Here is a 45,028-nt window from a genome sequence, read left to right as displayed (position 1 = left end):
CTTAATCGGTCTATCAGCGCGTACGAGTGAACTCGTCCGCCATCAAGAGAGCCGTAGCCTTTTTTAGAATGTCCTTTTCGCGCTCGAGGCGGTTGATGCGGGCTTCCAGCTCCTGGATTTTCTGCTGCTCCGGGGTCAGCGCTTTGCCGATTGGGGTGGTGCCGGTTCGTTCGGATTGAAGCTGCTGAACCCATCGGCGAAGTATGGTTTCACCGACATCCAGTGAACGGCTGGCTTCGGGGACAGAGTATCCCTGGTCGAGTACCAGGGATGCGGCTTCGAGTTTGAATTCAGCAGTAAATGAGCGACGTAATCTTGTCATTGAACACCTCTGATCTTGGTGGCGACTGTACCACCTAAAATGGTGTCCGGGATGATTAGACCACTACAGTAGTGGCTGATCAAGAAGTTGTTGGATAGTGGCTACCTGAAAGCGGTGGCAGCGTAATGCATGGCTACCCCGCTGCATGCGGCAACCTGTAACAAGGTCAGTAGTGCTAAAGGTGCTCAATTTAGCCTTGCATGGGATGACCAAAAACGAAGACGTGGAGTATGCCGAGCAGCAGTAGATGCAAGAGCCCGCCAAACTTCAATTATCAGATTTAGAACCCTGTAAAAAACAGGTAATTAACAGAGCGCTACAGCATTAAATCACGGTTTCGTGGTCGTAGCATGAGCAGTCAACGTCAAGCGTCGGGAGCGGAGTAATGAAGTATCAACCTGGGAAATCGGGTAATGCTGCTGGCCGCCCCAAAGGCGCACTGGGCAAGCGCAGCCAGTTGCCGGCCAACCTCGTCGCCGAAGCACTGCAGCAGTTACGGGCGGCCGTTGAGGCAGGCGAGATGCAAGCCGTGAAGCTGGTCATTGAGCGGGCTTTTCCAGCGCTCAAGCCCGTGACGCCTGAGCACTCCATTGATGCCGAACTGTTGGAGCTCAAGATCCGTAGCCTGCGTGATGTTGAAGAGCGGGTGGCAAAGCTGGAAGCGTCTTTACTGCCAGAGGGGAACGTATGACCAGCCGTACCTTGTCAAGCCGTCTAACTCGTCTCGAACAACGTATAGATCCCGATAAGCAACTGAAAGTAAACATTAATTTGACTTTTGTAGCGCTGGTTGATGCCAATGACCCCCGGTGCGGTACGTCGACCATCCCGAAGCAAGAAATAAGCGGGAACTCTACGGTTACTACCACAACCAGTTATTGGCCGAGACGTTACTCAGATTGAGGTACTTAAAGACGAGTACCGATCACAACAGGCGCCTAGATTGTGACAATGTAGACCAGTGATTTGATCGGTGTATCCAGCGATGCAATCTCGTTCGGGACGAAGGGGTCGGAGGTTCGAATCCTCTCACACCGACCAAATTCAACAAGGGCTTAGCTTCGGCTAGGCCCTTGTGCTTTTCCGGTCCCCCAGTTCTGTGGGGCATTTGTGGGGCATTTTTCTCGATACCCCTTTTCTCACCCTTCATCTAAGGCCCATCTTGGGTGACTCACGCCGGACGACTTCCTTCCTCAGTGCCAGCGCAATAGATCCGTTCTCGCTCGAATTTTGAGCTTATATCCTTTCCATGCCCCCCCTCCGTATTCATTATTAGGCGCAACGGTTTTCGGGTTGCACTGGCCATTTACCTAGATGTCAGCAAGGCTTAGGTTTGAGACCACAGCGACACACCGCTGGTGCCATTGCAGTACACTGTGAGCAATCATGAATCAAGTGGTAAGACCGAAATGAAAAAAGGGGTGTTGGCGCGGCTTGTGGACTGGGTTAGGGGGGCACAATCTCAGGTGACAAATTGGGAAAATGTGCCCCTTGCCCAAGTGCAGAAGGCCGCTAAGCAAGGTCATGCCGAGGCACAATTCCACCTCGGCATGATGTATGGCAACGGCAAGAGGGTTGCACAGGACTACCAGCAGGCGTTGGCCTGGGTTCATAAGGCGGCCGAACAGGGTCATGCCCATGCGCAGTACAACCTGGGGGCGATGTATGGCATGGGCTTATGGGGGGCTGATGACTCCACACAGGCGCTGCCCTGGTTGCTTAAGGCGGCAACGCAGAACCATGCTGACGCGCAAATCCTCCTCGGTGAGATGTACGCGCAGGGCATACGTGTGGCGCAGGACGACCAGCAGGCGGTAGCTTGGTATCGCAAGGCTGCCGAACAGGGTAATGCCAATGCTCAATACAACCTCGGTTGGATGTACTCGACTGGCCGGGGAGTGGCACAGGACGATCAGCAGGCGCTGGACTGGACCCGCTGGGCGGCCGAACAAGGTCATGCCGAGGCGCTTGTGTCGTTACGCAGAACGGCCGAACAAGGTAATGCCCGAGCGCAACTCAATCTCGGCGTGATGTATGCGACTGGCCAGGGGGTGGAGCAGGACGACCAGCAGGCGCTGGACTGGACCCGCAAGGCGGCCGAACAGGGTAATGTCCTAGCGCAATACAACCTTGGCCGGATGTACTCGACTGGCCAGGGGGTGGAGCAGGACGACCAGCAGGCGGTGGCCTGGTATCGCAAGGCTGCTGAGCAGGGTGATGTCGAGGCGCAATTCAATCTCGGCGTAAGGTACGGGGATGGTCAAGGGGTAGAGCAGGATGACCAGCAGGCGGTGGCTTGGACCCATAAGGCGGCCGAACAGGGTCATGCCATGGCACAAAGTAACCTCGGCCTGATGTACGAGCGTGGCCAAGGGGTAGCACAGGACGATCAGCAGGCGCTGGCCTGGACCCGTAAGGCTGCCGAACAAGGTAATGCCCAGGCGCAATTCAACCTAGGCATCAGGTACGCGAATGGCGACGTAGTGGAACAGGATGATCAGCAGGCGGTGGCTTGGTATCTCAAGGCTGCTGAGCAGGGATATGCTAATGCACAATTCAATCTTGGCTGGGCTTACTTGAATGGCCATGGAGTAACGGAGGATAGGCAGCAGGCGCTGGCCTGGTACAGCAAGGCTGCCGAGCAGGGCCATGCCGATGCACAATCTATGCTAGGGGTGATGTATGGCATAGCGCAGGATGATAGGCGGGCATACTTCTGGAGTTCAGTGGCAGCCGCTAATGGGTCTGCCGATGCGGTTATAAACCGTGACCTCTCTGCCAAGCGTTTGCCGCCAGCGGTCTTGGAAGAAGTAGAGGTACTGATTGGCGAGTATGTTGAGCAGTACCGACCTCGGTAGTAACCCATCAACTAGTGCGGATAAGGGGCGTTACGATAAACCGGCGCCCCTTTTCGCTACCTGCTCAACTAAGATGGCTCAAAATGTGTACCTTTTGACCCACTCAGCCATCCCTTTCAAACCACTGGCTCAAATCTGTTGTTTTTTCTATGAGCCACATCTACATTTAGAGCCATAGATAATGAGCCAATCAAAGGGGCACATCATGGCGGTGATCGGGTATCTCAGAGTCAGCACCGGCGAGCAGAGCATTGGGGCTCAGCGTCACAGTATTGAGCAGACTCACAAGGTGGAGACCTGGTTTGCTGACGAGGGTGTATCGGGTGCAGTGAAGGCGCTACAGCGTCCTGGGTTCGCCGAGCTGTTCAAGTTCATACGCAAGAGGGACACGCTGATCGTACCCGCTGTCGACCGCCTTGGGCGCAATACCATCGACGTGCTGAACACGGTTGAGGCACTACAAGGCAAGGGCGTTTCAATCATTAGCTTGAGGGAAGGGTTTGACCTGTCCACGCCCATCGGCAAAGCCATGCTCACAATGTTGGCCGCTGTTGCAGAACTGGAGCGCTCAAACATCAAAACCCGACAGATGGCCGGGATCGCCAAGGCGAAGGCAGAGGGTAAGGTTCTTGGACGCGAAAAGACGATAGATGATGCTGCTGTCGCTATCTGGCGCAAAGATAATTCAGCGAGCATCAAGCTGACGGCTGAACATTTCGGGATCTCCCCCGCCAGTGTGAAGCGCGCCTGTCGGTCTGCGTAATTAGCTTTCTGGGCAGGAGATCACCCGCCCCGTTTGTTGAAGCGCAAACTATGGTCGCCCAGTACGTCGAGCAATTCCGCCCCAAATAAAATGTTGGCTGGCGGTGTTGACGGCGGTTTTGATGCTCTGGAACACCAGCCAGCCACCGCTAAGGTTGGCAATGTGTCCCAGCACGAATACCCTGCCGTTCAAACCTCATTCCCAGAATCTGCCATTCTCGGAGTTTCGGTACCACCGATCCATTAGCCGTTTTAGGATAACCGGTGCCGGCATGACTCCAATAAGAAACGTACCATCGGGATGTCGGGCGCTTCAGTCTCCAGCACATAGTACACATCGTCCTTGCACAATTGCAGGCGCCTCGTGGCAAGCGCCAGCAGGAATTCACTTGCAGCTCCGCCGCGAGGACTCTGGCTGGCGAGGATGACCCGCCTAAACAACCGGCCCAATTCACGACTCTCAGCGACCGTGTCAGCGAAATTGAGCTCGTAGGGATAAGCTGCGCGCAGCAGCGAAGCCTGAATCACATCATCGTTGAACCGGCCGAAGTTGCCGGGCGCAAGGATCGTCTGCTGGAACCAGTTGCTGATGATCCGGCGCTCACCGGATGCGAAGGCATTCGCGCGGAGTTGCTGCAGAACCGAAGCAATCGTAAAGTACACATCCGCCTGCCTGTGGCCTGACATTCCCGGCAGGGTTTTGGGCCAGAACACAAATCCTGGCTGGAGACTGAGCGCCTGCTCCGCATTTGCCAGGAACAGATCATTGTCCATAGGCTGACTTGCAAGACGTAGGCGCGTAATCCGCGACTCCACAGTCGATTTCAATGTCTCGGGCACTAGTCTTCTGATTTCCGGATCGATCAGCAACTGGAGCTCGGCTGCCCAGGCGTGGTTGTCGTATGAAGCAGGAAGCACGACCTGGTCGACCGTCAGATATTGATAGGGAAAGAAGTTGTGCGTCTGGATTAGGCTGTTCTCGAGTCGCTGGCGCTTTGGCTCGCCTGTGGTCTTCGCCATACCTACTAGGTACATTAGCGGCACATCAGGCGCTATGCTACGCAGGTCCCGGCTGATATCGAGTAATGTTCTACCGCTCTCGATGACACTCGCAACAATGACTATTGCTTCGATAGTTTCGGCAGAAATGTCATCGATTTGATCCCGCGCAATCACCGACGCGGGTGTGGCGAGGTGGGTCGCCACCCGTGTTGCAAGCGTGTGCGACTGTTGGTCGGCGGCGATCACATGCGACAAGCGCGCCGGTAGCGATCGGCGTAAAGCGTAGTCGAGCTTGGCCTCAAATTCTGTGCTTGCAAGCAGCTTGGTAGCGTTGATGTGGAACAAGCGCGGAGACTTGGAACCACTACGTCCGAGACCTACCTCGAATACCTCGGTGCGAGCGTAGCGCCCCATCAGCGCCGACAGCCCTTTTGGAGCATCGGCGAGTCCTACTAGCAAAGCATCCTGCTGAGGGCCTGCAAACTCGAACTGGTCACCCTGGAGTTTGATAGCGTGTGAGCCGGCCGCGCACATTGGGCAATCCATTGATTCGTTGACTAAGGGTAAAGTTGTGAATCCGTTGGGGTTGGCCTGGCTTTCCTGTGAAAGGTCACAGACGACCGGCGTCGCGCTTGGTTTGCGTCCGAGGTAAAGCAAATGCACGATGTGCTCTGGCTCGACATTCATTTCGGTGATGAGACGAGCCGCAAGCGAGCCACTGGAAGATGCGGAGATCAACACTACTGCGGCATCGCCATTATCGAACGCGTGTTGATTAAAACCTGCATAGGACGAGAAATTATCGGCGAGGATCCAGCATGCACCATCAAATGAGCGACGCTGCTCATTGATTGCGGCGACGACGGCGTATAGCGAGGGTGTATCGAGGTACGCCTTCGTTACTGAGGGACCGATGTGAGGCAGGCAGCAGAAACCGATAAATGCGATCTCCGCTCCGCGCGCCAAAATGTTAGACAGCCGGATGAATCGCTCGGTGTGCCGCCCAGAAGGGTTCTCGAAATGATAAGTGGCGTTCGCCTCGACGAAGCCTCGGCGCTCGTTGAAGATATAGGTGATCCCGTGGCGCCGCACATCATCGATGGTCATGCCGTTGGTAGGCATGGTGCCCGCGACGCAGTGGCGCATGCTCTCAACTCCAATGCAGTCGTAACCGATGAGCGTGACGGTGCTATGGCCGAGCCTACCCAACGTCGCGTGATGAAGCGAATGGCTGGTCAGCTCGTCTCGCGTGGCAGCAAACGACGGATCACGCACAATGATCGCCACCTCGTCGGGCACGAGATTGGTTTCGATCTCCGCCTCCATCAAGCTTGCGAACGCTTCTGGGGCGAGTTTTGGCTCCGCGACGAAGACCATCAACGTATCACGTATGCAGGTTTCCGCTTCCTCGTTCGAACGGTGGAGGTCGAACCTCAAGCTAAATAGTGACGTCACCATCCCCTCCGCAGTGGCAGCAGGACCGTAAGTAGACTTCCAGCGACCGGGGCAAGGACCCCGTCCTCAGGACGGAACACCTTTAGGGCCTCAGGGCCTTCCCCCTCATTCGTGTCCGAGAAGTCGGCATGGATCGATAGGCGTCCTGTTCGCAGTCTCAGGAACCCCCGCTCTTGGCGCAGCACCCGCAGCACATGCGGTAACCCCTGTCCAAAGCGCGATCCTCCCTTGGCGCTGAAAGTCGTAAAGCAGTCCCGGACTGCTGCCTCTTCCTCTTCAATATTGAGCTCAGCGAGTGTTTTGCCTGTACGCGAGACGGCAAAGCCCGGTCCGGAATCGAGGATAGATAGCTCGAACAGGTGAGTCTGGACGGCATCTTCCGCCGGTTCTAGGGACCGGCAATAATGAGCGAGCGGGGGATAATCGGCCACGATCTGGGTTAACGTTTCCGGCTTGATAGCATGATGTACGGTCTTGATAGCGCGGATCGACATCGACAGGATATTGCCGAAGGCGTCGGACTGGCCGTGTTCCTCGGTGTTCTTGAACAACTCAAAGATCATGCCACCTAGGGCATCTGGCATTTGTGGCGCGATCCTGTTCTGGTACGCGTCCGGCACGGTTTGTCGCAAAAGCCACGAAGCCAACAAGGTAAAGGAGTGTCGCGGCCGCAATTGGGGGGCCTGGCCGCTATCGGACTCGTAGAGGAGATAAGGTGCATTTCGTCCAAGATGATCTGCGCAGATAATTTCCACCGACGAGCCGCGATAGGCCGCTTTCGGATTGGCGCTCAGTAAAGTTGTTAGGCGAGCGAGCGCTGCATCCCGCACCTGATTAGTTAGATCTCCCGCTTTGCCACCGCCCAGGATGGCCCCGGCGCAAAGGGCGCCAGTCAGCCCGGGCAGGCGACGAACTAGTTCCCCGATCTGCTCAGGTGTTTCAACGTAAGTTTTCAGAGTGACTGGAGGGCGCGGCTGGGCCCATGTGACCAGCAATTGGTTCAGGGCCGCCTCGCCGCCGCCCCCAAAATGACGTAGGTTCGACGGCAAAATGAAGGGCTCATTCTTGGGCGCGGCAGCAGCTTCACGCAGGGCCCGCTCGATGTTGGCGACACTCGCCTGTTTTGGAATTCGCAACACTGTCTCCTTGAACCCTTCAGCTGAGGCCCGGGCCCAGCAGTTAGGAAATGAATGCAATCAGCTTCAACATTGCCTCAAAGGTTGAGGGTCGCCCATCCGATATTTCATCGACACTACCGGGATGTTAAAAACATGACGGGAATGTTAATCCGACAATTGGAGTTGCGATAGCCCCAAATGAGAGTTTGCATATGCTCAATAAACCATCCTTTATGGATGGACGTCGGTAATAGGTTGAACGACTCACTATCGACGCTCATACGGGTCACGCTACAGACTTTGTTTTTCGCAGCGAATCCCCGAGCAGCTCAATCCGATGGGCGCTGTGTATGTATTGGTCAACTTAATCCGGCCACCTACGCACGCTGATGCTGGCGGGCGAGGTGCTGCACTACGAGTTTGAACCGCTCAAGCTGCGGCTGGCCGACAAAACCTTCTACACCCCCGACTTCATGGTGGTGCGCCGGGATGGGCTGATCGAGCTGCACGAGGTGAAGGGGTTCTGGGAGGATGATGCCCGGGTGAAGATCAAGGTGGCCGCCAAGCAGCACTGGATGTTCACCTTCGTCGGGGTTCAGCGCAAAGGCGCCAATTGGTCACTGGAGGCATTCTGATGCGACTCGAATATGCGCTTTCGATAGGGGAACCCCGCTCGGCGATGCTCCAGGCTATCCAATCCCGTTCCACCGGGCCCTCTCACCTGACGCAGGCCGATGTGCTGGGGGCGCTGGGGCTGGTGCAGAAATATGAAGGGGTGGGGTTGGCGCTGATGCTGGCCCGCTACACCAAGGACAAGTCCAGCCACCACAAGGCGGTGATCGGGGTGATGGCGGAGTGCAGCAAGCTGGCGCCCAAGTATGTGGGGGCCATCAAGGAGCGTGGCCAGGGGATGGCCCTGAAGGCGATCGCCGTCCTGGTGGTGCAGCACTATTGCCGCACGGTGGACACGCCCGGGGCGGCCTGCCACCCGCAGTTCTGTCATGGGCGCGGGGTGATCCGCGATCTGGAGCTGAGCCGCCTGCACGGCAAGGCCGTCGACAAGGTATGCCTGCGATGTGGCGGTACCGGGCTGCGCCCCATCCCCGGCACTCAGGTGCGCCGTGCTATCGAACCCTTGCTTGGGACGCTTAGCCGCGGGGAATGGGAGCGGCAGTGGTACCCGCTCTATCAAGGGGTGCTGGCCTGGTGCCATGTGCAGGAGAGCGAGGTGGCGGTGTTCTACAGGAAGGTGACGAAGTAGCACAGACACCGGCAGTGCTAGGGGAGGCCTCCACTGCCATTTGAGCCTCTGCCAATATATCAATTAAGACGTTATCGATTGGCAAAAGCGGTCTGGTTGTTCCTGATGAGGGCTCCGACGATATCAGCAGATGGATTGAAATGTATTTAACAGTAGTTTCTATGCATCTCTGATCGGCATTCAATATCGGAAGCTCACTAAAACTCCTTGGGCTCCGTCTTCCAACAAGCCGGGATATATGGCTAACTTTTGCTCATAGGGGCTGGTGAAAGCATAACTAAAGCCAGTGGCAATCACTGCGCTGGCGATGACATCACGCCAATAATGATTATCCGATGTTACCCTCGACCAGCCCACTGCACCCGCCGCAATATATGCTGGAAGTCCATAACTCCATCCATAACGCATTTGCAAGTAACTGGCACCACTGAATGCTAATGCCGTGTGTCCAGAGGGGAAACTATGGGGGGAACCATTTGGACGAGTAGCATCAACGCTAAATTTTAATATTTCAACCGTTGCGGTGGTGGAGAGCACGCCAAATCCTAGCTCTTTCATCCCCTCGTAGTCACCTTTATACCAGGAGATACCTGTTGCAATAGCGGGGATGGCAAATTGTGCAATGTCGCCATAAGTTTCAAACGTACTGGCTGCGTGTGTGGAACCGACATGACTTACCATCATGGCGACGTATATCAATGTCCTTTTCATAGAAAGCTCCCTTTTATTATTTTTATTGATCAAGCCCCTCGGTCGATATCAGGAAGTGATGTGGCATGGGGGTGATCATTAATAATGAATTTGATTTTTATGGATATTATTCAATGGTGGTGCTTGAGTGCATCAGATGCTGCACTTGCCATTTCGAATAAATTTTTTGGATGAATCAACCAATGCTCCCAGGTGTTGCAAGGTACTGCGTCCAATCAGTACGGGATATTTCTTGTTGCTACGGTTGGCGAGTGTGAATTCTTCCTTCTTCAGGGAGTGGCCGCCGATGCAGATATCCATTAAGACAACCACTCTGTGAACCTCACCACCTGCACCGCTGATCTTCACTTTGCGTATAACGGGCAGGTCATATGGAACTGACTTAGGTTTATCTGAATTTCCACCTTCTATGTCAATGTTAAATCTAACCCATTGTGTATTGTCTTTTTCATACAGCTCGATGCCATTAGCATCAACAGAGGATGATTTCGCTCCGGTATCGAACTTCATTTCTAGCGGGGTTGAATTAGGCAAAATGATACCGTGCTCGACCCAACCGTAGATAGCTTGTGTGTTATCCGCCGCTGATAATGATGCAGCCATTAGCAGCAGAGCTGAAAGTATGAGTTTTGACATGTGCGTCTACCCTCTAATTAATTTTGACTATAGGGCGTGTTTATTAAGGAACGCTTAAGGTGATTCATGAAAATAACATGCATGTATTTGAAGTGTTAAAGAGGAGGCTGCGACAATCATGTCGGCAATAGGAGGGGGTAGCAGCTTAATGGGGGCCAGTAGTATCCGCTTGACAGGCTTCTAACGAAGCCTATTATGGCGACTCATCGAGGTCTTTTTTAGAGTGTTCCAGCGGTTGTCCTGATTGAGCCTTGGCTTAATTCTTCCTTAAGGTTACCTGAATAGAATCACGATATGTCCGGTTATTGATGTAAAAGTGCTTGTCTTTACGGAAAAAGATGGCGATTCCGGGCGCCAAAAACTGAGCTCCTATGCAGGGCTGCCATTTCAATATTGCTTTTGGAGTAAACGGATGCGTCCCACATTGGATGTGATGAAGGTTAACCTGTTGTTGGTATTGCTGTTTGCACTTGTATTCAACGGTACTATCTTCTTGCATTTCTACACGATTTTGCATGCGCTTGAGCATGTCAAGGTGGGCTTTGCTCTCTCGATTCCGTTTGTGTTGCTGGCCGCGCTTAATGCCGTGTTTCTGCCGTTCACCTTTCGCTATCTGCTCAAACCTTTTTTCTGTCTGTTAATCTTGTCAGGCTCTATCGTCAGCTACGCAATGATGAGATATGGCGTCATCTTCGATGCTGGCATGATGCAGAACATCTTCGAGACCAATCATAGTGAGGCGAGTTCCTACCTCAATTTCTCCGTGGTGACCTGGTTCCTGTTGACCGGCTTGCTACCAACGCTGTGTCTGTTGTGGGTAAAGATCGAATATCCGCGCCCTTGGTACAAGGGATTGGGCATGCGGCTTGGCGGGATTGCCATGTCTCTGTTGTTTCTGATGGGAGTTGCCGCACTCTATTATCAGGACTACGCCTCTGTCGGGCGTAACAACAACGTTCTCTCCAAGGAAATCGTGCCAGCCAACTATGTGAGTGGCCTCTTCAAATACGTCAAGAGGAACCTGTTCACGACACCGACTCCCTATTTGCAACTCGGTACCGATGCCCATGTGGTTAGCATGAGTGACAAGCCGACTCTGATGTTCCTGGTGCTGGGTGAGACGGCACGTAGCAAGAACTATTCTCTCAACGGTTACGAGAAGCCGACTAACTATTTCACTGCGCAAGAGCAGGGGCTGGTCTCTTTCAAAGACGTCCGCGCTTGTGGCACCGCCACTGCGGTTTCCGTGCCTTGCATGTTCTCCAACATGACCCGACGAGACTATGATGAAACCTTGGCCAAGTCGCGGGATGGGGTGCTGGATGTGCTGCAACATGCCGGGGTGTCCGTGCTGTGGAAGGATAACAATAGTGGTTGCAAGGGGGCTTGTAAGAATGTGCCCACCATCGTAATCGAACCCAAGCAATTCCCTGCTCTTTGTGACGGGGACACATGCTACGACGAGGTGCTGTTACAGGGGTTGGATCAGCAGATCGCCGACATGAAGAGCAAGCAGGGCGACAAGCTGGTAGCGTTTCACCTGATAGGTAGCCATGGGCCCACCTACTATCGCCGCTACCCCACCACCGATCGCTTCTTTGTTCCGGACTGCCAGCGTAGTGATATCGAGAACTGCAGCAACGCGGAGCTGGTCAACACTTACGACAACACCATCCGTTACACTGACAAGGTGCTGTCCCAGCTCATTGCCAAACTCAAGACGCTCGAGAGCCAGTACAACGTGGGGCTGGTCTATCTGTCGGATCATGGCGAATCACTCGGCGCTCTGGGGCTCTATCTGCACGGCACCCCCTACAAGTTTGCACCGGATGATCAAACCAAGGTGCCACTGCTGACCTGGTTCTCTCCCCAGTTTCAGGCAGATCGCCAGCTGAACATGGATTGTCTGCAGCAGGAGGCGGGCAGCAAGCGCTTCTCTCACGATAACTTGTTCCACTCCATGCTTGGCATTATGGATGTGCAGACCAAGGTCTATGAGGGGGGGCTGGATCTGTTCAAACCCTGCCGCGCCCAGAGTGTGCAGAACACCACCACACAAGCATCCATAGCGCCGTGACACAACTATCACAAAGAGTTTTGGTACTGCTGGCAGTTGAGGTCTATCGCTGACAGCAGTAACCACTGACTGAGTATGAAGGGGGGGCATCCTATTTTGCTGTCTGAATTGACCCCCCATCAGAAACGGTAGCTGGTCATCAGTCCCGCATAGTGCTCCTCGGGTAACAGGACGGGCGCCAGGATCCAGCGATCGGTGATAAAGGCGCCTATCGCGGCCCCCAGCGCATTGGACCCTGCATCAAGGGCAGAGAAGTCCCCCTTTCCCGTTGCGCGTTCAATTAACTCCCCGGCTACCCCAATGCCGGTTGAGATGCCAAACCCGATCCATCCCCGATGTGCCGAATAGCCATAGTAATTGGACAAGGCGGTGAACCCCGCCCCCATTGCGGCCCCCCCAATAGCGTGGCTCAGTTCGCTGTTGAAGCTGTCATTCGCCTGCGCCCCTGTGCTCAACAGGAACAATATGACGCCGGTATGTATCGCTTTCATCATGCTCTCCATGCACTGCTCTAGTGTCGCCTGTTTTCGTCCACAGCGTCCTAATCCAGTGTAAGCCAGGCACGGCATTGATTCCCGAATCCTGATGGACTAGGCGGACCTCATTGAGTGCTCGGTGTGATCTTATCACCCTATATCAATCGTTCCTCGGATAGCGGGGACGTAACTCATTTCACACCCATTAGAACTTCCGCACATTCCGCAATTATTCCCTGTTATCAGCAAGATATGATTTTCATCTGGGGCCTTAATCCTCTCTTAAGGAATATCCCCCACTCTGTGATGAAGGGCTATTTGTCTAACCGTAGGATCAGGTGAACTATGTATACCAACACCAATAATCCAGCCAACAAGGTACCCGAGATCACATTGATTTTTTGGTTGATAAAGATGATGTCGACGACCGTGGGGGAAACAGCGGCCGATTATCTGATCTTCAACCTGCATCTGGGGCTAACGACGACATCCGTATTGATGGGGGGCATGCTGATCGCCACTTTGCTGATACAACTGACGTCAGCGCACTACGTTCCCTGGAAGTACTGGTTGGCGGTGGTGCTGGTAAGCATTTTTGGCACTCTTGTGACAGATAATTTGACCGACCAAATGGGAGTGCCATTGGCACTTTCAACCAGCGTTTTTACGGTGGTGCTATTGATCACCTTCGGCATCTGGTATGCACAGGAAAAAACATTGTCTATCCGCGCCATTGATAGCCGTAAACGCGAGCTTTTTTACTGGGCAGCCATCCTTGTTACCTTTGCCCTGGGGACTGCGGCGGGGGATTGGGTCTCTGAGGGGATGGATATCGGCTATATGAATACCACTGTGCTATTTGGCTCCTTGATTGCCGCCACGGCGTTCGCCCATTACCGGTTAAAAATGAACACTGTGCTGTCATTTTGGATCGTCTATGTTTTGACTCGCCCATTAGGCGCCTCCATCGGAGACTGGTTATCACAATCCGAAAAACATGGCGGCCTTGGCTTCGGCGTTACCAGCACCAGCCTCGTATTCTTTGTGTGCATCTTCCTACTGGTCGCTTACCAATCCGTACCGACACGGCAGCGGCAATAATGGATCTGGACAGGCAAAGAGAGGCCTGCCCATGTCTGCTTGGACTATCGCCTTACCACCGGTAGTTCCCCAAGATCGGTGGTATAGCGGGGGCTGAGTTGCTCCCGTTTCATCGTCAATTCCCTGGGGTCTCTCCCTCTTGCTGCAAAGTAGACTTTCCCCAGCCGCCCCTGGTTAATCTTGTCGATCACCTGCATCAGTGCCTCGCTGCGGGGATCCTGCTGCGGGTCAGCGAAAAGATCTCCCTGGTGCATGCTGACCGGGGTGAAATCGGCCAGCATGACGCCCCCCTTCATATAGCGGACATCATCCCGCCAGATCCGGCGCAGCAGCGGTTCAACCAGTGCCAGCAGGTCACGGGTATCTGAGGTGGGGGTCTGCAACCGGGTCGATATCTGGTTGCCGTAGTAGGTCTCCCGCTCCGATAAGGGGCTGCTCCTTATAAAGAGGGTGACGTGGCGGCACCGTTGCCCCTCGGCCCGCAGCTTCTCGGCAGCCCGCTCCATGTAGCCGGCCAGTGCCTCCCGCATGGGGACAAAGTCGGTGATGCGCTCGCCGAAGCTCCGGCTGCAGATGATCTGCTGCTTGGCCTGGACCAATTGCTCCAGCTCGGCACAGGGGATCCCCCGCAGCTCCTGCACGGTGCGCTCGACGACGACGCCATACTGACGGCGCAGGCTCTTGGGGTCGGCCACTACCAGGTCAGCCACAGTGTTGATGCCCTGGGCCGTCAGTTTGGCTGTCAGTTTGCGCCCGATCCCCCAGACTTCCTCAACCGGGGTGATGGCCATCAGCTTGGCGCGGCGCCCCTCATCACGCAGATCCACCACACCGCCGGTGGCCGGCCACTTCTTGGCGGCGTAGTTCGCCAGCTTGGCGAGAGTCTTGGTGGGCCCGATGCCGACTCCGACGGTGAGACCGGTCCATTGCTGCACTCGCTCGCGAACTTGGCGGCCATAGGCCATCAGGTCGCCAGCCCAGAACTCCCCGAGCTCGATGAACGCTTCATCGATACTGTAGACCTCCACCGCCGGCGCCATGCTCTCCAGGGTCGTCATCACCCGGTTCGACATGTCGCCGTAGAGGGCGTAGTTGGAGCTGAACCAGATGCCTCCCTGCTCCTCGTAGAGCTCGCGGATCTGGAAGTAGGGCACCGCCATCTTGATCCCCAGTGCTTTGGCCTCTGGGCTGCGAGACACAACGCAGCCATCGTTGTTGGAGAGCACGACTATCGGCACTCCTCTGAGGTCGGGGCGGAACAGACGCTCGCAGGAGGCATAGAAGTTGTTCACGTCGACCAGGGCAATGGCGGTTGGCATGGCTACCCTCGCCGGGTTTTGCGCAGGACGAAGGTGACGACGCCGAAGATATCCAGCTCCTGCCCTTCTTGCGGGTAGATCGGCGGAAAGTCGGGGTTGCCTGGCAGCAGGGCGGGGACGGGCTGCACCTGCAGCTTCTTGACGGTGAACTCACCATCCAGGCAGGCCAGCACGATGTCGCCGTGGCGAGCTGTGATGGCGCGGTCGATGATCAACATGTCGCCGTCATTGATGCCTTCCCCGATCATGCTGTGGCCGCTGGCTCGCACATAGAAGGTGGCTGCCGGGTGGGAGACGCAATGTTGGTTGAGGTCGATGGTCTGTTCCACATAGTCCTGAGCCGGGGAGGGGAACCCGCAGGCGGCAGGGGTGAGGAACAAAGGGACCTCGATGAGGAGTGCATCGGAGTTGTGGGAGAGCATGGCAATCATCACTGTATGAACATACAGTTATTCTATCTGAGGGATCCGGAAAGATCACTGGTCGGCGATCGGGTCTTGGCAAGGCAAGGGGGTTCGCGGCCAATTATGCTTGGCAGAGGCCGACCTGGTGAGTTTGGGCTCTCATACGACGGAGGGGCTGCACATGTGCATCAACTACATCCCGACCACCAAGGCGGTGCTGGTGGAATACTTCGGGGTTGATGACCCTGGGTTCGACTGGAAGGAGGAGGTGTGGCAGGACTATCAGGCTCCGATCCTGATCCAGCGTGATGGCCGGCGACAGGCGCTGATCGCCAGCTATGGGCTGGTGCCGAAGAGGAAGGTGCAGCCAGGCAACAAGCACTACACCACGATGAACGCCAGGGCCGAGACGGTAGGGGAAAAGCCGACCTACCGCCATGCCTGGCTGCAGGGGCATCTCTGCCTGGTGCCCATGACCTGCTTCTTCGAGCCCTGCTACGAGAGCGGCAAGGCCGAGCGCTGGCGGATCAGCATGGCCGACGGCACGCCCTTCGCGGTGGCCGGCATCTGGCGGGCATGGCAGGAGGAACAGGGCTACACCTTCAGCTTCTCCCAGCTCACCATCAATGCCGACACGCACCCACTGCTGCGGCGAATGCACAAGCCAGGGGACGAGAAGCGTAGCCTGGTCATTGTGTCGCCGGATGACTACGACGCCTGGCTGGGGTGCAAAGACCCAGAACTGGCGAGAACCTATCTGATGCAGCAGCATGCTGAGCGGTTGATGGGAGGGCCGATGCCACTTGTACGCCGGGGCTGACGTTAGCTCAGTGTTAGCCCGCCTCAAAAATGAATAAGGCTCGCATCGCTACGAGCCTTGCTGTATCTGGTGCCGGAAACAGGAGTCGAACCTGCGGCCTTCGCATTACGAAAGTGTGCGCGTGTGCTCAACATCAATTAGCTAGCTAAGATCCAAAGGAGTCACTCTTGGCTAGGCGAGTTTATCAGGTTGTTTCAATACAGGCAGGTCCTTAGTGATTGTTACGCCTGCACTCTAAAATAGCCTTTCACAATATCTCCACGCGAGGGAACAGTAGACCCTCGGTTTGAAACCAGAAGTTAACCACTAGAAAATCAAATGGGGGTATATATGGGGGGTTGTAATTGATGTGATGAGTAAGTGATTGAATAAATTCATTTATTTTATTAAAAACGCCGGTCATCGAGCGGCCTTTTTTATGTCCGTGTCCCGTCCTGAATATGGTTTACACCTTTCCCCCCAATAAATGGAGAGCCCGATGGGACAAGGTGTGAAACGGACACCGCGCGATTACTCGCTGACTCAAGGCAGGGTCGGAGCAGGTCACGCCGGTGGCTCCGGAGCAAGTCTGGGTCGCCGACATCACCTATCTGCCAGCCAGGAGCGGGCCGCTGTACCTGAGCCTGGTGACGGATGCCTACTCACGCAAAATAGTGGGTCATCACGTGCACGAGGGGATGCATGCCGAGTCGGTGGCGATGGCGTTCAAGAACGCACTGAAGCAACGATGTGGCGGCGGGGAGCTTATCCATCACTCGGACCGCGGCGTGCAGTATTGCTCGGGGTTGTATCAGTCATTGCATGAACGGTACGGGGTGAAATGCTCGATGACGGATGGCTATGACTGTTACCAGAATGCACTGGCGGAGCGGGTAAACGGGATTTTGAAAGGTGAGTTGCTGTTGCAAAGCCCGCAGGACCTGGCGCAAGCGCGGGAGATGGTGCGTGAGGCGGTGGATATTTACAACCTGGAGCGACCTCACTTGGCATTGAAATACAGAACCCCCGATGCGGTACATCGGGGGTTCTGAGTCACGTGAAGCTAGACGAAAATGTGTAAACCTATTTCAGGACTAGACACCGCATTAAAGTGAAAAGATGATTTTGACCGGTTCGGCCCGATGTTTCCTCGCGCCCCCTTCTGGCCACTGCCTTGATGGTATAGGAGTGGAGCCGATGGGGGGCAGGGTGCTACCTTGTGCCACTGGAGCGTCGGCGGTGGGCTGCAAGCCGTCATGTGAGCGGCATTGACGGAGGATGGACGGATGGATCGATTAGGGGCGATGGAGGTCTTCGTGCTGGCGGTGGAGACGGGATCCTTCTCGGCGGTGGCCCGCCGGCTGAGCCTGGGTCAGCCTGCGGTGTCCAAGCAGATAGCCCAGCTGGAGGCGCAGCTTGGCAGCCGGCTCTTGCTGCGCTCGACCCGTGGCCTGACCCCGACCGAGGCAGGAGAAGCCTACTATCAGCGCGCCAGGCAGATCCTCGATGACATCAGGGAGGCGGATGCCATGGTGGCGCAGTGCCGCGGTGAGCTGAGCGGTCGCCTGCGGGTGAGTGCCCCTGTCACCTTCGCCCGTTTGCACATCATCCCCCATCTGACCGCATTTATGGGCGCTCATCCCGGGCTCGAGATCGAGATCCTGCTGGACGATGGCAACGTCGATCTCATCTCGGCCGGGATCGACGTCGCCCTGCGGCTCGGGGAGCAGGCGGACTCGGCGCTGGTTGCCCGCCGCTTGTCCCACTGCGCGCGGCGGGTTCTGGGCACGCCGGCCTATCTGGCGGCCAGGGGTATGCCGACGTCACCCCAGGATCTGCAGGAGCATGACTTGGTGATCTACAGCCCCAAACCCGGTCTGGGCCAGCAGTGGTTGTTCTGTCGGGGGGAGGAGCAGATCGCATTTGCCGGGCGCGGACGACTGACGGTCTCCGCCGCCGAGGGCATGCGCGCCGCCGTGCTGGCGGGCATGGGGCTGGCCGTCAGCTCCGAGTGGATGTTTGCTCCCGAGCTGGCCAGGGGGGAGGTCGTGCCCATCCTTGCCGACTGGCAGTTGCCCCGGCTCGAGCTGTGGGCCCTGTTTCCCGCCGGTCGCCAGCTCAGTGCCAAGTCCCGCGCCTTCGTGGCGTTCGTGGCCAGCCTGCCCGATCTACAGCTGGCAGCCCATTCCCCTCTGGAATAGCTGTTATCGCGCCGGGCCTGCTACTGCCGTGCCCCGCTCATGTTTAGGCTGTGCTCATCTAGACCGTGCCTGGCACGGCGTTCAATCAGCCATGAGGATAACCACATGAGTGCATCTCTATCCACCCAGCCAACCAGGGCGTCAGCAACCCTGCTCAGCCCCGGGCTTATCTTCGCCATGGCGCTGTCGTGCGGCCTGGCGGTGGCCAACATCTACTACAACCAGCCCATGCTGGCGGTGATGGCGCAGGATTTTCCCGGCCAGTCCGCCATTCCCATGATCGCCATGCTGACCCAGCTCGGCTATGCCGCCGGCCTGTTGTTGCTGGTGCCGCTCGGGGATGTGCTGGTGCGTCGCTGGCTCATCGTGGGGCAGTTTGTGCTGATCGCGCTGGCTTCCCTGCTGGCGGCCATGGCCACCGGCCCCGGTATGCTGATGTTGGCCTCGGTGCTGCTTGGCATAGGCGCCACGGCGGCCCAGCAGATAGTGCCGGTGGCGGCGATCCTGGCAACACCCGCCAGACGGGGTGCCGTGGTCGGCAGCGTGATGAGCGGGCTGCTCGGCGGGATCCTGCTCAGCCGTACCCTGGCGGGCGTCATCACGGCCTATGGCAGCTGGCGCGCCATGTTCTGGCTCGGGGTGCCATTGGCCCTGTTGGGGGCGCTGTTGATGGCCAGAACGATCCCCCTTGGCTTGCCGCGCGCCAACCTGAGTTATGCCAGGCTGCTGCGTTCGCTCATCGGCTTGTGGCGTGAGGAGCCCAGCCTGCGCCGGGCGACCCTGACCCAGGCCCTGCTGTTTGCCTCCTTCAGCGTCTTCTGGACTGTGCTGGCTTTCTACCTCGCGGCTCCCGAATACCGGCTCGGGTCCGAGGTCGCAGGCCTGTTCGGGGTGATCGGGGTCGCAGGGGTCGTGGCCGCGCCGCTGGCTGGGCGGATGGCCGACCGGCGGGGGGCGAGAGCAGTGGTGCTGGTCGGAGCCTTGCTGGTGGTGCTGGCCTGGATCTGCTTCGAGGCATGGCACTCCCTGCTCGGGTTGGCTCTGGGGGTCATACTGCTGGATCTGGGGGTACAGAGTGCCCTCATCGCCCATCAACAACTGATCTACGGCCTGCGGGAGGAGGCGAGGGGGCGGGTGAACACCCTGTTCATGACGGGCATGTTCCTCGGGGGCACGCTCGGCTCGAGCCTCGCCATGCTGGCCTGGCAACAGGGGAACTGGGTCGGGGTGAGCGGCGTTGGACTGGTACTGGCCTTGCTCGCGCTGCTCCTTGGGGTGGCCAGCAAGGGAGCAAGTTCGGCGGCCTCATGAGGCGGCACGATACTTCAGAGACACAGAGACGAGAAAGGCGACCCTGAGGTCGCCTTTTGCATGCAGTGACTGTCGCCGACTCAGAGCACCATGGCGGCAATCCAGCCGAAGATGATGAGCGGGATGTTGTAGTGGATGAAGGTGGGCACCACGCTGTCCCAGATATGATCGTGCTGACCGTCGGCATTGAGGCCCGAGGTGGGGCCCAGGGTCGAGTCGGAGGCGGGGGAGCCCGCATCCCCCAGTGCGCCGGCGGTTCCCACCAGGGCGATGGTCGCCAGGGGGGAGAAACCGAGGTGGATGCACAGCGGCACATAGATGGTGGCGATGATGGGCACGGTGGAGAAGGAGGAGCCTATCCCCATGGTGATGAGCAGGCCCACCAGCAGCATCAGGAAGGCGGCCAGGCCCTTCTGATCGCCGATCACCCCGGAGACGGCCTGTACCAGGCTCTCCACCCCGTGGGTCTCTTTCATCACGGCGGCGAAGCCGGCGGCGGAGATCATGATGAAACCGATGAGGGACATCATACGCACGCCCTGGGTGAAGGCATCCTGGCTCTCGCGAAACTTGATGACGCCGCCACAGGTGAAGATGACGAAGCCCGCCAGCGCACCCAGTACGATGCTGTTGGTCATCAACTGCAGCCCCAGTGCCACGGCGATGGCCAGCAGGGCCACCCAGATGTGGTTGAGGTTGAGCTCCACCGTCTCCGGCTCGGCGGCCAGGATCTTATCCAGATCATATTGGCGCGGCTTGCGATAGCTGAAGAAGACCGCGATCAGCAGGCCGATGAACATGCCGAGCACCGGAATGGCCATGGCCAGCGGCAGCTGGCTGTGCTCCACCGGCACGCCGTTGTCGATCAGGTTCTTGGCCAGGATGTTGTTGAGGAAGATGCCACCAAAGCCGACCGGCAACAGCATGTAGGTCGCGGTCAGGCCGAAGGTGATGACGCAGGCCACCTGACGGCGATCGATCTGCATCTGGGCCATGACGTGCAACAGCGGCGGGATCAGGATGGGAATGAAGGCGATGTGCACGGGGATCAGGTTCTGGGAAGAGATGGACACCCCCAGCACCGAGGTGAGCAGCAGGCTCTTGACCCAGAGGATGCGCGAGCTGCTGGCATCTTTCCCCAGCTGGCTTATCACCTTGCGGGCCAGCAGATCGGTGATCCCGGAGCGGGAGATGGCGACCGCGAAGGCCCCCAGCATGGCGTAGGAGAGGGCGATCTCGGCACCACCACCCAGGCCACCAGTGAAGGTGCTGAGGGTATGCTCCAGTGAGAGCCCGCCGATCAGGCCGCCGACGATGGCGCCGATGGCGAGGGAGACCACCACATTGATCCGCAGCAGGCTGAGCACCAGCATCAGCGCCACCGCGATAACAACAGGATTCATTTGTTTTCCTTATAGTTTGTATTGCTGTCTGTCTTCTGAAAGGCAGCTAGTTTGCGAAAAACGTGACAAATGTCTAGTAAAAAATCAGGCAAAAAGGCTATCGGGCAGCATCTTGTGGCACAAAGTTGATCGGCGCCGGGATTTGGTCTGCCAGCCGCGCCAATACTGGCTTCTGGTCAAACCAGCCTGGTCGCCACAGCCTCTCTTTTTTGCCCCGATAGACAGCAAACAGGCTGCCATGGGGCAGCCTGTTTGGGCGGGGTCTGGATGCCCTCAGGCATCCGCCTCCTCTGCGGGCATCTCATCCGGGTTGGCCGGCGGCCAGCCACCCAGACTCTTCCAGCGATTGACGATGTGACAGAACAGCTCGGTGGTGCGTTCGGTGTCATAGAGGGCGGAGTGCGCCTCTTTATTGTCAAACGGAATGCGGGCGCTCTGACACGCCTTGGCCAGCACCGTCTGCCCCAACGCCAGGCCCGAGAGGGCGGCGGTATCGAAGGTGGCGAAGGGGTGGAACGGATTGCGCTTGAGGCCGGCACGCTCGGCGGCGGCGGTCACGAAACCGTGATCGAAGGTGGCGTTGTGGGCGACGATGATGGCCCGGCCGCAATCCTGCTCCTTCATGCCCTTGCGCACCCCCTTGAAGATCTCGGTCAGCGCCTCTTTCTCGCTGACGGCCCCGCGCAGCGGATTGAAGGGGTCGATGCCGGTGAATTCCAGCGCGGCCTTCTCCAGGTTGGCACCTTCGAATGGCTCCACATGAAAGTGGAAGATCTGATCGGGCATGAGCCAGCCCTGCTCATCCATCTTGAGGGTATAGGCGGCGATCTCCAGCAAGGCGTCGGTGCTGGCATTGAACCCGGCGGTTTCAACATCGATGACGACGGGGTAAAAGCCACGAAAGCGGCCCTTGAGGGTGTGAACGGCGTCGGTCATGGTATCTCGGTCGGCATAAAGTAAGGCGCGCATTATGGCAAAAAAGCACGGCCTTGTCCCACCCGCGCGATGAGGCGGTTCATTCCAGCGCCATGCCGCCGGCCCGCACCATGGGTCTTGGGACCCCGCGATGGGCCCGATGCGGCCATGCCCGACTTTCCCCGCTTTGTTGCTAAAGCTTGCCAGCCCCCTGCCGATAGTTAATCCGAGATCGTATGGAGGGCAAGCCGTTGAATGCTTGGGTGTTAGGGTTGGTCAGCATATCCGTGAGTATGCAATTGCAGGCGGGGGTCACCGAATTTGGTGCCGGCCTGGATCAATCCGTCTGGCGGTTGACCTCGGACAGCCAGATCGAATGTCGCCTCGAGCACCCCATTCCCCGCTGGGGGACCGGGGCCTTCGTCAGCCGCGCCGGTCGCAAGATCAACCTGGACTTCGAATTGAAGGGGCAGCGCCCCCAGGCACGCACCCAGCGGGTGAGCCTCGGCATCATGCCGCCCATCTGGCGACCGGGCGTGGCTGGCCGGGAGATCAGCCAGCTGCAGCTATACCAGCAGTTCGATGGTCTGGTGGCCGGACAGACCGCCTGGACCATGCTGGACGAGCTGGAGGGGGGGCGCATGCCGACCTTCCAGTACCGCGACTGGTATCGCCAGGACAGGCCGGTGCGGGTGTCCCTCTCCTCGGTCAACTTCAGGGTCAAATACCAGGCCTTCATGGATTGCCTGAGCGGTCTGCTGCCCTACAGCTTCAACGACATCGCCTTCAGCGTGCTCTCCTACGACAAGAACAGCGATGCCCTGTCACCGGCCTCCAAGCGGCGGCTGGCGATGATCGGTGACTACGTGAAGGCGGACAAGAGTATCGACGTGGTGGTGATCGACGCCTACAGCGACAGCTACGGCGGGCGCTGGCCCAACCAGAAACTGTCCGAGAAGCGCGCCGATGCCATCAAGCAGGTGTTCGTGGACCTAGGGATAGAGGAGGGCAAGATCTCGGTGGAGGGGCACGGCGAGAAGCAGCACGTGGCCTCCAACGAGACGGAAGGCGGCCGTGCCAAGAACCGGCGAGTGGTGATCAACATGGGCCGCAACGGCACCATCTAATAGGCAGCGAACCCTGCTGCCTTGTCACGTTTTAGTATCGTCTTATGTTGTAAAATATTTCGGTGGTGACATATTGCACTGCATTCCAGGGGCCATCTCCCGCATCTCCTGCCATAGTGGTCGTCCCTCCTCCCTGATTTACGGGTATAAAAAATGCCAGTCGGCTGGGCCGACTGGCATTTTTTTCACGATAACGCTGGCTTATCTGGTCAGTTATTTAGCCAACGATTCCGGCAGGTTCTCGCGGATCTTGCCGAGCATCTCTTTGAGGACGCGCGGGTTGGCGACCACGATGTTGCCGGAGTTCTCGTAGTTGTGACCACCCACGAAGTCGGTGACGATGGCGCCGGCTTCCTTGGCCAGCAGCTCACCGGCTGCGCTTTCCCAGGGCTTCAGGCCGATTTCCCAGTAGCCGTCGATGCGACCGGCGGCCACATAGGCCAGATCCAGTGCAGGGGCACCGGCACGGCGGATGTCGGCACACTCGATGAACATGCTCTGGAACATCTTCAGGTAAGGTTCGATGTGGTGCTTCTGCTTGAACGGGAAACCGGTCGCCAGCACGGTGCCGGCCATCTCTTTGGCCTTGCCCACACGGATGCGGTAGCCGTTCAGCTGGGCGCCATTACCACGGGTAGAGGTAAACAGCTCATCGCGGATCGGATCGTAGACGACGGCTTGTTCGGTCTTGCCCTTGACGCGCAGGGCGATGGAGACGGCAAAGTGCGGAATGCCTTTGACCAGGTTGGTCGTGCCATCCAGTGGGTCGATGATCCATTGGTAATCCGGATTGGTACCGGCGATCTCACCAGACTCTTCAGCCACGATGCTGTGTTCCGGGTAAGATTTTTTGATGGTATGAATGATGGCCGCTTCGGCTTCACGGTCAACGTTGGTCACGAAGTCATGGCTGCCTTTCTGGATAGCCTCGATGTTCTCAGGCTGGGAGAAGGCTTTTACTACAACTTGACCGGCGTTGCGCGCAGCGCGCACGGCGATATTCAGCATCGGATGCATAGGTTCACCACTGGATGTTAAAGAACGGGGGATAAAAGGACGCGGTATCTTACCAAGATATTCTGGAATGGCAACCGTTATCCGCATGGCAGCGCCGGGGGCGACTGCCAGATCTGACGGCTCCAATAAAGACTCTTTTTGGTCTAGTCTTACTGCGGCAGTCGAATAACAGGCTGCGGTGAGCATAGGGATATGAACCATGAATCTGTCATTAGTCAGTCAAAAACCGTCAGCCGCGACGACCCTGGGTGTGCTGGCTGCGCTGCGAGCCTCCAGCGGATATGGGGACTATTTCAGCGAGGTGCGGGTCGCGCAGCCAGGCCAATGGCAACCGTCGAAGGAAGAGGCGGCCATCTTGTTGCTGGAAGGGGATGATGACACTTGGCCCGAGTTGGCCTGGTCAGCCAGCGGCGACCCCCTGGGATTACCCGTATTGCCGCTGCTGGTGCACCGCCTGGATGACAGTCTTCCTCAGGGGCCGGACGTCAGGGATCCGCGTTTCTACTTTGTTTCCAATGGTATAGTACTGGATGAGGCGGCGCTGGCGGATCCCGCCTGCAGCCACATCCTGCAGAGCAAGCTTGAGTCCTATTTTCCGCTCCTCTCCCGTCTCACCCTGCTGCGACAGCGCCAACCTCTGGGTCTGCGCAACTAACCTCTGTTCCTGATGCTGGACTATTCAAACGGCGCAATATTTGTCATAACAGACCGATATTGCGTCGTCCTGATCGCGTCCATGCCCGAGATTTTGCACGATGATGACAAACGAACGCCCTGTCCACGGAGAATGAGATGAAGGTGTATGAGTTGAGACGTGCCCCCAACGCCCGCCGGGTCAGGATGTTTCTGGCTGAGAAGGGGGTCGAGATGGCCTACCAGCAAGTGGATCTGGGAGCCGGCGAGAATCTGAGTCCAGCGTTTCTGGCCAAGAATCCGGCGGGACGCATCCCGGTGCTTGAGCTCGATGACGGCACCCATATCAGCGAGACTCTGGCCATCTGTCGTTATTTTGAAGAGCTTCATCCCACACCGAATCTGTTTGGCAGCACACCGCTGGAGCGGGCAACCATAGAGATGTGGAGCCGCTTCATCGAGTTCAATCTCTGGCTGCCCACCGGCATGGCGTTTCGCCACATCACGGGGTTTTACAAGGACAGGGAGACCACCTTCCCCGAGTGGGGCGAGGAGTGCAAAAGGAACGCCCAGACGTGGTTTGACAAGCTGGACGCCCGCCTCGCAAAGGTCCCCTATATCGCTGGTGAGCGCTTCACCATCGCCGACATTCTGGCCCTGTGCACCATCGACTTTGGCAAGGTCGTAGACTTGCGCATAGCCCCGACCCAGTTTCATTTGCAGGCCTGGCACGAGCGGGTCAGTGCCCGTCCCAGCGCCAAGGCCTGAATCACAAGGAGTCCATCATGATCGATCTCTACACCGCCGCCACCCCTAATGGCTTCAAGGTCACCATTGCCCTCGAAGAGCTGGGACTGCCCTACCGGGTGATCCCCCTCGATCTGTCGGCGCTGGATCAGAAGAAACCCGATTTCCTGGCGATCAACCCGAACGGCCGCATTCCGGCCATCGTCGATCGGGATAACGGTAACTTCGCCGTGTTCGAGTCCGGTGCCATCCTGCTCTATCTGGCAGAGAAGGCGGGCAAATTGCTGCCGCAAGATCTCAAGCGCCGCTCCCAGGCGATCCAGTGGCTGATGTTCCAGATGGGGGGGGTGGGTCCCATGATGGGGCAGGCCAACGTCTTCTATCGCTACTTCCCCGAGAAGATCCCGGCGGCCATCGAACGCTACCAGAAGGAAGGGCGCCGCCTGTTCGAGGTGCTCGACGCCCACCTGGCCCACCACGAGTATCTGGCGGACGAATACAGCATCGCCGACATCGCCACCTGGCCCTGGGTCAGGATCCACGACTGGAGCGGCATTTCCATCGATGGTTTGCCTCATCTGCAGGCCTGGATGGCCAGACTGGATGCGCGCCCTGCTTGCCAGAAGGGCATCACCATCCCGCCGCGCAAGGAAGAGACGCCGGAAGAGGCGGCCAAACGGGTGCAGCAGATGATGACCCGCTGAGTGAAAGAAGGCCCCGAGAAGGGGCCTTTTTATTGCTTTTTGTTCTGATTGTCACAGCAAAAAATCTACTTTCCCACACGGCGAATGCCCCTTGTGATTGGTCATGCTGGCCTCTGTGATCGCCTTTTGCTCCCCACATCCATATCAATCGAAGACAAGAAAATAGTTCCATCGGATTTATTTGTTATGTTATAACAAGTGCAGTTCGTTGTTAGTAATGATTTTCGTTTGTATGGACGGGATGACAAAGAAATACAGCTATGCAGGATGGATATCGCTGGCTCTGGTGGTCGGGATGAATGCGGCCCATGGCAAGCCGCTCACCATGGTGGGGCCCTGGGAGATCCACAGCCTGGATCCGGCCAGCAACGGGGTCTTCTTTACCCGCTTGCAGGTCGCCGAGACCCTGGTGGAGGCCGATGACAAGGGCCAGCTTCAACCCGGGCTGGCCACTGTCTGGTCCCACTCCGACGATGGCGTGATCTGGCAATTCAGGCTGCGCCTCCAGGCCCATTTTCACGATGGCAGCGAGGTGAGTGCCGGGCAGGTCGCGTTTGCCTTGCAGCAGGCCTGGCGCAAGCCGGGTGTGCTGCAAAGCGCGCCTATCAGAGCGATTGAGGCAAAAGAGGGGGCATTGCTCGTCACCCTGACCCGGCCATTCCCCTCAGCCAGCAGCTGACCATGGCCTGCCTGCTGGAAGAGCTCGGCGAGATCGGCTGCGCCCTGCTGCTGGTGACCCACGACGAGGCCCTGGCCGACAAGGTCGGCGATCGCTGCCTGCGGCTGGGGAGGACGTTGGCGAGCCAGGATGAGGGGCAGGGGATGGCCAGAGTGCGGCGGGCGGGATGATGAGGTGGCCGGACGGGTGGGTGAGGATGCCCCTTGCGCCGGCCCCTTGGCGGGGCAGGCGACCCCGCCATTTCCAATGAACCAGAGCCGCATATGGCAGAGCAATATTCTTAAAGATCAACATCAATCACTGATATTTAATTGATAAATAGCGTGATGCCCTGCCACTGGCAGGGGTGTCCCGCGATGAAAAGGGGATGAGGATGTATAAGCGCAAGCGGGTGCAACAGCGGGAACAACAGATAACGGCAAGCCGGACGGCGCCGGCTGAATGGCGCCGTCCGGCTTGTCTGTCGAGGCGCTTCCCTCATGGCGGTGTCAGGGGGAGAGCGGCTGCCAACGTCCGTCAGCGGCGTGACTGGCCAGGCTGGCTTCGATGAAGCGCATCCCCGCCACCCCGTCCTCGACCGTGGTGAGGGTCAGGCTCTCGGGGGGCGGCGCCTCCCCGGCCGCCAGAGCGTGGATCTGCAGGGCCGCGTCCGTGTAGAGCTGGGCGAAGGCCTCCAGATAGCCCTCGGGGTGGCCGGCGGGCACCCGGCTGGCGTGGCGCGCCGCAAGGCTATCCACCCGGCCCCGGGTCAGCCGCTGGCTGGCGCCGCCAAAGGGGGTCAGCCAGAGCTGATTCGGCTCCTCCTGGCGAAAGACCAGACTGGCCTTGCTGCCATAGAGGCGGATCTGCAGCCGGTTCTCCTCGCCGCTGGCGACCTGGCTGGCGTTGAGCGATCCGCGCATCCCGTTGGGGTAGCGCAACCAGATCTGCAGATGGTCGTCCACCAGCCGCCCCGGCACGAAGCTGTGCAGCAGGGCGGCGAGCTCGCTCGGCAACTGCCCTGTGATGAAGGCCGCCAGCTGGTAGGCGTGGGTGCCGATGTCGCCGAGGCAACCCGCCCGCCCGGCGCGGGCCGGATCGGCCCGCCAGTCCGCCTGCTTGTTCTGACCGGGGGGGATGGGGTTGGCGAGCCAGTCCTGCAGGTACTCCACCTGCACGTAGCGCAGCTCGCCGAGCTCACCGGCGGCGACCAGCTCGCGGGCGTGGCGCACCATGGGGTAGCCCGAATAGGTGTGGGTGAGGGCAAACAGCCGCCGCTGCTGGCGGGCGAGCCGGGCGAGCTCCTCCCCCTCGGCCAGGGTCAGCGCCAGCGGCTTGTCGCAGATCACGTGGATGCCGGCTTCGAGAAAGGCACGCGCCACCGGGGCGTGCAGGTGGTTGGGGGTGGTGATGGCCACCACCTCTATGCCGTCGGGCCGGGCCGCCTCCGCCTGGGCCATCTTGGCGTAATCCTCGTAGGCGCGGGCCGGGTCCAGCCCGAGGGCGAGGGCGCTTGAGCGGGCGTTGGCGGGATCGGCGGAGAGGGCCGCGGCGAGCAGCTCATAGTGATCGTCCATGCGGGCGGCCAGCCGGTGTACGGCGCCGATGAAGGCCCCCTGGCCGCCGCCGACCATGCCCAGACGCAGTCGTCTCTTCATTTATTCTCTCCCATCTGGCCGCCCGAACTGCCGCTCAAGCTATCGCCGAGGCCGAGCAGGCTTCTGACCGCCTCCCGCGCCAGGCCGCTGCCGGCGAAGTCATCGAAGGGGCGCTCGGCGACCCGGATAATATGATTGCGAATGAAGTCGGCCCCCTCGGCGGCACCGTCCTGCGGGTGCTTGAGGGCGCACTCCCACTCCAGCACGGCCCAACCGGGGTAGTCGTACTGGGCGAGCTTGCTGAAGATGGCGCCAAAGTCGATCTGGCCATCCCCCAGGGAGCGAAAGCGCCCCGCCCGCCCGAGCCAGGGGGCATAGCCCCCATAGACCCCCTGGCGCCCCGAGGGCCTGAACTCGGCATCCTTCACGTGAAAGGCGCGCACCCGTTCGTGATAGTGGTCGAGGAAGGCGAGGTAATCGAGCTGCTGCAACAGCATGTGGCTGGGGTCGTAGAGCACGTTGACCCTGGGGTGTTCGCCGGTCGCCTCGAGGAAGCGCTCCAGCGTGGCGCCATCGAACAGGTCCTCCCCCGGGTGCAGCTCGTAGCAGACATCCACCCCGGCCTCGTCAAAGGCCTGCAGCAGGGGGAGCCAGCGCCGGGCCAGCTCGGCGAAGGCCTCCTCAATGAGTCCGGCGGGCCGCTGGGGCCAGGGATAGAGATAGGGCCAGGCGAGGGCGCCGGAGAAGGTGACGTGGGCGCTGAGCCCGAGCCGGCGGGAGGCGAGGGCGGCCGCCTTGAGCTGGTCGGCGGCCCATTGGGTGCGGGCGGCAGGCTTGCCGCGCAGCGCCGCCGGGGCGAAGCCATCGAACAGGCTGTCATAGGCGGGGTGGACGGCCAGCAGCTGGCCCTGCAGATGGGTGGAGAGCTCGGTGATGACCAAGCCCCGCTCGGCCAGCAGGCCGCTTATCTCGTCGCAATAATCCTGGCTGTTGGCCGCCAGGGTTAGATCGAACAGGCGCGGGTCCGTCGGCAGTTGCAGGCCGCGAAAGCCGAGGCCGGCGGCCCAGTCCGCCAGGCCGGTGAGCGTATCGAATGGCGGCTGATCCCCCATGAACTGGGCGAGGAAGATGGCCGGTCCCTTGATGGTCTTCATGGGCACTCCTGAATAAGAAGAGGGATGAGTCTCAGGACGACAGGCTGGCGACCGGCCCCTCCGGTCGCCAGCCTCCCCCTTAGAACGGGGAGTCGGGGAAGTAGAACTCCTTGGCCGTCTGCGGGGTGATCAGCACCGAGGGGATGATGGTGTTGGCCGGCAGGCGCTCGCCCTTGAGGCGGGCCTCTGCGGTCAGCATGATGGCGTCATACATGAACTTGGGGGAGTAGGAGACGTTGGCCTGGATGCGAGGATCGCTGCCGTCCATCAGGGTCTTGATCGCCCCCTTGGCCCCGGCACCGCCAAACACCAGCTTGATGTCGGTGCGCTTGGCCTGATCGATGGCCTTGAGCACCCCCACCGCCATGTCGTCATCGGCGGCCCAGACCGCATCGATGTGCTTGAAGCGAGTCAGGAAGTCCTGCATCACCTTGAAGGCATCGTCGCGATTCCAGTTGCCGTATTTGGCATCGAGGATCTTGATGTCCCCATGCTGCTTCATCACGCCGGTGAAGGCATCGAAGCGCTCGTTGTCCAGGGTGGTGGGAATGCCGCGCAGGGCGACTATGTCTCCCTTGCCGTTGAGGGTCTTGGCGATGAACTCGGCGGGCAGCTTGCCGAAGGCGGTGTTATCCCCGGCCACGTAGGCATCCTGGGCGCTGGTGTCGGTCAGCCCCCGATCGACCACGGTGACATAGACCCCCTTCTGCTTGACCTGGGCCACCGGCTTGGTCAGGGAGGCTGACTCGAACGGGAAGATGACCAGCGTATCCATCTTGTTGACCGTCAGCAGATCCTGCAGCTGGTTGGCCTGTTCAGGGGCATTGGCGGCGGTCTTGACGATCACCTTGAGATCGGGGTGGGCCTTCTCCAGATCCTCCTTGGCCTTGTTGGCCCACCAGACGATGCCGGCGGTGAAGCTGTGGGTCGCGGTCGGGATGGAGACCCCCAGGGTCATCTTCTCGGCTGCCGAGGCGCTGCCGGCAGCGATCATCAGGGCGCAGGCGCCCAAGGTGTGTAGCGTTAAGTTGTGTAGCATCTTGTTCATCTTGATAGCCTCTGACTGTTGGGCTTGCGCCCGTTCCTTGTCCGGCGAGGGGAGCCCTCGCCACTCGTCTTACTGCTGCTTCCACCACAAGCTCAACGTCGGCGCTGCATGAAGGCGACCATGATGATCACGACGCCCTGCACGGCCGCATTGAGGTAAACACTGATGATGCTGGTCAGATTGAGGATGTTGCTGATGACCGACAGCAGTATGGCGCCCACCAGGGTGCCGAAGATGCGCCCCTCGCCCCCCTTGAGGGAGGTGCCGCCCACCACCACGGCGGCGATGGCCTCCAGCTCCCACAAGAGCCCGGTGGTGGGGGTGGCTGAGCCCAGACGCGGCACATAGAGCAGGGTGGCGATGCCGACGCAGAGCCCGAGCAGCGCATAGCTGAGCAGCTTGACCAGATCGACCCGTATGGTGGCGTAGCGCGCCACCTGCTCGTTGGAGCCGATGGCCTGCACATGGCGACCGAAGGCGGTGCGGTTGAGCAGCAAGCCCCCGGCCAGCGCCACCAGCAGGAAGACCCAGACCGGAATGGGGATCCCCAGCAGGCTGCCGTAATAGACGGGGCTGTAGATGTCGCCGAGGGCATCGTCCAGGGTCAGGGCGCCGCCGTCGGCCAGATAGGTCAGCACGGCCCGGAAGATGCCGAGGGTGCCGAGGGTAACGATGAAGGGCTCAATCTTGCCGCTGGTGATGAGCAGGCCGTGACCGGCCCCGAACAGCAGGCCGAGCAGCAGGGCCAGCACGATGCCGATGATCACCACCAGCAGGGGAGACTCCGCCAGTGGCCCCGCGCCGAGTCGGTTCATGATGAGGATCATGGCCCCGGCGATCAGGGCCGCCATGGCGCCGACCGAGAGATCGATGCCGCCGGACATGATAACGAAGGTCATGCCCACCGCTATGATGCCGATGAAGGCGGTGCGGGTCAGCACGTTGAGCAGGTTGTCCAGGGTGGCGAAGTCGGGGTTGAGCAGGGCGCCGAGCAGGCACAGCAGGATCAGCCCCAGCAGCGGGCCCGTGCCCGATAGCAGGGAGAGCAACCGCTCTTTGCGGGTGTCAGTGGGTACCTGTTGCATAGGCGATCAACTCCTCTTCGGTCAGATGATGGGCGGGCAGCACCGCCTGGAGGCGGCCGGCTCGCAGCACGGCGACTCTGTGGCACAGGCCGATCAGTTCAATAAGCTCGCTCGAGATGACGATGACGGCGCGCCCCTCGGCGGCCAGTCGCTGGATCAGGAAATAGATGTCACGCTTGGCGCCCACATCCACCCCCCGGGTGGGCTCGTCGAGTACGATGACCCTGGGGTCCGGGTGCAGGAACTTGGCGAGGGCCAATTTTTGCTGATTGCCCCCCGACATCATGCGGGCGCGGATAGTGTGGGAGCTGGCCTTGATGCCGAAATCGGTAATGGCGCGGTCGAGGGCCGCCCGCTCCGCCACCTTGTCCAGCCAGGGGTGGGCATAGCGCGCCAGCGTCATCAGGGTGAGGTTCTCGGTCAGCCCGAGCTGGGTATGCAGCCCCTTGCCCTTGCGATCCTCCGGTAGATAGGTGAGCCCCTGGCGCATGGCGGCGAGCGGGCTGTCGATGCGCACGGCCTTGCCGGCCAGCTCTATGCTGCCAGCCTGGCGCTCACGCAGGCCCAGGATGGCCTCGAACGCCTCGGTGCGACCAGCCCCCACCAGCCCGGCGAAGCCGTAGATCTCGCCGCTGCGCACCTCGAAATCGAGGCTCTCCACCCAGCCAGTGACGTGCAGCCCCCTCACCGCGAGGGCGGTCTCCGTGCCTTCCGGGGGCGGGAGCCTGGGGGGGAACATGTCCGACATCTCGCGCCCCACCATGAGGTTGGCCATCTGCTGGCGGCTGAAGGACGCCGTCTCCCCCCGGCTGACGAAGCGGCCATCGCGCATCACTACTATCTCGTCGGTGATCTGCTTGACCTCGTCCAGCTTGTGGGAGATGTAGATGATGGTGGTGCCCTGGGCCTTGAGCCTGGCGATGAGGGCGAACAGCCGCGCCGTCTCTCCCGGGGTCAGGGTGGCGGTCGGTTCATCCATGATCAGCAGGCGGGCCTGGCGTGACAACGCCTTGGCGATCTCCACCAGCTGCTTCTCCGCGACGATGAGTTGGCGCACCCGGGTGGCGGGGGCGCGCGGCAGCCCGACCTGCTCCAGATAATGTTGGGTCTGGCTGGCCATGGTGGCCTCGTCCAGCAGGCAGCCCCGTTTCAGCTCATGGCCGAGGAACAGGTTCTGGGTCAGGGTGAGGTGCTCGGCCAGGTTGAGCTCTTGATGGATCAGCACTATGCCTGCCTGCTCCGCCTCGCGGGAGGAGGTCCAGCGGCGCGCCTCGCCATCGATGCGGATCTCCCCGGCGCTGATCGACTCGTAACCGGCGAGGATCTTCATCAGGGTGGATTTGCCCGCGCCATTCTCCCCCAGCAGGCCGTAGACGCGCCCTGCGGCCAGATCAAAATCGACCCCGTGCAGCACCCGGATGGGGCCGAAGTCCTTGCAGACGCCGCTAAATTCGACACTGAGACTCATGAGGTTCTCCGGTTGTGCCCGGCACTGTCGGGCGGCTGGCAAAGGGGGGTGAGCGGCATCAGACGCTCCCTCTGCTGACGAGCCGATGGGGGAGCAGGCGGCCGATCAGCGGGGTGTCGGGGGCGTTCAAGCGCTGCAGCAGCAGACGGGTCGCCTCGGCACCGAGCTCGTCCATGGGTTGCGCCATGGTGGTGAGCGGTGGATTGAGCTGGGCGGCCATGGGTATGTCATCGAAGCCCATGATGGCGATGTCGTCCGGGATGCGCAGGCCCGCCTCTTGCAAGCTGTGCATCAGGCCGATGGCCAGGGCATCGGCGACGGCGAAGATGGCGGTCGGGCGGTGCGGGCAACGGAGCAGTTGCTTTGCCGCCTCGGCCCCGGCCAGGAAGCTGAAGCTGGTGACCCGGATGTTCCACTCCTCCGCCAGGAGCAGTCCGGCCTCTGCCAGGGCCTGGCGCACCCCGGCCTCACGCTGGCGGGCGTAGAGGTAGGCGGGATCTGCGCCTATCAGCGCGATGCGGCGATGGCCCCGGCTCAGCAGATAGCGGATCGCTTCCGCCGCCGCCGCCTGGTTATCTATGCCCACGTAGGGAACCGGCATAGCGGGGTCAAACTCACAGCAGGCGACCCAGGGCAGCGCGTTGATCTCCTGGCTCAGCCCCTGCTGGATGGAGTCGGGATCCAGACAGATGGCACCGTCGGCTCTGTGGGTACGCAACAGCTCGAAGGCCGAGCGCTCCCGCCCCGGATCGGCGCCGGTGTCGCACAGCAGCACGAAGTAGCCGTGCTGGCGGGCCACCCGGTCTATGCCGCGCACGACCTCGATATAGAAGGGATTGGTGAGGTCGGGCACCATGATGAGCAGCAGCCAGCTCTTGGCGGTGCGCAGGCTGGTGGCCAGATGATTGACTCTGTAGCCGAGCGCGTGGACGGCCTGGTCGACCTTGGCCCGGGTCTTGGCGGTGACACCCTCCTGCTGATTGAGCACCCGGGAGACGGTGGCGACCGACACCCCGGCCTGCTCCGCCACGGCGGCCATGGAGACGGGATTGATGGGGGAGGGGGCTCGGCTCATTCAGCGACCTGTGGGTGAAATGTAATCGATTACATTTTTAGGTTAGGCCAGCCGGGTTCGCAAGGTGACAGCAACAAAAAAATAACAATATGATATCTCGTTGATTCTATTGGCCTGTTGAAGGCCGCATGGTAGTGAGAGGTGGCGTTATTTGCCGACGACACTGTCTTCAGGCTGACTTCTTGCTTGCACAGATGATGGACAGATTGCCCTTGAACGGGTGCAAGAGGCGGTGCCCTTGCCGGTGAGCCTGTTGAGGCGCTGGCCGACCAGATGGTGACGTGTTGCCCTGAACCTGGGAGAGCAGGGCCGGATCTCTACGGTGCACAAGCGGAGGCGTTGGCCGATAAAAAAAGGGGGTCTTGCCTGGATCTGGTCGAGAAATGGCGGGCCTTGGGCGATGGAAGAGGGATAGCCTTTGCTCTACCGGTCCCATCAGCGGGATCAGGCAGGGGAGTGACTGGCAATAACCACCTGATTCTCATCCGAAACGAGGCAGTTTTTTCGTCACATTAGAAAAACTTGGGAAAGCAGATTATAAAGATTCGTTCGTTTTTTGTGACATGAATCACTAATATTACCGCAGCCAAGAGAGCGTCCTGCTTTCGGCTGGTGCGGGTCCTCCGCCTTGTTTTTACCCTTCAGTGACCCTTGTTTGGATCCCCTGCAGACATCTGCCAGGGGCGTGGCAGCTTTTTGATGATTTGCGGGACAACAGCTATGACTCGGCACAGTTTCTATCCTCTGTTTTTTCTGACCATCCTGATGGTCGCCGTGGGCCAGATGACCCAAACCCTGTATGTGCCCTCCATTCCCATGATGGCGGGGGACTTCAACGTGGCCTCCGGCCAGTTGCAGGCGGTGATGGCCTGTTACCTCATTCCCTACGGGCTCTCCCAGTTCGTCTATGGCCCGCTGTCGGACAGGATTGGCCGTCGTCCGGTGCTGCTCATCGGCATGATGGTGTTCCTGGTCGGGACCCTGACCATCCAGCTGATCCCGCACTTCAGCGCCCTGCTGGCCGGCAGCTTCATCCAGGGGCTGGGTACCGGGGCCGGTGGCGCCATGAGCCGGACCGTGATGCGGGATCGCTACAACGGCGCCGAGCTGAACCGGGCCAACAGCCTGGTGAGCATGGGGGTGATCTTCTCCCCGCTGCTGGCCCCGGTGCTGGGTGGCTGGTTGACCGAGCTGTTTAACTGGCGCGCCGGTTACTGGTTCCTGTTCGGCTTCGGCGCCCTGACCACCCTGGCGCTGCTGGCCTGGTTTGGCGAGACCCTGCCCGAGGCCGCGCGTCAGCAGCCGCTGCGGGTCGGTGCCGCCTATCGCCACGTGCTCGGTAACCCGCGTTTTCAGGGCAACCTGCTGTGCCTGATGGCGACCTTCGCGGGGCTCGCCGTGTTCGAGGCGGCGGCCGGGGTGCTGCTCGGCGATGTGCTCAAACTCAGCGCCCGCACCGTCAGCGTCCTGTTCGTGCTGCCGCTGCCCGGCTACCTGTTCGGTGCCTGGCTCTCGGCCCGCCTGAGTTTTCGCCTGAGTCAGGGCAAGCTGATGCGCCTTGGCATCGCCTTCCTGGCTCTGGGCTCCCTCATCATACTGGTGCCCGGTCTGTTCGGGCTGGTGAGTGCGGCATCCCTGGTGGGCGGTGCGGCGGTCTACTTCATCGGTAGCGGCATCCTCTATCCGACCGCCACCTCCTGTGCCATCGAGCCCTTTCCGGGTCAGGCGGGCACCGCGGGTGCCATCCTCGGCGGCATGCAGAACCTGGGGGCCGGTGTGGTCACCCTGTTGGCGGCCAGCTTCCCGATGCAGGGCCAGCTGACCCTGGGCGCCATCATGACGGTGATGGTGGTGTTGGTGGCCATGAGCTTCGCCTGGCTGCGCCACCACGGCTCGCCCCACGAGCAGATGGCCGTCTGACGCGTCCGGCAAGAGAGAAAAGCCCGCCACCCTGGCGGGCTTTTTCATATCTGTCGATGAGCCGAGAGTGTGGAAGAGAGGGGGAGCTGCATAAGAGGAAACACTGCCTGGATGCGCGTTGACAGTGGTAGCTGACTAACAGAGTGAGAAGGGGCAGTGGCATCCACCACCCATGCAAAGAAAAAGCCCGTCAGATGCTGACGGGCTTTTTGCTGTTGGTACCCCGGAATGCCGTTGCCGGTTTGGGCCCTTGAACCGTGAGTTCAAGGCGGAAATCTAAACTGGCCGCAGGCTTCTCGGTCGGGCCGAGCATGCGCAATAGTCAGAAGATAGATCTCCTGTTGGGTATGATTATCGGCTCGGGGACTTGAACCGGCTGACAAACATCCCAGGGAATTTTAAAACTCGGTGCGCTTAGGGCTTGGGGCCCTCTTCGCCGGAATCGCCATATTGTCCGTGCTCGATCAGTGCCGCTTCTATGGTGCGCTGCAGCATCTTGATCCGCTTGTCCATGGTCTCAGAGTATTGATGGTTTTTCTCTTTTTCAAGGCAGAGCTCATGACAGAAATTGAGCGCCGCCATGACGGCAAGCTGTTCGTTGCTGGAGACCTTGGAGCGTTGACGCAACTCGATGAGCTTGTCGGTCAGCTGGTCGGCGGCCTGGCGCAGGGCGTCCTGTTGTCCCAGGGGACAGGATACCTTGTAGGGACGTCCCAGAATGACGATTTCTACGGCCTCTATGCTCATGCCTTCCTCAATACGGCGGGGCTGATTTCCGCCTTTATCCACGTGGACAACTGGGCGGGACTATATAGCGCAGATGCAGAAGTTTCAAGGCCTTGCTGGCTCTGGAAGGGGGAGAATGCTAGGATCCTGACCATAAATTTTGCATATTTGCCTGAACTTTGAGCGGATCTTAGATGAGCAAAACAAACCCCCTGAAATACGCGGCCGTGGCCGACCTGATGGAGCGACATGAGCTGATGGCAACGGCTGTCGAGGCCCATGGCGTGATCTGCGGCCTGGTCTGCGGTGGTGTGGTACTGGACGACAAGAGCTGGCTGCCTCCCTTCAACGATCTGGTCAACGACGGTTTCGGCCTGCCGGCACCGGTGCGCCAGGTGATGACCGATCTCTATCAGGGCGTCATCGAAGGTCTGATGGCGCAAAAGGGCGTCGAACTGATGCTGCCCAGCGATGAGGCGCCGCTCGATGAGCGTATCGACGCCCTTGTTGACTGGTCCCAGGCCTTCCTCGCCGGCTTTGGCGTGGTGCAGCAGGAGCTGTCCAGGGCCTCGGAAGAGCTGCAGGAGATGATCCAGGACATCGCCAGCATCACCCAGGTCTCCGCCGAGTTCGATCAGGAGGATGACGAGAACGAGGCCTCCTTCCTGGTGCTCTACGAACACGTGCGGCTCGGGGTCATGATGGCCTTCGAGGAGTTTGGCAAGCGTCCCGATGCCCCGATCGCGCCGCCGACCCTGCACTGATCCCCGCAAGCGGGAGACTGTCAGTTCCTATTAAAGAGAGCGCCCCGGTGGCGCTCTCTTGCATCGAGGGCAATGAGCGCCGGCGGATGATGGGCCGGCTGGCGGAGGGCTCCAATCGGTTTTTGCCCGTGGGGTCGCATCCCGGTGAGCGGCTTTGTGGTAGCATCTCTCCCATGTTTTCAGCTTCTTCCCCTCATCTCATGTCTCAATCCTCTCTGGTTCACGTCGATGTGGCTATCGTCGGCGGTGGTATGAGTGGCGCCGTGCTTGCGCTCTCCCTCGCGGCCCTGCGCGGGCCGAGCGGTGCGCCCCTGCAGATCCTGCTGCTGGAGGCGAGCGCCCCGGAACTCAATGCTCATCCCGGCTTCGATGCCCGCGCCATCGCCCTCTCGGCGGGCACCTGCGAGGCTCTGGCCCGCCACGGTCTCTGGTCTCGCTTCGCCCCCCACTGTGCCCCCATCACCGACATCCACGTCTCGGATCGGGGCCATCTTGGCCAGGCTCGCCTGTCGGCGGCGGAATATGGCCTGCCTGCGCTGGGTCAGGTGATCGAGCTGTCGGCGGCGGGCCTTGAGCTGCAGCAGGGGATCGCCGCCTGCCCGCAGATCCAGCTGCGCTGCCCTGCCCAGCTGTCGACGATCGCACCGCTGGAGGAGGGGGTACAGCTGACCCTGGCCAGCGGTGAGCGCTACCAGACCCGGTTGCTGGTGGCGGCCGATGGGGGTAACTCCTTCGTGCGTCAGCACTTCAAGATGCCGGTCAGCCGCCACGACTACGAGCAGAGCGCCATCATCGCCACGGTCAAGACGGCCAAGGCGCCGGATGGCCGGGCGTTCGAGCGCTTCACCGAGGGCGGCCCCCTGGCCATGCTGCCGATGCAGGATGGACTCTCGTCCCTGGTGTGGAGCGTCCGGCGAGATCAGGCAGACGAGCTGATGGCGCTGGATGACGCCGCCTTCCTCGTTCGCCTGCAGCAGGCCTTCGGCTGGCGACTCGGGCGCTTCGAGCGTACCGGTGCACGCTATCGCTATCCGCTGGTGCTGACCGCCGCCGACTACCCCCTGGCCCAGCGCACCGTGCTGGTGGGTAACGCCGCCCACCTGCTGCACCCCATCGCCGGGCAGGGCTTCAACCTCGGCATGCGCGATCTCGACCTGCTCACTCAGGCGGTCTCTCGGGCACTCACGGCGGGGGAGGATATCGGCAGCTTCGAGGTGCTCAGCAGTTACTGGCGCCAGCGCCGGGACGATCAGGACCACACCATCTGGCTGACCTCTGCTCTTGCCCAGCTCTTCTCCAACGGCCACGGCCCCCTGGTGGCGGGTCGCAACCTGGCGCTCTCCCTGATGGGGCGATTTGCCTGTCTCAAGGGGCCGCTGGCGGCCCAGACCCTGGGTTTCGTCAGCCAGACCACGAGATGAGAGTAGAGCAGCCAATGGGCAGGCTCCCCTGCTAACCGATTGATGATGCCGGTGGCCAAGGCGGCCGGCCAGCGAAGGAACTAAAGAATGCAAATGCAGACGGTGGATCTGGTGATAGTAGGGGGCGGCATGGTGGGTCTCGGGCTCGCCGCCGCCCTTAAAAACAGTGCGCTGAGCGTGGCCGTGGTGGAGGGACAGTTGCCCGAGCCCGTGCTCGGGGAGGCGCCGGACAACCGAGTCAGTGCCCTGAGCCTCGCCAGCCAGCACATATTGCAGGGGGTCGGTGCCTGGGCCGGGGTCGAAGGGCGACGCCTGCAGCCCTACGACAAGATGGCGGTGTGGGAGCAAGACAGCTTCGGCCACATCGATTTCGACGCCGCCAGCCTGCGCCAGAGCGCCCTTGGCCATATCGTCGAGAATCGGGTCATCCAGCTGGCGCTGCTCGATGCTCTGAAAGGAGCAAACAATATCCAGCTGCTCACCCCGGCGCGGGCCCGGAGCCTGCAATGCGGCGAGGCGGGAGCCGTCTTGCTGCTGGAGGATGGTCGCGCCCTCTCGGCCAAACTGGTGGTGGCCGCCGACGGTGCCCACTCCTGGGTGCGCCGTCAGGCGGACATCCCGCTCACCAGCTGGGACTACGGCCATCACGCCCTGGTGGCGACGGTGCGCACCGGCGAGCCCCACGAAGGAGTGGCGCGCCAGATCTTCACCCCCGAGGGTCCGCTCGCCTTCCTGCCCCTGTGGGATCCCAACCTCTGCTCTATCGTTTGGTCGGTGCCCGCGGCGCGGGCCGAGGCGCTGTGCGCCTGCGATGACGAAGGCTTCAACCGTCGGCTCACCGCGGCGTTCGACGCCCGGCTCGGGCTGTGCAAGGTGGAAGGGGCGCGCAGCGCCATCCCGCTCACCGCCCGCTATGCCCGCGACTTTGCCCGCGAGCGGCTGGTGCTGGTGGGAGATGCGGCTCACACCATACACCCGCTGGCGGGGCAGGGGGTGAACCTCGGTCTGCTGGATGCGGCGGCCCTGGCCGAGCAACTGCTCAAGAGCCAGCGCACCGGCGCCGACATCGGTCTGCTCGCGAACCTGCGCGGTTACGAGCGCTGGCGCAAGAGCGAGGCGGCCCGCATGCTGGCGGCGATGGAGGGGCTCAAGCGGCTGTTCGGTGGCAGCAACCCGCTCAAGAAGCTGGTGCGCGGGGTGGGGCTGCGGGCTTTCGATGCCCTGACGCCGCTCAAAACCCAGGTGATCCGGGCCGCCATGGGGCTGGATGGCGAGCTGCCGGCCCTGGCCAAGGGTGAGAAAATCTAATTCTACTCGTGGTTTTTCACAATAAAACTAATCTGATGAGGCGAAATGCCCCTCCGAGGCACTAGCCTTTAATGTTGGCGCGAGGCGAAACGTTTTTCTTTAAATTGTGACGAAACGGTGAAAATCAACATTAAATCCCGGAAAAGCCGGTCATCCACTGTTTTTATCACTGTTTTTGCCTTAGTGTCTGGTGTCAGTTTAACAGGAGGGGATTAGTTTTTTTTGAGCGGTAGCATAGCGCTCTTGTCATATAATCCGCTCCGTTCAAGGAATCACTCTTGCCCGGCAAGGGCAGGAACGAGCACAGACCTTGTGATCCTGTCTCTCTTCCCGAGAGGTAAGCGAGAAGGATGGGTCGCAGGTGTTGTCGCTAACGCTTTAGGGCTCTTTGCTAAGGAAAGAATGTGATGATCCAGACTACTGTACTGCATCCCAAGCACCTGGAAGCCGGCGCCAAGATGGTGGACTTCCACGGGTGGGAGATGCCCATCAATTACGGCTCCCAGCTCGAAGAGCACCACAGCGTGCGCAGCGATGCGGGCATGTTCGATGTCTCCCACATGACCATCGTCGACTTGACCGGCGAGCGCGTCAAAGCCTTCCTGCAACACCTGCTGGCCAACGACGTGGCCAAGCTCACCGTCCCCGGCAAGGCCCTCTACAGCGGCATGCTCAACCCGGAAGGCGGCGTCATCGATGACCTCATCACCTATTATCTCGGCGATACCTTCTACCGCCTGGTGGTGAACTCCGCCACCCGCGAGAAAGATCTGGCCTGGATCCGTCACCACGCCATCGACTTTGCCGTGAGCGTCACCGAGCGCCCCGAGCTCGCCATGATCGCGGTGCAGGGCCCGCAGGCCAAGGCCAAGGCAGCCAAGGTGTTCAGCGCCGAGCAAAACGCGGCCGTCACCGGCATGAAGCCCTTCTTCGGCGTGCAGGCGGGGGATCTGTTCATCGCCACTACCGGCTACACCGGCGAAGACGGATACGAAATAGTGGTGCCAGAGCCCCAAGCCTGTGCCCTCTGGCAGGCGCTGCTGGACAACGGCGTGGCCCCCTGTGGCCTGGGTGCCCGCGACACCCTGCGCCTGGAAGCCGGCATGAACCTCTACGGTCAGGACATGGATGAGTCGGTTTCTCCGCTCGCCGCCAACATGGCCTGGACCCTGGCCTGGGAGCCCGCCGATCGCCAGTTCATCGGCCGCGCCGCGCTGGAGGCCCAGAAGGCCGCCGGTACTAGCCCTAAGCTGGTTGGTCTGGTGATGGAAGAGAAAGGGGTGCTGCGTGCCGGCATGCCGATCACCTTCACCAGCGCCAGCGGCGAGCCGCGCGAAGGGGTGATCACCTCCGGCTCCTTCTCGCCGACCCTGGGCTACAGCATCGCCCTGGCGCGGGTGCCCCGTGACATCGGCAGCGAGGCTCAGGTCGAGATCCGCAAGAAGCTGGTCACCGTGAAGGTCACCAAGCCGGCCTTCGTGCGTAACGGCCAGCCACTGGTGTAACAATCTATTGCGGCGCAGGGAGTCACCCTTCGCCGATTCTTTTTGTCGAAGCGATTCAAGAGCATAAAGGAAGCACAAATGAGCCATATCCCGAGCGAACTGAAATATGCCACCTCCCATGAGTGGGTCCGTGTTGAAGCCAACGGTGAGGCCGTGGTCGGTATCACCGAGCACGCCCAGGACTTGCTGGGAGACATGGTGTTTGTCGATCTGCCGGAAGTGGGCAAGCAAATCGGTGCCGGTGAAGACTGCGCCGTGGCCGAGTCGGTGAAAGCCGCCTCCGACATCTATAGCCCGGTGAGCGGCGAAATCATCGCCATCAACGAAGAGCTGGAAGGCAGCCCCGAGCTGGTCAACTCCGACCCCTACGGCGCCGGCTGGCTGTTCCGCATCAAGCTGGACGACGCCGGCGAGCTCGCCAACCTGCTGGATGCCGATGGCTACCAGAACGTGGTGGACGAAGCGTAATCCTGTTGGGCCCTGCAATCTTTGCAGGGCCTTTTTGTATGGCCGCCAGCGACATGACGTCGTGTGGCGGTCGGGTGAAGTCGCCCGCGCCAGCCCGTCCGATCCCGTTGGATGAGACGGGCAGGCCGCCAGAACCGCGACCCCCACGGATGCGCCAGGCGCATCCCGTGTCCGCACATGGTGCCAGCGACACATAGAACATGAGTGGAGTCGGCGCCGCCGGCTCGGGAATATCTATCAGGACTTAATTTAGCAGGAATAGGGAAATGACCCAGTCACTGTTTGAACTCGAACAAAAAACCGATTTCATCCGCCGCCACATAGGCCCGGGTGAGGAAGAGCTGCGTGCCCTGCTGGCGGAAGTCGGCGCCGAGAGCCTGGACGATCTCATCGATCAGACGGTGCCCGCCGCCATCCGCCGCCCCGGCCCCCTCGGCATCGGCGCCCCCATGACCGAGGTCGAGGCGCTGGCCAAGCTCAGGGGCTACGCCGCCCAGAACCGGATCGCCAAGAGTTACATCGGCATGGGTTATCACGACACCCACGTGCCCCACGTCATCTTGCGCAACGTGCTGGAAAACCCGGGCTGGTACACTGCCTACACCCCCTATCAGCCCGAGCTGGCCCAGGGCCGTCTCGAGGCGCTGCTCAACTTCCAGCAGCTCACCCTGGATCTCACGGGTATGGACTTGGCCAGCGCCTCCCTGCTGGATGAGGCCACCGCCGCTGCCGAAGCCATGGCGCTCGCGAAACGCATGGCCAAGTCCAAGTCCAACCTCTTCTTCGTGGCCGACGACGTGCACCCCCAGGTGATCGACGTGGTCAAGGAGCGCGCTGTGCACTTCGGTTTCGAGGTCGCCGTCGGTCCCGCCTCCGAGGCGGTGAGCGAGGAGGTGTTCGGTGCCATGTTCCAGTACCCCGGCACCACCGGCAATGTGACCGATCTGCGCGCCTTGATCGCCGCGGTCCAGGCCCAGAAGGGGCTGGCCTGCGTCGGTACCGACATGCTCTCCCTGCTGCTGCTCAAATCCCCGGGTGAGCTGGGGGCCGACGTGGTGTTCGGCTCCGCCCAGCGCTTCGGCGTGCCCATGGGCTACGGTGGCCCGCACGCCGCCTTCTTCGCCACCCGCGACGCCTACAAGCGCTCCATGCCGGGCCGCATCATCGGTGTCTCCAGGGATGCCCGTGGCAAATCTGCGCTGCGCATGGCGATGCAGACCCGTGAACAGCATATCCGTCGCGAGAAGGCGAACTCCAACATCTGTACCGCTCAGGTGCTGCTGGCCAACATGGCGAGCTTCTACGCCGTCTACCACGGCCCGGTGGGGCTGAAAACCATCGCCTCCCGCGTGCACCGTCTGACCAGCATCCTGGCGCTGGGGCTCAAGACCAAGGGGCTGAGCCTCAAGCACGACAGCTGGTTCGATACCCTCACCGTGTTGACCGCGGGCAAATCCGAGCTGATCGCCAAGGCCGAAGGGCTGGGCATCAACCTGCGTGCCGATCTGGATGGCGCTGTGGGCGTGTCCCTGTCCGAAACCACCACCCGCGAGGACGTGGCCGAGCTGTTTGATCTCTTCCTCGGCCTGGGTCATGGCCTGGATGTCGCCGCTCTGGATGCCAAGGCACAGGCGCACCACGCCATCGCGCCGGATCTGCTGCGTACCGACGCCGTGCTGACCCACGAGGTGTTCAACAAGTACCACTCCGAGACCGAGATGTTGCGCTACATCCACCGTCTCGAGGCGAAAGATCTGGCGCTGAACTACGCCATGATTTCGCTCGGCTCCTGCACCATGAAGCTCAACGCCACCGCCGAGATGATCCCGGTGACCTGGCCCGAGTTTGGCAAGTTGCACCCCTTCGCGCCGCTGGCCCAGACCCAGGGTTACCAGCTGCTGCTGGCAGATCTGGAAGACTGGCTGGTGAAGGTGACAGGTTATGACGCCGTCTGCATGCAGCCGAACTCCGGCGCTCAGGGCGAATACGCCGGTCTGCTTGCCATCAAGAAGTATCACGAGTCCCGCGGCGAGGGGCATCGCGATGTCTGTCTCATCCCGGCATCGGCCCACGGTACCAACCCGGCCTCCGCCCAGATGGCGGGCCTCAAGGTCATCGTCACCGCCTGCGACAAGTTCGGTAACGTGGATCTCGACGATCTGCGCGCCAAGGCCGCCGAGGTGGGGGATCAGCTCTCCTGCCTGATGGTGACCTACCCCTCCACCCACGGGGTGTACGAGGAGACCATCAAGGAGGTGTGCGACATCGTTCACCAGCACGGTGGTCAGGTGTACCTGGATGGCGCCAACATGAACGCGCAAGTAGGTTTGACGGCGCCAGGCTTTATCGGCGCGGACGTGTCGCACCTCAACCTGCACAAGACCTTCGCCATTCCCCATGGCGGTGGCGGCCCGGGCATGGGCCCCATCGGCGTCAAGCAGCATCTGGCGCCGTTCGTGGCCGGTCATGCC

At 60.3% G+C, this 45,028-nt stretch carries 40 protein-coding genes, 1 tRNA gene, 1 other RNA gene and 2 pseudogenes (1 of these 44 running past the window's edge); 25 read left to right on the top strand and 19 right to left on the bottom strand.

Annotated elements, in window-relative coordinates; genetic code table 11:
* A pseudogene (locus MM194_RS13360) lies at positions 1-322 on the bottom strand (transposase); the annotation flags it as partial.
* A 385-nt stretch (positions 323-707) separates the two neighbouring features.
* Here MM194_RS13360 and MM194_RS13355 point away from each other — a divergent pair.
* The 4 genes from MM194_RS13355 (at position 708) to MM194_RS13340 (ending at position 3,943) form a co-directional block, all read left to right on the top strand.
* A complete protein-coding gene (locus MM194_RS13355) occupies positions 708-1,013 on the top strand; it encodes a hypothetical protein (RefSeq protein ID WP_241343801.1) in 306 nt (101 codons plus the stop codon).
* A gap of 280 nt (positions 1,014-1,293) precedes the next feature.
* A tRNA-Ser gene (locus tag MM194_RS13350) sits at positions 1,294-1,363 on the top strand.
* Between the two features lie 335 nt (positions 1,364-1,698).
* Positions 1,699-3,180 carry a sel1 repeat family protein gene (locus tag MM194_RS13345; protein ID WP_241343800.1) on the top strand — a complete coding sequence of 494 codons (1,482 nt, stop codon included), beginning with the start codon at positions 1,699-1,701 and terminating at the stop codon, positions 3,178-3,180.
* A gap of 205 nt (positions 3,181-3,385) precedes the next feature.
* Positions 3,386-3,943 carry a recombinase family protein gene (locus MM194_RS13340; protein WP_241343799.1) on the top strand — a complete coding sequence of 186 codons (558 nt, stop codon included), beginning with the start codon at positions 3,386-3,388 and terminating at the stop codon, positions 3,941-3,943.
* A gap of 251 nt (positions 3,944-4,194) precedes the next feature.
* Here MM194_RS13340 and MM194_RS13335 read toward each other — a convergent pair whose 3' ends face one another.
* On the bottom strand, positions 4,195-6,399 hold the full coding sequence (locus MM194_RS13335) for a hypothetical protein (RefSeq protein WP_241343798.1): 2,205 nt from the start codon (positions 6,397-6,399) through the stop codon (positions 4,195-4,197).
* Positions 6,396-7,535 (bottom strand): hypothetical protein, encoded by a 1,140-nt coding sequence (locus tag MM194_RS13330; protein ID WP_241343797.1) that lies wholly within the window; start codon positions 7,533-7,535, stop codon positions 6,396-6,398. Before MM194_RS13330 ends, MM194_RS13335 begins: the two co-directional genes overlap by 4 nt.
* A 371-nt stretch (positions 7,536-7,906) precedes the next feature.
* Here MM194_RS13330 and MM194_RS13325 point away from each other — a divergent pair, with 371 nt between their 5' ends.
* Positions 7,907-8,152: a hypothetical protein gene (locus MM194_RS13325; RefSeq protein WP_241343796.1), complete on the top strand. Its 246-nt coding sequence runs from the start codon at positions 7,907-7,909 to the stop codon at positions 8,150-8,152.
* A 44-nt stretch (positions 8,153-8,196) separates the two neighbouring features.
* Entirely contained in the window at positions 8,197-8,778 is a 582-nt protein-coding gene (locus MM194_RS13320) for an antitermination protein (protein ID WP_241343795.1), read from the top strand.
* A gap of 180 nt (positions 8,779-8,958) precedes the next feature.
* Here the strand turns inward: MM194_RS13320 and MM194_RS13315 are convergent, their stop codons facing one another.
* Together MM194_RS13315 and MM194_RS13310 are read right to left on the bottom strand one after the other, a co-directional pair.
* Positions 8,959-9,489, bottom strand: coding sequence for a phosphatase PAP2 family protein (locus MM194_RS13315; RefSeq protein ID WP_081966138.1), 531 nt, complete (start codon positions 9,487-9,489; stop codon positions 8,959-8,961).
* Between the two features lie 132 nt (positions 9,490-9,621).
* Positions 9,622-10,125 (bottom strand): ATP-dependent zinc protease, encoded by a 504-nt coding sequence (locus MM194_RS13310; protein WP_241343794.1) that lies wholly within the window; start codon positions 10,123-10,125, stop codon positions 9,622-9,624.
* A 412-nt stretch (positions 10,126-10,537) separates the two neighbouring features.
* Between MM194_RS13310 and MM194_RS13305 the strand changes: the two genes are divergently transcribed.
* Positions 10,538-12,202: a phosphoethanolamine--lipid A transferase gene (locus MM194_RS13305; RefSeq protein WP_033130562.1), complete on the top strand. Its 1,665-nt coding sequence runs from the start codon at positions 10,538-10,540 to the stop codon at positions 12,200-12,202.
* A gap of 119 nt (positions 12,203-12,321) precedes the next feature.
* Here MM194_RS13305 and MM194_RS13300 read toward each other — a convergent pair whose 3' ends face one another.
* Entirely contained in the window at positions 12,322-12,693 is a 372-nt protein-coding gene (locus MM194_RS13300; protein ID WP_033130656.1) for a hypothetical protein, read from the bottom strand.
* A 330-nt stretch (positions 12,694-13,023) separates the two neighbouring features.
* Here MM194_RS13300 and MM194_RS13295 point away from each other — a divergent pair, with 330 nt between their 5' ends.
* Positions 13,024-13,779 (top strand): membrane protein, encoded by a 756-nt coding sequence (locus tag MM194_RS13295; RefSeq protein ID WP_033130563.1) that lies wholly within the window; start codon positions 13,024-13,026, stop codon positions 13,777-13,779.
* Positions 13,780-13,823: 44 nt separating this feature from the next.
* Here the strand turns inward: MM194_RS13295 and umuC are convergent, their stop codons facing one another.
* Both umuC and umuD read right to left on the bottom strand, forming a co-directional pair.
* Positions 13,824-15,098, bottom strand: coding sequence for a translesion error-prone DNA polymerase V subunit UmuC (gene umuC / locus MM194_RS13290; RefSeq protein WP_241343793.1), 1,275 nt, complete (start codon positions 15,096-15,098; stop codon positions 13,824-13,826).
* A 2-nt stretch (positions 15,099-15,100) separates the two neighbouring features.
* A complete protein-coding gene (gene umuD / locus MM194_RS13285; RefSeq protein ID WP_241343802.1) occupies positions 15,101-15,529 on the bottom strand; it encodes a translesion error-prone DNA polymerase V autoproteolytic subunit in 429 nt (142 codons plus the stop codon).
* Positions 15,530-15,683: 154 nt separating this feature from the next.
* On the opposite strand from umuD, the gene MM194_RS13280 reads away from it, so the two are divergent.
* From MM194_RS13280 to MM194_RS13265, 4 genes and pseudogenes are all read left to right on the top strand, one after another.
* Entirely contained in the window at positions 15,684-16,322 is a 639-nt protein-coding gene (locus MM194_RS13280) for an SOS response-associated peptidase family protein (RefSeq protein WP_241343792.1), read from the top strand.
* 521 nt (positions 16,323-16,843) lie between these two features.
* Positions 16,844-17,353 (top strand): annotated as a pseudogene (locus MM194_RS13275) (IS3 family transposase); the annotation flags it as partial.
* A gap of 234 nt (positions 17,354-17,587) precedes the next feature.
* The gene (locus MM194_RS13270; RefSeq protein WP_033129052.1) at positions 17,588-18,502 is read left to right on the top strand and encodes a LysR family transcriptional regulator; all 915 of its coding nucleotides are present in this window, start codon (positions 17,588-17,590) and stop codon (positions 18,500-18,502) included.
* Between the two features lie 105 nt (positions 18,503-18,607).
* The gene (locus MM194_RS13265) at positions 18,608-19,813 is read left to right on the top strand and encodes an MFS transporter (protein WP_241343791.1); all 1,206 of its coding nucleotides are present in this window, start codon (positions 18,608-18,610) and stop codon (positions 19,811-19,813) included.
* Positions 19,814-19,893: 80 nt separating this feature from the next.
* Here MM194_RS13265 and MM194_RS13260 read toward each other — a convergent pair whose 3' ends face one another.
* Entirely contained in the window at positions 19,894-21,216 is a 1,323-nt protein-coding gene (locus MM194_RS13260; protein ID WP_033129054.1) for a Na+/H+ antiporter family protein, read from the bottom strand.
* 273 nt (positions 21,217-21,489) lie between these two features.
* Entirely contained in the window at positions 21,490-22,152 is a 663-nt protein-coding gene (gene rnt, locus MM194_RS13255; protein ID WP_033129055.1) for a ribonuclease T, read from the bottom strand.
* Between the two features lie 230 nt (positions 22,153-22,382).
* Between rnt and MM194_RS13250 the strand changes: the two genes are divergently transcribed.
* Entirely contained in the window at positions 22,383-23,258 is an 876-nt protein-coding gene (locus MM194_RS13250; protein WP_033129056.1) for an OmpA family protein, read from the top strand.
* Between the two features lie 213 nt (positions 23,259-23,471).
* On the opposite strand, the gene suhB is transcribed toward MM194_RS13250, so the two are convergent.
* Positions 23,472-24,275 (bottom strand): inositol-1-monophosphatase, encoded by an 804-nt coding sequence (suhB, locus tag MM194_RS13245; protein ID WP_033129057.1) that lies wholly within the window; start codon positions 24,273-24,275, stop codon positions 23,472-23,474.
* A 199-nt stretch (positions 24,276-24,474) separates the two neighbouring features.
* On the opposite strand from suhB, the gene MM194_RS13240 reads away from it, so the two are divergent.
* The 5 genes from MM194_RS13240 (at position 24,475) to MM194_RS13220 (ending at position 27,208) form a co-directional block, all read left to right on the top strand.
* On the top strand, positions 24,475-24,930 hold the full coding sequence (locus MM194_RS13240) for a hypothetical protein (RefSeq protein ID WP_033129058.1): 456 nt from the start codon (positions 24,475-24,477) through the stop codon (positions 24,928-24,930).
* A 137-nt stretch (positions 24,931-25,067) separates the two neighbouring features.
* Positions 25,068-25,676 carry a glutathione S-transferase family protein gene (locus tag MM194_RS13235; RefSeq protein WP_033129059.1) on the top strand — a complete coding sequence of 203 codons (609 nt, stop codon included), beginning with the start codon at positions 25,068-25,070 and terminating at the stop codon, positions 25,674-25,676.
* 17 nt (positions 25,677-25,693) lie between these two features.
* Complete coding sequence (locus tag MM194_RS13230) at positions 25,694-26,359, top strand: glutathione S-transferase N-terminal domain-containing protein (protein ID WP_241343790.1); 666 nt, start codon at positions 25,694-25,696, stop codon at positions 26,357-26,359.
* Between the two features lie 232 nt (positions 26,360-26,591).
* Positions 26,592-27,038 carry an ABC transporter substrate-binding protein gene (locus MM194_RS13225; RefSeq protein ID WP_241343789.1) on the top strand — a complete coding sequence of 149 codons (447 nt, stop codon included), beginning with the start codon at positions 26,592-26,594 and terminating at the stop codon, positions 27,036-27,038.
* A gap of 2 nt (positions 27,039-27,040) precedes the next feature.
* The gene (locus tag MM194_RS13220) at positions 27,041-27,208 is read left to right on the top strand and encodes a hypothetical protein (protein ID WP_238566365.1); all 168 of its coding nucleotides are present in this window, start codon (positions 27,041-27,043) and stop codon (positions 27,206-27,208) included.
* Between the two features lie 318 nt (positions 27,209-27,526).
* Here MM194_RS13220 and MM194_RS13215 read toward each other — a convergent pair whose 3' ends face one another.
* The 6 genes from MM194_RS13215 to MM194_RS13190 all read right to left on the bottom strand — a co-directional run bounded on the left by MM194_RS13215 (position 27,527) and on the right by MM194_RS13190 (position 34,445).
* Complete coding sequence (locus MM194_RS13215; protein ID WP_033129062.1) at positions 27,527-28,675, bottom strand: Gfo/Idh/MocA family oxidoreductase; 1,149 nt, start codon at positions 28,673-28,675, stop codon at positions 27,527-27,529.
* The gene (locus tag MM194_RS13210) at positions 28,672-29,769 is read right to left on the bottom strand and encodes a sugar phosphate isomerase/epimerase (protein ID WP_052100809.1); all 1,098 of its coding nucleotides are present in this window, start codon (positions 29,767-29,769) and stop codon (positions 28,672-28,674) included. Before MM194_RS13210 ends, MM194_RS13215 begins: the two co-directional genes overlap by 4 nt.
* Before the next feature lie 79 nt (positions 29,770-29,848).
* On the bottom strand, positions 29,849-30,817 hold the full coding sequence (locus tag MM194_RS13205; RefSeq protein ID WP_033129063.1) for a substrate-binding domain-containing protein: 969 nt from the start codon (positions 30,815-30,817) through the stop codon (positions 29,849-29,851).
* A 92-nt stretch (positions 30,818-30,909) separates the two neighbouring features.
* On the bottom strand, positions 30,910-31,902 hold the full coding sequence (locus tag MM194_RS13200; RefSeq protein WP_241343788.1) for an ABC transporter permease: 993 nt from the start codon (positions 31,900-31,902) through the stop codon (positions 30,910-30,912).
* On the bottom strand, positions 31,883-33,370 hold the full coding sequence (locus MM194_RS13195; RefSeq protein WP_241343787.1) for a sugar ABC transporter ATP-binding protein: 1,488 nt from the start codon (positions 33,368-33,370) through the stop codon (positions 31,883-31,885). The genes MM194_RS13200 and MM194_RS13195 overlap by 20 nt, the downstream gene beginning before the upstream one ends.
* A 58-nt stretch (positions 33,371-33,428) precedes the next feature.
* Positions 33,429-34,445: a LacI family DNA-binding transcriptional regulator gene (locus tag MM194_RS13190; RefSeq protein ID WP_241343786.1), complete on the bottom strand. Its 1,017-nt coding sequence runs from the start codon at positions 34,443-34,445 to the stop codon at positions 33,429-33,431.
* 720 nt (positions 34,446-35,165) lie between these two features.
* Here MM194_RS13190 and emrD point away from each other — a divergent pair.
* Positions 35,166-36,365 (top strand): multidrug efflux MFS transporter EmrD, encoded by a 1,200-nt coding sequence (gene emrD / locus MM194_RS13185; protein ID WP_241343785.1) that lies wholly within the window; start codon positions 35,166-35,168, stop codon positions 36,363-36,365.
* Positions 36,366-36,581: 216 nt separating this feature from the next.
* Here emrD and ssrS read toward each other — a convergent pair.
* Both ssrS and zapA read right to left on the bottom strand, forming a co-directional pair.
* A non-coding RNA gene (ssrS, locus tag MM194_RS13180) (6S RNA) lies at positions 36,582-36,763 on the bottom strand.
* Positions 36,764-36,779: 16 nt separating this feature from the next.
* A complete protein-coding gene (gene zapA / locus MM194_RS13175; RefSeq protein ID WP_033129067.1) occupies positions 36,780-37,112 on the bottom strand; it encodes a cell division protein ZapA in 333 nt (110 codons plus the stop codon).
* A gap of 173 nt (positions 37,113-37,285) precedes the next feature.
* Here zapA and MM194_RS13170 point away from each other — a divergent pair, with 173 nt between their 5' ends.
* The 6 genes from MM194_RS13170 to gcvP form a co-directional block, all read left to right on the top strand.
* On the top strand, positions 37,286-37,855 hold the full coding sequence (locus MM194_RS13170) for a UPF0149 family protein (protein WP_033129068.1): 570 nt from the start codon (positions 37,286-37,288) through the stop codon (positions 37,853-37,855).
* A 200-nt stretch (positions 37,856-38,055) separates the two neighbouring features.
* Positions 38,056-39,276, top strand: coding sequence for a 2-octaprenyl-6-methoxyphenyl hydroxylase (ubiH, locus tag MM194_RS13165; RefSeq protein WP_241343784.1), 1,221 nt, complete (start codon positions 38,056-38,058; stop codon positions 39,274-39,276).
* An 87-nt stretch (positions 39,277-39,363) separates the two neighbouring features.
* On the top strand, positions 39,364-40,584 hold the full coding sequence (locus MM194_RS13160; protein ID WP_033129070.1) for an FAD-dependent 2-octaprenylphenol hydroxylase: 1,221 nt from the start codon (positions 39,364-39,366) through the stop codon (positions 40,582-40,584).
* A gap of 407 nt (positions 40,585-40,991) precedes the next feature.
* Entirely contained in the window at positions 40,992-42,089 is a 1,098-nt protein-coding gene (gcvT, locus tag MM194_RS13155; RefSeq protein ID WP_033129071.1) for a glycine cleavage system aminomethyltransferase GcvT, read from the top strand.
* Between the two features lie 78 nt (positions 42,090-42,167).
* Positions 42,168-42,557, top strand: a complete 390-nt coding sequence (gcvH, locus tag MM194_RS13150; protein WP_033129072.1) for a glycine cleavage system protein GcvH — start codon at positions 42,168-42,170, stop codon at positions 42,555-42,557.
* A 266-nt stretch (positions 42,558-42,823) separates the two neighbouring features.
* Positions 42,824-45,028: the 5' portion of an aminomethyl-transferring glycine dehydrogenase gene (gene gcvP / locus MM194_RS13145; RefSeq protein WP_241343783.1), read on the top strand. The gene runs 672 nt beyond the window's last position; the window shows 2,205 of its 2,877 coding nt (coding positions 1-2,205); it begins with the start codon at positions 42,824-42,826; its stop codon lies beyond the right edge, outside the window.

The sequence above is a fragment of the Aeromonas sp. MR16 genome (assembly GCF_022549315.1).
Taxonomy (GTDB): domain Bacteria; phylum Pseudomonadota; class Gammaproteobacteria; order Enterobacterales; family Aeromonadaceae; genus Aeromonas; species Aeromonas aquatica.
The sequence above is the reverse complement of the archived record's forward strand: the minus strand, read 5'-3'. Positions and strand labels throughout refer to the sequence as shown.

What these genes read in the sequence shown, in the direction of transcription:
- MM194_RS13315 (WP_081966138.1), bottom strand. Translation starts at nt 9,489, where the DNA reads ATGAAAAGGACATTGATATACGTCGCCATGATGGTAAGTCATGTCGGT.
- MM194_RS13265 (WP_241343791.1), top strand. Translation starts at nt 18,608, where the DNA reads ATGAGTGCATCTCTATCCACCCAGCCAACCAGGGCGTCAGCAACCCTG.
- gcvH (WP_033129072.1), top strand. Translation starts at nt 42,168, where the DNA reads ATGAGCCATATCCCGAGCGAACTGAAATATGCCACCTCCCATGAGTGG.
- MM194_RS13300 (WP_033130656.1), bottom strand. Translation starts at nt 12,693, where the DNA reads ATGAAAGCGATACATACCGGCGTCATATTGTTCCTGTTGAGCACAGGG.
- MM194_RS13210 (WP_052100809.1), bottom strand. Translation starts at nt 29,769, where the DNA reads ATGAAGACCATCAAGGGACCGGCCATCTTCCTCGCCCAGTTCATGGGG.
- MM194_RS13235 (WP_033129059.1), top strand. Translation starts at nt 25,068, where the DNA reads ATGAAGGTGTATGAGTTGAGACGTGCCCCCAACGCCCGCCGGGTCAGG.
- MM194_RS13310 (WP_241343794.1), bottom strand. Translation starts at nt 10,125, where the DNA reads ATGTCAAAACTCATACTTTCAGCTCTGCTGCTAATGGCTGCATCATTA.
- MM194_RS13195 (WP_241343787.1), bottom strand. Translation starts at nt 33,370, where the DNA reads ATGAGTCTCAGTGTCGAATTTAGCGGCGTCTGCAAGGACTTCGGCCCC.
- MM194_RS13325 (WP_241343796.1), top strand. Translation starts at nt 7,907, where the DNA reads ATGCTGGCGGGCGAGGTGCTGCACTACGAGTTTGAACCGCTCAAGCTG.
- MM194_RS13170 (WP_033129068.1), top strand. Translation starts at nt 37,286, where the DNA reads ATGAGCAAAACAAACCCCCTGAAATACGCGGCCGTGGCCGACCTGATG.
- MM194_RS13190 (WP_241343786.1), bottom strand. Translation starts at nt 34,445, where the DNA reads ATGAGCCGAGCCCCCTCCCCCATCAATCCCGTCTCCATGGCCGCCGTG.
- MM194_RS13260 (WP_033129054.1), bottom strand. Translation starts at nt 21,216, where the DNA reads ATGAATCCTGTTGTTATCGCGGTGGCGCTGATGCTGGTGCTCAGCCTG.
- MM194_RS13355 (WP_241343801.1), top strand. Translation starts at nt 708, where the DNA reads ATGAAGTATCAACCTGGGAAATCGGGTAATGCTGCTGGCCGCCCCAAA.
- umuC (WP_241343793.1), bottom strand. Translation starts at nt 15,098, where the DNA reads ATGCCAACCGCCATTGCCCTGGTCGACGTGAACAACTTCTATGCCTCC.
- MM194_RS13295 (WP_033130563.1), top strand. Translation starts at nt 13,024, where the DNA reads ATGTATACCAACACCAATAATCCAGCCAACAAGGTACCCGAGATCACA.
- zapA (WP_033129067.1), bottom strand. Translation starts at nt 37,112, where the DNA reads ATGAGCATAGAGGCCGTAGAAATCGTCATTCTGGGACGTCCCTACAAG.
- MM194_RS13270 (WP_033129052.1), top strand. Translation starts at nt 17,588, where the DNA reads ATGGATCGATTAGGGGCGATGGAGGTCTTCGTGCTGGCGGTGGAGACG.
- MM194_RS13160 (WP_033129070.1), top strand. Translation starts at nt 39,364, where the DNA reads ATGCAAATGCAGACGGTGGATCTGGTGATAGTAGGGGGCGGCATGGTG.
- ubiH (WP_241343784.1), top strand. Translation starts at nt 38,056, where the DNA reads ATGTCTCAATCCTCTCTGGTTCACGTCGATGTGGCTATCGTCGGCGGT.
- emrD (WP_241343785.1), top strand. Translation starts at nt 35,166, where the DNA reads ATGACTCGGCACAGTTTCTATCCTCTGTTTTTTCTGACCATCCTGATG.
- gcvT (WP_033129071.1), top strand. Translation starts at nt 40,992, where the DNA reads ATGATCCAGACTACTGTACTGCATCCCAAGCACCTGGAAGCCGGCGCC.
- rnt (WP_033129055.1), bottom strand. Translation starts at nt 22,152, where the DNA reads ATGACCGACGCCGTTCACACCCTCAAGGGCCGCTTTCGTGGCTTTTAC.
- MM194_RS13225 (WP_241343789.1), top strand. Translation starts at nt 26,592, where the DNA reads ATGGACGGGATGACAAAGAAATACAGCTATGCAGGATGGATATCGCTG.
- MM194_RS13200 (WP_241343788.1), bottom strand. Translation starts at nt 31,902, where the DNA reads ATGCAACAGGTACCCACTGACACCCGCAAAGAGCGGTTGCTCTCCCTG.
- MM194_RS13280 (WP_241343792.1), top strand. Translation starts at nt 15,684, where the DNA reads ATGTGCATCAACTACATCCCGACCACCAAGGCGGTGCTGGTGGAATAC.
- MM194_RS13340 (WP_241343799.1), top strand. Translation starts at nt 3,386, where the DNA reads ATGGCGGTGATCGGGTATCTCAGAGTCAGCACCGGCGAGCAGAGCATT.
- MM194_RS13220 (WP_238566365.1), top strand. Translation starts at nt 27,041, where the DNA reads ATGGCCTGCCTGCTGGAAGAGCTCGGCGAGATCGGCTGCGCCCTGCTG.
- suhB (WP_033129057.1), bottom strand. Translation starts at nt 24,275, where the DNA reads ATGCATCCGATGCTGAATATCGCCGTGCGCGCTGCGCGCAACGCCGGT.
- MM194_RS13205 (WP_033129063.1), bottom strand. Translation starts at nt 30,817, where the DNA reads ATGAACAAGATGCTACACAACTTAACGCTACACACCTTGGGCGCCTGC.
- MM194_RS13240 (WP_033129058.1), top strand. Translation starts at nt 24,475, where the DNA reads ATGAATCTGTCATTAGTCAGTCAAAAACCGTCAGCCGCGACGACCCTG.
- MM194_RS13230 (WP_241343790.1), top strand. Translation starts at nt 25,694, where the DNA reads ATGATCGATCTCTACACCGCCGCCACCCCTAATGGCTTCAAGGTCACC.
- MM194_RS13320 (WP_241343795.1), top strand. Translation starts at nt 8,197, where the DNA reads ATGCTCCAGGCTATCCAATCCCGTTCCACCGGGCCCTCTCACCTGACG.
- MM194_RS13215 (WP_033129062.1), bottom strand. Translation starts at nt 28,675, where the DNA reads ATGAAGAGACGACTGCGTCTGGGCATGGTCGGCGGCGGCCAGGGGGCC.
- umuD (WP_241343802.1), bottom strand. Translation starts at nt 15,529, where the DNA reads ATGATTGCCATGCTCTCCCACAACTCCGATGCACTCCTCATCGAGGTC.
- MM194_RS13305 (WP_033130562.1), top strand. Translation starts at nt 10,538, where the DNA reads ATGCGTCCCACATTGGATGTGATGAAGGTTAACCTGTTGTTGGTATTG.